The organism is Aeromonas sp. R3-1, from assembly GCF_040908345.1.
Taxonomy (GTDB): domain Bacteria; phylum Pseudomonadota; class Gammaproteobacteria; order Enterobacterales; family Aeromonadaceae; genus Aeromonas; species Aeromonas veronii.
This window is the reverse complement of record NZ_JBFODN010000201.1, coordinates 1-54520: the sequence shown is the minus strand read 5'-3', so window position 1 is coordinate 54520 and position 54520 is coordinate 1. Positions and strand designations below refer to the sequence as shown.

General features: G+C 59.4%; 52 protein-coding genes, 7 tRNA genes and 1 pseudogene. 40 read left to right on the top strand and 20 right to left on the bottom strand.

Annotation, left to right across the window (positions count from 1 at the left end; translation table 11 throughout):
* Positions 1–76: 76 nt before the first annotated feature.
* Both ppgK and queG read right to left on the bottom strand, forming a co-directional pair.
* Complete coding sequence (ppgK, locus tag AB5Y85_RS12960; protein WP_005339062.1) at positions 77–817, bottom strand: polyphosphate--glucose phosphotransferase; 741 nt, start codon at positions 815–817, stop codon at positions 77–79.
* Positions 818–928: 111 nt separating this feature from the next.
* On the bottom strand, positions 929–2083 hold the full coding sequence (queG, locus tag AB5Y85_RS12955) for a tRNA epoxyqueuosine(34) reductase QueG (protein WP_368221532.1): 1155 nt from the start codon (positions 2081–2083) through the stop codon (positions 929–931).
* Between the two features lie 60 nt (positions 2084–2143).
* On the opposite strand from queG, the gene AB5Y85_RS12950 reads away from it, so the two are divergent.
* From AB5Y85_RS12950 to AB5Y85_RS12900, 11 genes are all read left to right on the top strand, one after another.
* Positions 2144–3655: an NAD(P)H-hydrate dehydratase gene (locus AB5Y85_RS12950; protein ID WP_368221530.1), complete on the top strand. Its 1512-nt coding sequence runs from the start codon at positions 2144–2146 to the stop codon at positions 3653–3655.
* A gap of 10 nt (positions 3656–3665) precedes the next feature.
* The gene (gene tsaE, locus AB5Y85_RS12945; protein ID WP_005339056.1) at positions 3666–4139 is read left to right on the top strand and encodes a tRNA (adenosine(37)-N6)-threonylcarbamoyltransferase complex ATPase subunit type 1 TsaE; all 474 of its coding nucleotides are present in this window, start codon (positions 3666–3668) and stop codon (positions 4137–4139) included.
* A gap of 23 nt (positions 4140–4162) precedes the next feature.
* Positions 4163–5851, top strand: a complete 1689-nt coding sequence (locus AB5Y85_RS12940) for an N-acetylmuramoyl-L-alanine amidase (protein WP_257687181.1) — start codon at positions 4163–4165, stop codon at positions 5849–5851.
* A 73-nt stretch (positions 5852–5924) separates the two neighbouring features.
* The gene (locus tag AB5Y85_RS12935; RefSeq protein ID WP_368221528.1) at positions 5925–6047 is read left to right on the top strand and encodes a hypothetical protein; all 123 of its coding nucleotides are present in this window, start codon (positions 5925–5927) and stop codon (positions 6045–6047) included.
* Between the two features lie 3 nt (positions 6048–6050).
* The gene (gene mutL / locus AB5Y85_RS12930) at positions 6051–7922 is read left to right on the top strand and encodes a DNA mismatch repair endonuclease MutL (protein WP_257687201.1); all 1872 of its coding nucleotides are present in this window, start codon (positions 6051–6053) and stop codon (positions 7920–7922) included.
* Positions 7912–8841, top strand: coding sequence for a tRNA (adenosine(37)-N6)-dimethylallyltransferase MiaA (miaA, locus tag AB5Y85_RS12925; protein WP_257687183.1), 930 nt, complete (start codon positions 7912–7914; stop codon positions 8839–8841). The genes mutL and miaA overlap by 11 nt, the downstream gene beginning before the upstream one ends.
* Before the next feature lie 72 nt (positions 8842–8913).
* Entirely contained in the window at positions 8914–9177 is a 264-nt protein-coding gene (gene hfq / locus AB5Y85_RS12920) for an RNA chaperone Hfq (protein WP_005339045.1), read from the top strand.
* Positions 9178–9240: 63 nt separating this feature from the next.
* Positions 9241–10527 (top strand): ribosome rescue GTPase HflX, encoded by a 1287-nt coding sequence (hflX, locus tag AB5Y85_RS12915; RefSeq protein ID WP_257687184.1) that lies wholly within the window; start codon positions 9241–9243, stop codon positions 10525–10527.
* Positions 10528–10618: 91 nt separating this feature from the next.
* Positions 10619–11770, top strand: coding sequence for an FtsH protease activity modulator HflK (gene hflK, locus AB5Y85_RS12910; RefSeq protein WP_257687185.1), 1152 nt, complete (start codon positions 10619–10621; stop codon positions 11768–11770).
* A gap of 3 nt (positions 11771–11773) precedes the next feature.
* The gene (hflC, locus tag AB5Y85_RS12905; protein ID WP_108539861.1) at positions 11774–12658 is read left to right on the top strand and encodes a protease modulator HflC; all 885 of its coding nucleotides are present in this window, start codon (positions 11774–11776) and stop codon (positions 12656–12658) included.
* A 105-nt stretch (positions 12659–12763) separates the two neighbouring features.
* Complete coding sequence (locus tag AB5Y85_RS12900) at positions 12764–12952, top strand: DUF2065 family protein (protein ID WP_005341059.1); 189 nt, start codon at positions 12764–12766, stop codon at positions 12950–12952.
* A gap of 81 nt (positions 12953–13033) precedes the next feature.
* On the opposite strand, the gene ispB is transcribed toward AB5Y85_RS12900, so the two are convergent.
* Positions 13034–14005 (bottom strand): octaprenyl diphosphate synthase, encoded by a 972-nt coding sequence (ispB, locus tag AB5Y85_RS12895; protein ID WP_257687186.1) that lies wholly within the window; start codon positions 14003–14005, stop codon positions 13034–13036.
* A 242-nt stretch (positions 14006–14247) separates the two neighbouring features.
* Between ispB and rplU the strand changes: the two genes are divergently transcribed.
* From rplU to AB5Y85_RS12875, 4 genes are all read left to right on the top strand, one after another.
* Positions 14248–14559, top strand: coding sequence for a 50S ribosomal protein L21 (gene rplU, locus AB5Y85_RS12890; protein ID WP_005304210.1), 312 nt, complete (start codon positions 14248–14250; stop codon positions 14557–14559).
* A gap of 17 nt (positions 14560–14576) precedes the next feature.
* A complete protein-coding gene (rpmA, locus tag AB5Y85_RS12885) occupies positions 14577–14834 on the top strand; it encodes a 50S ribosomal protein L27 (protein ID WP_005339028.1) in 258 nt (85 codons plus the stop codon).
* 200 nt (positions 14835–15034) lie between these two features.
* Positions 15035–16237 (top strand): Obg family GTPase CgtA, encoded by a 1203-nt coding sequence (gene cgtA / locus AB5Y85_RS12880; protein WP_005339026.1) that lies wholly within the window; start codon positions 15035–15037, stop codon positions 16235–16237.
* Positions 16238–16603: 366 nt separating this feature from the next.
* Positions 16604–17974, top strand: a complete 1371-nt coding sequence (locus tag AB5Y85_RS12875; protein WP_064338715.1) for a YjiH family protein — start codon at positions 16604–16606, stop codon at positions 17972–17974.
* Positions 17975–18155: 181 nt separating this feature from the next.
* Here AB5Y85_RS12875 and AB5Y85_RS12870 read toward each other — a convergent pair whose 3' ends face one another.
* Positions 18156–18497 carry a hypothetical protein gene (locus AB5Y85_RS12870; RefSeq protein ID WP_129504672.1) on the bottom strand — a complete coding sequence of 114 codons (342 nt, stop codon included), beginning with the start codon at positions 18495–18497 and terminating at the stop codon, positions 18156–18158.
* Positions 18498–18801: 304 nt separating this feature from the next.
* Here AB5Y85_RS12870 and AB5Y85_RS12865 point away from each other — a divergent pair, with 304 nt between their 5' ends.
* From AB5Y85_RS12865 to AB5Y85_RS12855, 3 genes are all read left to right on the top strand, one after another.
* Complete coding sequence (locus AB5Y85_RS12865; RefSeq protein WP_257687187.1) at positions 18802–19791, top strand: luciferase-like monooxygenase; 990 nt, start codon at positions 18802–18804, stop codon at positions 19789–19791.
* Between the two features lie 3 nt (positions 19792–19794).
* A complete protein-coding gene (locus tag AB5Y85_RS12860) occupies positions 19795–20241 on the top strand; it encodes a VOC family protein (protein ID WP_257687188.1) in 447 nt (148 codons plus the stop codon).
* A gap of 123 nt (positions 20242–20364) precedes the next feature.
* Positions 20365–20865, top strand: a complete 501-nt coding sequence (locus AB5Y85_RS12855) for a 2TM domain-containing protein (RefSeq protein WP_021231934.1) — start codon at positions 20365–20367, stop codon at positions 20863–20865.
* A gap of 119 nt (positions 20866–20984) precedes the next feature.
* On the opposite strand, the gene AB5Y85_RS12850 is transcribed toward AB5Y85_RS12855, so the two are convergent.
* From AB5Y85_RS12850 to lptD, 6 genes are read right to left on the bottom strand one after another with little or no spacing between them, the layout of a single operon-like run.
* On the bottom strand, positions 20985–21806 hold the full coding sequence (locus tag AB5Y85_RS12850) for a symmetrical bis(5'-nucleosyl)-tetraphosphatase (RefSeq protein WP_005339018.1): 822 nt from the start codon (positions 21804–21806) through the stop codon (positions 20985–20987).
* A gap of 6 nt (positions 21807–21812) precedes the next feature.
* A complete protein-coding gene (gene apaG, locus AB5Y85_RS12845) occupies positions 21813–22175 on the bottom strand; it encodes a Co2+/Mg2+ efflux protein ApaG (protein WP_236382875.1) in 363 nt (120 codons plus the stop codon).
* A 4-nt stretch (positions 22176–22179) separates the two neighbouring features.
* Complete coding sequence (rsmA, locus tag AB5Y85_RS12840; protein WP_005339016.1) at positions 22180–22992, bottom strand: 16S rRNA (adenine(1518)-N(6)/adenine(1519)-N(6))-dimethyltransferase RsmA; 813 nt, start codon at positions 22990–22992, stop codon at positions 22180–22182.
* Positions 22982–23977 carry a 4-hydroxythreonine-4-phosphate dehydrogenase PdxA gene (gene pdxA / locus AB5Y85_RS12835; protein WP_257687189.1) on the bottom strand — a complete coding sequence of 332 codons (996 nt, stop codon included), beginning with the start codon at positions 23975–23977 and terminating at the stop codon, positions 22982–22984. The genes rsmA and pdxA overlap by 11 nt, the downstream gene beginning before the upstream one ends.
* Positions 23977–25275 (bottom strand): peptidylprolyl isomerase SurA, encoded by a 1299-nt coding sequence (gene surA, locus AB5Y85_RS12830; RefSeq protein ID WP_257687190.1) that lies wholly within the window; start codon positions 25273–25275, stop codon positions 23977–23979. Before surA ends, pdxA begins: the two co-directional genes overlap by 1 nt.
* 26 nt (positions 25276–25301) lie before the next feature.
* A complete protein-coding gene (gene lptD / locus AB5Y85_RS12825; RefSeq protein ID WP_257687191.1) occupies positions 25302–27743 on the bottom strand; it encodes an LPS assembly protein LptD in 2442 nt (813 codons plus the stop codon).
* 174 nt (positions 27744–27917) lie between these two features.
* Here lptD and AB5Y85_RS12820 point away from each other — a divergent pair, with 174 nt between their 5' ends.
* The 3 genes from AB5Y85_RS12820 to djlA are packed head-to-tail and all read left to right on the top strand — an operon-like array spanning position 27918 to position 30446.
* On the top strand, positions 27918–28928 hold the full coding sequence (locus tag AB5Y85_RS12820) for an aminoglycoside phosphotransferase family protein (protein WP_257687192.1): 1011 nt from the start codon (positions 27918–27920) through the stop codon (positions 28926–28928).
* Complete coding sequence (gene murU / locus AB5Y85_RS12815; RefSeq protein WP_257687193.1) at positions 28925–29593, top strand: N-acetylmuramate alpha-1-phosphate uridylyltransferase MurU; 669 nt, start codon at positions 28925–28927, stop codon at positions 29591–29593. The genes AB5Y85_RS12820 and murU overlap by 4 nt, the downstream gene beginning before the upstream one ends.
* Positions 29594–29612: 19 nt before the next feature.
* Complete coding sequence (gene djlA / locus AB5Y85_RS12810; RefSeq protein WP_257687194.1) at positions 29613–30446, top strand: co-chaperone DjlA; 834 nt, start codon at positions 29613–29615, stop codon at positions 30444–30446.
* 81 nt (positions 30447–30527) lie between these two features.
* On the opposite strand, the gene AB5Y85_RS12805 is transcribed toward djlA, so the two are convergent.
* Positions 30528–31979 carry an aminoacyl-histidine dipeptidase gene (locus tag AB5Y85_RS12805; RefSeq protein ID WP_257687195.1) on the bottom strand — a complete coding sequence of 484 codons (1452 nt, stop codon included), beginning with the start codon at positions 31977–31979 and terminating at the stop codon, positions 30528–30530.
* Positions 31980–32629: 650 nt separating this feature from the next.
* Here AB5Y85_RS12805 and AB5Y85_RS12800 point away from each other — a divergent pair.
* From AB5Y85_RS12800 to AB5Y85_RS12775, 6 genes are all read left to right on the top strand, one after another.
* Positions 32630–32890, top strand: a complete 261-nt coding sequence (locus tag AB5Y85_RS12800) for a hypothetical protein (protein ID WP_257687196.1) — start codon at positions 32630–32632, stop codon at positions 32888–32890.
* A 36-nt stretch (positions 32891–32926) separates the two neighbouring features.
* Positions 32927–33394, top strand: a complete 468-nt coding sequence (gpt, locus tag AB5Y85_RS12795) for a xanthine phosphoribosyltransferase (RefSeq protein ID WP_005339007.1) — start codon at positions 32927–32929, stop codon at positions 33392–33394.
* A 172-nt stretch (positions 33395–33566) separates the two neighbouring features.
* Positions 33567–34835 (top strand): esterase FrsA, encoded by a 1269-nt coding sequence (frsA, locus tag AB5Y85_RS12790; protein WP_064338704.1) that lies wholly within the window; start codon positions 33567–33569, stop codon positions 34833–34835.
* A 62-nt stretch (positions 34836–34897) separates the two neighbouring features.
* On the top strand, positions 34898–35290 hold the full coding sequence (crl, locus tag AB5Y85_RS12785; RefSeq protein ID WP_111900713.1) for a sigma factor-binding protein Crl: 393 nt from the start codon (positions 34898–34900) through the stop codon (positions 35288–35290).
* A gap of 178 nt (positions 35291–35468) precedes the next feature.
* Positions 35469–36572, top strand: coding sequence for a glutamate 5-kinase (proB, locus tag AB5Y85_RS12780; RefSeq protein ID WP_005338991.1), 1104 nt, complete (start codon positions 35469–35471; stop codon positions 36570–36572).
* Complete coding sequence (locus AB5Y85_RS12775) at positions 36527–37861, top strand: glutamate-5-semialdehyde dehydrogenase (protein ID WP_257687202.1); 1335 nt, start codon at positions 36527–36529, stop codon at positions 37859–37861. The genes proB and AB5Y85_RS12775 overlap by 46 nt, the downstream gene beginning before the upstream one ends.
* A 96-nt stretch (positions 37862–37957) precedes the next feature.
* Here the strand turns inward: AB5Y85_RS12775 and AB5Y85_RS12770 are convergent, their stop codons facing one another.
* Genes AB5Y85_RS12770 through rsgA form a run of 5 tightly spaced genes read right to left on the bottom strand, consistent with a single transcriptional unit; the run spans position 37958 to position 40792 of the window.
* Positions 37958–38347, bottom strand: a complete 390-nt coding sequence (locus AB5Y85_RS12770; protein WP_139732853.1) for a hypothetical protein — start codon at positions 38345–38347, stop codon at positions 37958–37960.
* A gap of 2 nt (positions 38348–38349) precedes the next feature.
* On the bottom strand, positions 38350–38601 hold the full coding sequence (locus AB5Y85_RS12765; protein WP_257687197.1) for a DUF2960 domain-containing protein: 252 nt from the start codon (positions 38599–38601) through the stop codon (positions 38350–38352).
* Positions 38591–38860: a VF530 family DNA-binding protein gene (locus AB5Y85_RS12760; protein ID WP_164537628.1), complete on the bottom strand. Its 270-nt coding sequence runs from the start codon at positions 38858–38860 to the stop codon at positions 38591–38593. Before AB5Y85_RS12760 ends, AB5Y85_RS12765 begins: the two co-directional genes overlap by 11 nt.
* A complete protein-coding gene (gene asd / locus AB5Y85_RS12755; RefSeq protein ID WP_026034874.1) occupies positions 38857–39729 on the bottom strand; it encodes an archaetidylserine decarboxylase in 873 nt (290 codons plus the stop codon). Before asd ends, AB5Y85_RS12760 begins: the two co-directional genes overlap by 4 nt.
* Before the next feature lie 28 nt (positions 39730–39757).
* Positions 39758–40792: a small ribosomal subunit biogenesis GTPase RsgA gene (rsgA, locus tag AB5Y85_RS12750; RefSeq protein ID WP_058057329.1), complete on the bottom strand. Its 1035-nt coding sequence runs from the start codon at positions 40790–40792 to the stop codon at positions 39758–39760.
* A gap of 91 nt (positions 40793–40883) precedes the next feature.
* Between rsgA and orn the strand changes: the two genes are divergently transcribed.
* From orn to AB5Y85_RS12710, 8 genes are all read left to right on the top strand, one after another.
* Positions 40884–41429, top strand: a complete 546-nt coding sequence (gene orn, locus AB5Y85_RS12745) for an oligoribonuclease (protein WP_058057259.1) — start codon at positions 40884–40886, stop codon at positions 41427–41429.
* 178 nt (positions 41430–41607) lie between these two features.
* Positions 41608–41683, top strand: a tRNA-Gly gene (locus AB5Y85_RS12740).
* A gap of 37 nt (positions 41684–41720) precedes the next feature.
* Positions 41721–41796, top strand: a tRNA-Gly gene (locus AB5Y85_RS12735).
* Between the two features lie 33 nt (positions 41797–41829).
* A tRNA-Gly gene (locus tag AB5Y85_RS12730) sits at positions 41830–41905 on the top strand.
* A gap of 25 nt (positions 41906–41930) precedes the next feature.
* Positions 41931–42006, top strand: a tRNA-Gly gene (locus tag AB5Y85_RS12725).
* A 24-nt stretch (positions 42007–42030) separates the two neighbouring features.
* A tRNA-Gly gene (locus AB5Y85_RS12720) sits at positions 42031–42106 on the top strand.
* Between the two features lie 24 nt (positions 42107–42130).
* Positions 42131–42206: transfer RNA gene (locus AB5Y85_RS12715), tRNA-Gly, on the top strand.
* A 24-nt stretch (positions 42207–42230) separates the two neighbouring features.
* Positions 42231–42306, top strand: a tRNA-Gly gene (locus AB5Y85_RS12710).
* Between the two features lie 230 nt (positions 42307–42536).
* Here the strand turns inward: AB5Y85_RS12710 and AB5Y85_RS12705 are convergent.
* The 3 genes from AB5Y85_RS12705 to AB5Y85_RS12695 form a co-directional block, all read right to left on the bottom strand.
* Positions 42537–42746, bottom strand: coding sequence for a cold-shock protein (locus AB5Y85_RS12705; RefSeq protein WP_005338972.1), 210 nt, complete (start codon positions 42744–42746; stop codon positions 42537–42539).
* Between the two features lie 274 nt (positions 42747–43020).
* Positions 43021–43689, bottom strand: coding sequence for a LysM-like peptidoglycan-binding domain-containing protein (locus AB5Y85_RS12700; protein WP_257687810.1), 669 nt, complete (start codon positions 43687–43689; stop codon positions 43021–43023).
* A gap of 99 nt (positions 43690–43788) precedes the next feature.
* Complete coding sequence (locus AB5Y85_RS12695; protein WP_257687809.1) at positions 43789–45891, bottom strand: methyl-accepting chemotaxis protein; 2103 nt, start codon at positions 45889–45891, stop codon at positions 43789–43791.
* Positions 45892–46163: 272 nt separating this feature from the next.
* On the opposite strand from AB5Y85_RS12695, the gene gltX reads away from it, so the two are divergent.
* Positions 46164–47579 (top strand): glutamate--tRNA ligase, encoded by a 1416-nt coding sequence (gene gltX / locus AB5Y85_RS12690; protein WP_257687808.1) that lies wholly within the window; start codon positions 46164–46166, stop codon positions 47577–47579.
* 144 nt (positions 47580–47723) lie between these two features.
* Here the strand turns inward: gltX and AB5Y85_RS12685 are convergent, their stop codons facing one another.
* Positions 47724–48974 (bottom strand): methyl-accepting chemotaxis protein, encoded by a 1251-nt coding sequence (locus AB5Y85_RS12685; protein ID WP_257687807.1) that lies wholly within the window; start codon positions 48972–48974, stop codon positions 47724–47726.
* A gap of 101 nt (positions 48975–49075) precedes the next feature.
* Between AB5Y85_RS12685 and AB5Y85_RS12680 the strand changes: the two genes are divergently transcribed.
* The 4 genes and pseudogenes from AB5Y85_RS12680 to nudC form a co-directional block, all read left to right on the top strand.
* The gene (locus AB5Y85_RS12680) at positions 49076–49828 is read left to right on the top strand and encodes a potassium channel family protein (protein WP_005354446.1); all 753 of its coding nucleotides are present in this window, start codon (positions 49076–49078) and stop codon (positions 49826–49828) included.
* Between the two features lie 146 nt (positions 49829–49974).
* Positions 49975–50580 (top strand): TIGR04211 family SH3 domain-containing protein, encoded by a 606-nt coding sequence (locus tag AB5Y85_RS12675; RefSeq protein WP_005335443.1) that lies wholly within the window; start codon positions 49975–49977, stop codon positions 50578–50580.
* A 314-nt stretch (positions 50581–50894) separates the two neighbouring features.
* Positions 50895–54059: a bifunctional proline dehydrogenase/L-glutamate gamma-semialdehyde dehydrogenase PutA gene (gene putA / locus AB5Y85_RS12670; RefSeq protein WP_257687806.1), complete on the top strand. Its 3165-nt coding sequence runs from the start codon at positions 50895–50897 to the stop codon at positions 54057–54059.
* 258 nt (positions 54060–54317) lie between these two features.
* Positions 54318–54520 (top strand): annotated as a pseudogene (gene nudC, locus AB5Y85_RS12665) (NAD(+) diphosphatase); the annotation flags it as partial.

Sequence of the window (54520 nt, the reverse complement as noted above, 5' to 3'; positions counted from 1 at the left end):
GACCGCAAAACAAAAGGGCCCGGCAGCAGTGCCGGGCCCTTTCCATTGGTATCTGCTGACTTGCAGTGAGCGTCGGTCAGCCCTGCTGCTCGGCCGCGTAGAGAGCGGCCCCGATAATGCCCGCCTGATTGAGGCTGGCCGCCGGAATAAGCGGCGCCCGGGTCTCGATGCGATCGACAAACTTATCCAGCTTGGCTGCGCTGCCGCCCCCCAGAATGAAGAGGTCGGGGGAGAAGAGAAACTCGAGGCGTGCCAGATACTTGTTGAAACGCTTGCCCCAGCGGTTCCAGGAGAGATCTTCCCGTTTGCGCGCCGCATCGGAGCAGTAGTGCTCGGCGACCATTCCTTCCAGCATCAGATGGCCCAGCTCGGTGTTGGGTAGCAGATGGCCGTTGACGAAGATGGCGGTGCCGATGCCGGTACCGACCGTGATGAGAATGATGACCCCCTTGCGATCCTTGCCGGCGCCAAAGCGCATCTCTGCCAGACCGGCGGCATCGGCATCGTTCAGCACATAGCAGGGCTTGCCGGTGACATCGGCAAACAGATGCTCGGCATCGGTTTCGATCCAGCTCTTGTCGATGTTGGCGGCACTCTTGGCAACCCCGTTGTGGATAGTGGCGGGAAAGCCGCAGCCCACCGGTCCTTTCCAGTCGAAGTGTTCGACCAGCGCCTTGAGGGTATGGGCGATGGCGGCCGGGGTGGCCGGTTGCGGTGTGGCAATGCGATGGCGCTCGCCAATCAATTCGCCGGTTTTGGTATCGACCAGACAGCCCTTGATCCCTGAGCCTCCAATATCCACTCCCAACATATGCATCTGTGTTGTCCTTGTTATGTGCCGAGCAGTTTGCAGTGACCACGCTGTTATGGGCACTGCAGGTCGGCAGAGCATGAAAAAAGTGCTGCAATCCGGCAAGGGGCAGATCACTTATGCGTGATCCGACAGACCTTTTTCGATGCAGCGGATCAGCAAACGGGTCTTCTTGTTCTCTTCATCCTGACGCCGGGCAAGGGTTGCCAGCGCCCATTCGATATGTTCGGCCACCATGGGATCGGCGGTGGTCAGCCCCAGTTGCAGGGCCGCGATCACCTCGGGGGTCGCTGGACCATTGCCAAGGGCGACTGCCAGATTGCGGCGCCAGCGTTGATAGCCGATGCGGCGGATCGGGCTTCCCTCGGTCTGTTTGAGGAAATCGTTCTCGCTCCAGCACCACAGCGCCAGCAGGGGCGGGCGGTGCAGGCTGGGGCGAGGGCTGAAGTCGGGTTCCGGGCTGGCATCGGCGTAGCGATTCCAGGGGCAAATAAGCTGGCAGTCGTCGCAGCCGTAGATGCGGTTGCCCATCAGGGGGCGGAACTCTTCCGGAATAGGACCGTCGTTCTCGATGGTGAGATAGGAGATGCAGCGGCGGCCATCCACCACATAGGGGGCGACAATAGCGCCGGTCGGGCAGATGTTGATGCAGGCGACGCACTTGCCGCACAGCTCCTTCTCCACTGGCTGGTCGAGCGGCAGCGGCAGGTTGAGCAACAGCTCACCGAGAAAGAAGAAGGAGCCAGCCGATTCGTTGAGCAGCAGTGAGTGTTTGCCAACCCAGCCTAGGCCCGCCTTGGCTGCCAGTGGCCGCTCGAGGATGGGGGCGGAGTCGACGAAGGGGCGCCACTCACCCAAGGTCTCTTCAGTGCCTTGAAACAGCTCGGCGCAGCGCGCTTCAATGCGATCACCCAGCTGTTTGAGCCGGTTGCGCAGCACCTTGTGGTAGTCGCGACCGAGAGCATAGCGGCTGATATAGCCGAGAGTCGGATCGCGCAGGGTGGCAGCAAAGCCTGCCTCGAACGGCAGGTAGTTCATCCGCACCGACAACACCCGCACCGTGCCCGGCAGCAGCTCGTGGGCGCGCGCCCGCATCATGCCGTGGCGCTCCATGTAATCCATGCTGCCGTGATAGCCCGCATCCAGCCAGGCCTGCAATCTCGGCTCTTCGATACGCAGGTCGGTGTCGGTGATGCCCGCCTGGTCAAAACCTAGCTCCCGTGCCCAGAGCTTGATATCGTGGGCCAGCTGGTGGAAGTCAGGTGCGCTCATGCGGCTTGGCCTGGCCGGTGTTTGCTGGCGTGGGTCGATTGATAAGAGGCGGGAGCCGTCATGGTAGAGATCATCAGGGGCGCGTTGGGCACAAAAGAGGGGGGCAGTTTACCACAGGGGCTGTGGCAGACTGAACAGATCCGCGCACTGGAGCGCAACTGGGCCGCGCGTGAGGGGCAACCTCTCTATGCCCTGATGGAGCGAGCCGGTGCCGCGCTGCGCACCTATGCCACCCTGCATTGGCCCGACAGTCGCTGCTGGTGGATCTTCGTCGGCCCCGGCAATAACGGCGGTGATGGCTATGTGCTGGCCCGCCTTGCCCGCCAGATTGGCATCGAGGTGGTGGTGATTGCCGCCAGAGCACCCGACCAGCTGAAGGGGGATGCCAGACGGGCCGCCGATGAGTGGCTGGCGGCCGGTGGCCGGGTCTGGCTGGCCGAGCAGTTTGATAAGGACCAGCACTCCCCCCCGGAGCTGGTGGTCGATGCCCTGCTTGGCACCGGCGTCAACACGTCCCTCTCGCCATTACTGACAAAGATCGTCGCAACAATCAATGGCTTGGCTGTGCCCGTGCTGGCGGTGGATCTCCCCTCCGGCCTCAACGGCGATACCGGCCGTGCCATGGGGGCCGTGGTGCAGGCCACTCGCACCCTCACCTTTATCGGTATCAAGCAGGGGATGCTCACCGGCGACGGGGTGGATTGTGTCGGCCAGCTCGACTGTGATCCCCTTGGCGTGACGCCTGATGACACTATGCTGCCCACCGCCTGGCGTATCGATTATCCGCAGCTCTGCACGCAGCTGACCCCGCGCCCGCGCGCTTCCCACAAGGGCTCTTATGGCAAGGTGCTGCTGGTGGGGGGCAATCGCGGCATGCAGGGGGCCATCGTACTGGCGGCCCGCGCCTGCCTGCGGGCGGGAGCCGGGCTGGTGCGGGTGTGTCAGCATCCGGAGCATCCGCCGGTCAGCCTTTATCAACCCGAACTGATGAGTCTCACTACCGCAGATGACGAGGGGTGGGCGTCGGTGCGGGTCATTGGCCCCGGGCTTGGTCAGGATGAGTGGGGAAGCGCGCAAATCGCCCGTTATCTCACCGAACGGCTGCCACTGGTTTTGGACGCCGATGGATTGAATTGGCTGGCGCAATCTCCCCGCCATCAGGATAATTGGGTGCTCACGCCCCATCCCGGCGAAGCGGCGCGCCTGCTGGGATGCACCATTGCCGAGATTGAAACCGATCGGTTTGCCGCCGTGCAGGCGCTGCAGCGGCGTTATGGCGGTGTGGTGTTGTTAAAAGGGGCGGGAACACTTATTTATGACGGCGAGCGGGTCGTTCTCTGTTGTGAAGGCAATCCCGGCATGGCAAGTGGCGGGATGGGCGATCTGTTATCTGGTATAATCGCCGCCCTTTTGGCCCAGGGCTGGTCTGCCACCATGGCAAGCTGGCTGGGCGCCGTGATCCACGGCGAGGCTGCAGATCAGGCCGCCGCCGACGGCGAGCGGGGCATGCTGGCGTCAGACTTGCTGCCGCTGATCCGCAAACTGGTTAATCCCGACACCATTACAAGTTAAAAAGAAGAACATGGCAAAACAGTTGATGATGACACTGCCGGACGAGGCAGCAACCGTGGCACTGGGTGGCCGTCTGGCACAGGCCTGCCAGCAGGCGACCACTGTGTTTTTGCATGGCACGCTTGGCGCCGGTAAAACCACCCTGACCCGCGGCTGGGTGCAGGGCCTTGGCCATCAGGGCAAGGTAAAAAGCCCGACTTACACCCTGGTCGAGCCCTATGAGCTCGATGGCTGGCAGGTCTACCATTTCGATCTCTATCGCCTGGCTGATCCGGAAGAGCTGGAATTCATGGGCATTCGGGACTATTTTGCCGCCAACACTCTCTGTCTGGTGGAGTGGTCAGAGAAGGGCGAGGGCTGGTTACCGGCTCCCGACCTGGAAATTACCCTCACCTATGTAGGCGAGCAGCGCGAGGTTCTGATAGAGGCTCGTACTGCTATTGGCGAAGCCATTCTGGAACGGTTGTCATCTACGTGCGCTTGATCCTTGTTATTGCTCTCTCCTTGATGGCGTTACCCTCTTGGGCGAATCAGCTCAAGAGCGTACGAATCTGGCCATCACCGGATAACACCCGGGTGGTGCTCGATATGAGCAGCGCCCCCAATTACAACTACTTCACCCTCACCGGCCCGGATCGGCTGGTAATCGATCTGAAAGGGGCGAGCAACGCCGCCAATCTGGCCCGGATCGAGAACAACAGCGAACTGGTGCGCAAGATCCGCCAGAGCACACCGCTGGAGAAGGGCGGTTTGCGACTGGTGATGGATCTCAGCTCCGCCATCAAGCCGGTGGTCTTTCCGTTAGCGCCAGCCGGGCCCTATGGCCACCGTCTGGTCATCGACCTTCCTTATGAAGAGAAGCGCTCGGCGGCTGCGGTGCAAGCCACACCTGTGGGTGGCAAAGGCAAGGGGGTGGTGATTGCCATCGACCCGGGCCACGGCGGGGAAGACCCGGGCTCCATCGGCCCGCGCCGTACCTACGAGAAGCGGGTCACGCTGGCGGTCTCCCAGAAGCTGGCGGCACTGATCGACCGTGAACCGGGGATGCGCGCCGTGATGACCCGTCGTGGCGACTATTTCGTCGACCTCAACAAGCGCTCCGAGATCGCCCGCAAGGCCAAGGCGGATCTGCTGGTCTCTATCCATGCAGACAGTTTTCATAACTCGACTCCGCGTGGTGCCTCGGTCTGGGTCTTGTCGACCAACCGTGCCAACCGCGAGATGGGTAGCTGGTTGGAGAAGCAAGAAAAGCAGGGCGAGCTGCTGGGTGGTGTCGGCAAGGTGTTGGCGGAATCCGATCCCAACCCCTATCTGGCACAGACCTTCCTCGACCTCTCCATGGACAAGTCCCGTGCCGAAGGATATGACGTCAGCCGCCAGATCCTGCGCTCTATGGGCAAGGTCGCCCGACTGCACAAGAAGGCGCCGGAACACGCCAGTCTGGCGGTGCTGAAGGCGCCGGATATTCCCTCTGTGCTGGTGGAGACCGGTTTTATCTCCAACCATGCGGAAGAGAAGCTGCTGGCCACCGCCAGCTATCAGGACCAGCTGGCCCGCGCCATCTTCGAGGGGATCCGCAACTACTACCGCGCCCACCCGACCAAGGGGGCCATGCTGACCGGCAAGGGGCAGGTGAGCCAACCTGCCGCTACTCGCCCTGCACCGGTAGCCCGGCAGCCGGTGAGCCAGCCCAGGCAGGCACAGTCGCAGCCGGTAGTGACCAACAAGATGCCCGCCACCGCCCGCGACGGCGGTGCTGGGAGCGGCTCTGGCGCCGGGGTGATCAAGCCTTACTCGGCGGCAGCGCAAGAGAGCGGTGCTCCGGTCAGCAGTGTGGGGGACTATGACAAATCGCGTATGCTCCGCCATGTGGTCAAACGGGGTGAGAGCCTCTCCCGCCTTGCCGAGAAGCATGGAGTGAGTCAGTCCACTCTGGTGGAGGTCAACCAGCTGCGCAGCCGGGATATTCAGATTGGTCAAACAATCTATATTCCCCAGCAAGGGCAGAGCCGCGCTGCCGCCCCCGTTCGCAGTGACGACAAGTCGCAGATGATCCGCCATGTGGTCAAGCGGGGCGAGAGTCTCTCCCGCCTTGCCGAGAAACATGGGGTGAGTCAGGCTCGGCTGGTGGAGATCAACAAGCTCAAGTCGCGGAATATTCAGGTAGGGCAGGTGCTCTACATTCCGCAAAACTGACGCGCGGGAGCGGGCGATGCCGCTCCCGCTGTTAGCGAATACTATCAGCAAGATTGAAATTCAGGAGCAAGTGATGCCGATCCGTATATCGCCCCCTATTCTGGCCAACCAGATTCCGGTTGGTGGAGAGGTGGTGGAGCGGCCCTCCTGGAGCCTTAAGAGACTGACCATCAGCAAGATTGAAATTCAGGAGTAAATGATGCCGATCCGTATTTTGCCACCCATTCTGGCCAACCAGATTGCAGCCGGAGAGGTGGTGGAGCGGCCCTCTTCTGTGGTGAAAGAGCTGGTGGAAAACAGCCTGGATGCGGGGGCCGACCGGGTCGAGATCGACATCGACAAGGGGGGGGCCAAGCTGATCCGCATCCGTGACAACGGCTGTGGCGTCGCCAAAGACGAGCTGGTGCTGGCGCTGTCGCGTCATGCGACCTCCAAGGTGGCCACGCTGGACGATCTGGAAGTGATTAACAGCCTCGGTTTTCGTGGCGAGGCGCTCGCTTCCATCAGCTCGGTCTCCCGTCTCACCTTCACCTCCCGTACCGCCGAGCAGTCAGAAGCCTGGCAAGCCCAGGCGGAAGGGCGCGAGATGAGCGTCACCATCAAGCCGGCGGCCCATCCGGTGGGCACCACGGTGGAGGTGGTGGATCTCTTCTTCAATACCCCAGCGCGGCGCAAGTTCATGCGCAGCGAAAAGACCGAGTTTGCCCATATCGACGAGCTGGTGCGCCGCATCGCGCTCTCCCGCTTCGATGCCACCCTGATCCTGCGCCACAATGGCAAGGTGGTGCGCCAGTACAAGGCCGCCAATACCGTGCCGGAGCAGGAGCGACGTCTAGCCGCCGTTTGCGGCACCCCCTTCATGCACCATGCGCTGGCGGTGGAGAGCGAACACAGCGATGTGCGTTTGTGGGGCTGGTTGGCGACTCCGGAGGGGGCAAGACCGCAGAACGACCTGCAATACACCTATGTCAACGGCCGGATGATGCGCGACAAGCTCATCAACCACGCTATTCGTCAGGCCTATGACGAGTTGCTGCCTCCCGACCGCTTCGCCGCCTATGTGCTCTATATCGAGCTGGATCCCCGTCAGGTGGATGTCAACGTCCACCCGGCCAAGCATGAGGTGCGCTTCCATCAGGCGCGGCTGATCCACGACTTTATCTTTCAGGCGCTGTTTACCGCGCTGCGCCGCGAAGGGGTGAGCACCGCTCATCAGGACACTCCGCTGGCCGAAACTCTGGTCGAGTTGCCGGTCAGTCCGCAGATTGAATATCCCGGTCAGGCGCCACGTCCCGAATGGTACGGTGCCGAGCACAGCTACCGGGCACCTGCACAGGTGCGGGAGGGGGGCGGTGGGGCTGGCCGAGCCAGCAATTATCAACCGCCCGAGCCCCCAAGCCGGGAGGCGATGCGCGGCATGGGCGCTCTGCTCACTACGCTGCCTATCGCAACAGCGGCTGAGGCTGCTCCCGCACAGTCCACCGACACAGTGCCATCACCCAAACAGGGGGGATGTCGCGCCCTGACACTGGTGGAGCAGGCCTACCTGTTGATCGAGCGGGATAATCAGCTGGCGCTGCTCTCGCTGGTGCGCGCCGAGCGGGTGCTGCTGCGCCACTGGCTGCTGGAGACCTGGGGCCAGGGACTGGCGGCTCAGCCACTGTTGCTGCCGGTCTCCTTCAAATTGCCGAAGAATTTGATCGCGCTGGTGACCGAGCAGGAACGTTTGCTGAAACGGATGGGGCTGGAGTTGAAAAGCGGGGGGCGCGACACCATGATCCTGACTCGGGTGCCGGCTCTGCTGCGCCAGACCGATCTGGTGCGTCTGTTACCCGAATTGCTGCAAATTATCGAGGGCGGATCTGACAGTGATGCTGGTCAGCAGGCTGAAGTATTATGCCAATGGCTGGTGGAGCAGGGGATAAGCCGCGAGAAGATATACGATTTTTCAACTGCCAGTCGTCTGCTGACGGAACTTGTGACCGATTTCAGTGACCAACTGGCAGACATTCGCATGGTGCGTCCCCTTTCGTTGGCGACCGTGCTGGAGGAGTTTGAACATGGCGAGTGACTTGCCGACCGCAATTTTTCTGATGGGGCCGACGGCCTCCGGCAAGACGGATCTCGCCATTGAATTGTGCCAGGCACTGCCTTGCGACATCATCAGCGTCGATTCTGCACTGATCTATCGCGGCATGGATATAGGTACGGCCAAGCCGACTGCCGATGAGCTGGCGCGGGCCCCGCACCGGCTGATCGATATTCTTGATCCCGCTGTGAGCTATTCGGCAGCCGATTTTTGCAAGGATGCCCTGCGGGAGATGAAAGAGATCGCCGATCGCGGCCGCATTCCGCTGCTGGTGGGCGGCACCATGCTCTATTTCAAGGCGCTGCTGGAGGGGTTGTCCCCATTGCCCTCTGCCGATCCCGCCATTCGTGCCGGGATTGAGGAAGAGGCTACCCGCCTCGGTTGGCAGGCGCTGCACGATGAGCTGGTGCACATCGACCCGGTGGCCGGTGCGCGGATCCACCCCAATGACCCGCAGCGACTCTCTCGGGCGCTGGAGGTCTACCGTATCAGCGGCAAGACCCTTACCGAGCTGACGCAGGTGCAGGGGGAGGGCTTGCCCTATCGGGTGCAGCAGTTTGCCATCGCCCCGAGCGATCGCGCCGTGCTGCATCAGCGTATCGAACAGCGCTTTGACAAGATGCTGCAAGGTGGCTTTGAACAGGAGGTTCGTGCGCTGATGGCGCGCGGCGATCTGAACCCGGATCTCCCCTCCATTCGCTGTGTGGGTTATCGCCAAATGTGGGACTACCTGTGCGGTGAAGTGGGGTATGATGAGATGCGTTATCGTGGCATTGTTGCCACACGCCAATTGGCAAAACGACAGTTGACCTGGTTGCGCGGCTGGCCCGATGTGACCTGGTTGGAATCCGGTGAGTCTGGCAATCTCGACCGCGTGCTTGCTCGCGCTGGTGCGGCTTGACACTCTCTGTATAATCAGGTTGTTATATTGATATTCGGTGTTTAAAAACAACAAACTATAAGGAAAAGAAAAATGGCTAAGGGGCAATCTCTCCAAGACCCGTTTTTGAATGCGCTGCGCCGTGAGCGGATTCCTGTTTCTATCTATTTGGTGAACGGCATCAAACTGCAAGGTCAGATCGAGTCTTTTGACCAGTTTGTTATCCTGCTGAAAAACACCGTGAGCCAGATGGTTTACAAGCACGCCATCTCGACTGTCGTACCGGCCCGTGCCGTCAATCATCACCAGCCCACTCCGGGTGGCGCGGCTGATGAACAGGGTGATGCCGAGGCGTGATATCCCTGGGCGAGTCGACTCGCCAACTCAGATTCATCATGATTCCTGTTAAGGAGCAAGCGCTTGTTTGACCGTTATGAAGCTGGCGAACAGGCCGTTCTGGTGCATGTCAACTTCAGTGATGAGGGTGAGCGGGAGGATCTGGAAGAGCTCAAGATGTTGGTGAGCTCGGCCGGAGTCAATGCGCTGGGGGTAATTACCACCAGTCGCAGTGCGCCCAGTGCCAAATTTTTTGTCGGCAGTGGCAAGGCTGAAGAGATCGCGTCCCAAGTCCAGATGCTGGATGCCGACGTCGTCATCTTCAACCATGCCCTGACCCCTGCCCAGGAGCGCAACCTGGAGCGTCTGTTCCAGTGCCGGGTGGTGGACCGAATCGGCCTGATCCTCGATATCTTTGCCCAGCGCGCCCGTACCCACGAAGGTAAACTGCAGGTCGAACTGGCCCAGTTGCGCCATCTTTCCACTCGTCTGGTGCGAGGCTGGACCCACCTTGAACGTCAAAAGGGCGGGATCGGTCTGCGTGGCCCGGGTGAAACCCAGCTTGAAACTGACCGACGTCTGCTGCGGGAACGCATCAAGGCGATTTTGCGTCGGCTCGACAAGGTGGCCAAGCAGCGGGAGCAGGGACGCCGCGCCCGCAATCGCAACGAAGTGCCGACGGTGTCACTGGTTGGTTACACCAACGCCGGAAAGTCCACTTTGTTCAACCAACTTACAGCTGCCAGCGTGTATGCTGCCGACCAATTGTTCGCAACTCTGGATCCCACCCTGCGTAAACTGGTGATCCGGGATGTGGGTGATGTGATTTTGGCGGATACAGTTGGATTTATTCGACACTTGCCCCATGATCTGGTCGCGGCCTTCAAGGCGACCCTGCAGGAGACCCGTGAAGCGGATCTGCTGCTGCATGTGGTGGACTGTGCCGATGAGCAGATGCAGGAGAATATCGACTCCGTGCAGCAGGTGTTGGCCGAGATTGAAGCCGATGACAGGCCCCAGCTGATGATCTGCAACAAGATCGACAAGCTGGCGGATCGTCCGGCAGGTCTGGAGCGAGATGACGAGGGGCGCCCGTTGCGCGTCTGGCTGTCGGCCCAGACTGGTGAAGGTTGTGAGCATCTGTTTACGGCGCTGACCGAATTGCTGGCTGGCTCCATGGTGCATCACACCCTGCAGTTACCTCCTTCTGCCGCGAGATTGCGCAGTGTGCTCTATCAGCTGAAAGGGATTGAGCAGGAAGGTTTTAGTGAGGAGGGTGATTTCGTGCTGGAAGTCCGCTTGCAAGTGGCCGACTGGAACCGCCTCGTGAAACAGGAAGGTGAGAGTTTACAACGCTTTATCAGGCATTGATTCGTTGATGAAGGTGAACCCTTAGGGGCTTCTCAACGTATGACGGCCCGGTAGAGATGATATCCATCCGCATGTATTAATGGAGACGCTGATGGCTTGGAATGAGCCTGGTAACAACGGCAAAGACCGTGACCCTTGGGGGAATAACGGCAAGAATCAGGGACCCCCTGATCTGGATGAAATGCTGCGCAAAGTGAGTCGCCGTTTCGGTGGCTTGTTTGGTGGCGGCAAATCTGGCGGCGATGTAGGTCGCTTTGGTATCTCCATCGCGCTGGTTGTGGCTGTGGTGGTGTGGGTCGTCAGCGGCTTCTACACCATTCGCGAAGCGGAGCGTGGTGCCGTGCTGCGGTTTGGCAAGTTTTCCCATATTGTCGAGCCGGGCCTGCGCTGGAAGCCGACCTTTATCGATCAGGTGATCCCGGTGGACGTCGAGTCCGTGCGTTCCCTGCCTGCCTCCGGTTTCATGCTGACTCAGGATGAGAACGTGGTACGGGTCGAGATGGACGTGCAGTACCGTGTGGTCAATCCCGAGCAATATCTGTTCAGCGTGACCAATGCCGACGAGAGTCTGGGTCAGGCCACCGATAGCGCCCTGCGCTATGTAGTGGGTCATACCCGGATGGATGACGTCCTGACTACCGGTCGTGAGAAGGTGCGTCAGGAGACCTGGCAGGTGATCGATGGCATCATCGAGCCCTACCAGATGGGTCTGCAGATCGTCGACGTCAACTTCCTGCCGGCGCGTCCGCCGGAAGAGGTGAAAGACGCGTTTGATGACGCCATCTCCGCTCAGGAAGATGAACAGCGTTTCATTCGTGAAGCAGAAGCCTATGCTCGTGAAGTGGAGCCCAAGGCCCGTGGCCAGGTGAAGCGTCTGGAGCAGGAAGCGGAAGCTTACAAATCCCAGATCGTGTTGAAAGCCCAGGGTGAAGTTGCTCGCTTCAACGAGCTGCTGCCCCAGTATCTGTCTGCCCCCGAGCTGACCCGTGAGCGTATCTATCTGGAAACGATGGAAGAGCTCTATCAGCAGGCCAACAAGGTGGTGGTCGACATGCCGGCTGGCAACAACAGCATGATCTACCTGCCGCTCGACAAGCTGTCTGGCAAGCCGAAGGCTGCCCAGTCTGATCGTGCCACTGTCGCCCCGGTCACAGAGCAGGTCCCCGTTTCCAACGAGGGTGCCAACTCTACCCCGACAATGCCGCTGCGTAGCGGTGACCGCTTCAGCTCAGGGAGAAACTGATAGATGAAAAAGCTAGCTATTGGTGCAATCGCTGTCGCGGCCATGGTCTGCTTCTCCTCTGTCTTTATCGTTGATGAAGGTCAGAAGGGGATTGTGGTGCAGTTTGGCAAGGTGAAGCGGGTTGACTCCGGTGAACCCCGCCTCTATGAGCCGGGCCTGCACTTCAAGGTGCCGCTCATCGACCAGGTTCGCAAGATGGATGCCCGCATCCAGACCATTGACAGCCAGGCCGACCGTTTTGTCACCTCCGAGAAGAAAGACCTGATCATCGACTCTTACGTGAAGTGGAAGATCGAGGACTTCTCCAAGTACTACCTGGCAACCGGTGGTGGCAACAAGCTGCAGGCGGAAGATCTGCTCAAGCGCAAGATCAACAACGGTCTGCGTTCAGAGATCGGTAACCGCACCATCAAGGACATCGTCTCCGGTGAGCGCAGTACCGTGATGGAAGATGCCCTGAAGAAGATGGCACGCTCCTCCGAGCTTGGTATCAAGGTGGTGGATGTGCGGATCAAGCAGATCAACCTGCCGGTGGAAGTCTCCAACTCCATCTACCAGCGGATGCGTGCCGAACGTACCGCCGTCGCCCGTGAGCACCGCTCTCAGGGTCGCGAGAAGGCTGAAATCCTGCGTGCCGATATCGACCGCAAGGTGACCGTCATGATCGCCGACGCCGAGAGTAACGCTCGCCAGCTGCGCGGTGAAGGGGATGCGGAAGCCGCCAAGATCTATGCCGACAGCTACAAGAAAGACCCCGAGTTTTTCAGCTTCGTGCGTAGCATGGAGGCCTATCGCAAGAGCTTTGCCGGTGGCAACGACCTGATGGTGCTCAAGCCGGACAGCGAGTTCTTCCGTTACCTCAAGTCTCCTCACGGCACCAAGCCGTAATCGCCACGAGGTCACATTCAAAGGGTCTGCATTGTCAGACCCTTTTGTTTTTGGTGCCAATGCTAGCCGTCGACCCTGGGGGCTGGTTGCATTGAAGGAGGTCGGATGCTGACATCCATGCTGATGGGGTTGGGATTGCTGTTGTTGTTCGAGGGGCTCGGCCCGTTGTTGATGCCCAGGGCATGGCAGCAGATGTTACGGCTGCTGAGCGATCAGCCACCGGAGCAGTTGCGCCGTATCGGCGGCTCGCTAGTGGTTGCGGGTAGCGTGATCCTCTGGATGATGAGTCGCTGAGTCTGGCGCAATGCACTGTCCAGCAGATAGCAGACAATAAAAAAGAGGCCGAAGGCCTCTTTTTTCATGCATGTCGTTTACTCAGGCACTGCGCTGCACGGCCATGTGGGCCAGTGTTTCCAGCGCGTGCTTGTGCGGGGAGTCCGGCAGGATGGCGAGGGCGGCAATGGCCTTCTCGGCCTCTTCTCTGGCACGCATGCGGGAGTACTCCAGCGCGCCAGTGCGGTCGAGAATGCCGAGGATCTGCTCAAGATGCTCCATGCCGTTGCGGTGCAGGATGGCATCGCGCACCAGCTGGCGCTCTTCCGGCGTACCCACTTCCATGGCGCGCAGCAGCGGCAGGGTCGGTTTGCCTTCGGCCAGATCGTCGCCGACGTTCTTGCCCATCTCTTCGCTCTGGGAGCAGTAGTCCATCACGTCATCGATGATCTGGAACGCGGTGCCCAGATACTTGCCGTAATCGGTCATGGCCTGTTCGACGGGCTCGGGCTGATGGGTCAGCACGGCGGCGAGCCGGGTAGCGGCCTCGAACAGTTTGGCGGTCTTGCAGTAGATGACCGTCATGTAGCTCTCTTCGGTGGTATCCGGGTCGTTGCAGTTCATCAGCTGCAACACTTCCCCTTCGGCGATGGTGTTGGTGGCATCCGAGAGGATCTCCATCACCCGCAGGTTGGAGAGTTCGGCCATCATCTGGAAGGAGCGACTATAGAGGTAGTCACCGACCAGCACGCTGGCGGCATTGCCAAACATGGCGTTGGCGGTCTCCCTGCCACGGCGCAGGTCGGATTCGTCGACTACGTCGTCATGCAGCAGGGTAGAGGTGTGAATGAATTCGATGATGGCGGCCAGTTTCAGGTGATCCTCACCCTCATAGCCCAGCGCACGCGCAGCCATCACGGTCAGCATGGGGCGCATCCGTTTCCCGCCGGCGCTGACAATGTAGAAACCCAGCTGATTAATCAGACTAACGTCGGACTGGAGTCGGGCCAGGATCAGTTCATTGACCGCCGTCATGTCGGCGGCACAGAGCGCACGGATAGTCTGTTGGTCCATAAGTCTCGTAACGTGACAGCAGCAATAACTGCGATTTTAGTAATGGCAGGGATTCTACACGATTTCACAATGGGTTACAGTTAGGCGTTTATCCACGGCGGCAGATATGCGCACAAAATAAACTTTTTGCTAAATTGGCCTTGCCTGAGCAGATCGATTTGCGTAGAATGCCCGCCCATTGTTATAGGTTTTTGCGCATGTCTAGCCTTGAGCAAAAGACATGCCTTTACGGAGTTAATCAAATGTACGCGGTATTCCAAAGCGGCGGAAAACAACACCGTGTGGCCGAAGGTCAAATCGTTCGTCTGGAAAAGCTGAACGTTGAGACTGGCGCTACCATCGACTTCAACGAAGTTCTGATGGTTGCTGCAGGCGACACTTTTAAAGTAGGTGCTCCTTTCGTTGAAGGTGGCAAGGTTGTAGCTGAAGTTGTGGCTCACGGCCGTGGCGAGAAAGTGACTATCGTCAAGTTCCGTCGTCGTAAGCACCATCGTAAGCAAGCGGGCCACCGTCAGTGGTTCACTGAAGTCAAAATCACTGGCATCAGCGCTTAATTAGAGGAGTCCGATAAATGGCACACAAAAAAGCTGGCGGTTCATCCCGCAACGGTCGCGATTCTGAAGCTAAACGCCTGGGCGTGAAGCGTTTCGGCGGCGAAACAGTTCTGGCTGGCAGCATCATCGTTCGTCAACGTGGTACCAAGTTCCACGCTGGCACCAACGTTGGTCTGGGCAAGGATCACACCCTGTTCGCTACCGCGACTGGTAAAATCCTGTTCGAAGTTAAAGGTCCGCTGAATCGTAAGTACGTTAGCATCGTTGCTGAGTAATTACGGACCGCAAGGATCCGAAGCCCCGCCAACAGGCGGGGCTTTTGTTTTTCTGACGTCTTTCTGATGTCGTTGACGAAAAAACGGAACGCAGCTGACTTTGGCTCTGACGGGCATGATTGGCAAGATGCGTATCGCCCGCAGGGGTCTGTACCACTATAATTGCGTATCGGTTTTTCGAATTAAGGTGACGGTTACCTATGAAGTTTGTTGATGAAGTCCAGATTCGAGTCGATGCCGGTGACGGTGGTAACGGTTGTGTAAGCTTTCGCCGTGAAAAATATATTCCCAACGGTGGTCCGGACGGCGGTGACGGCGGTGACGGTGGCGACGTATATCTGATCGCCGACGAAAACCTCAATACCCTGATCGACTACCGTTTCGAGCGTTTCCATGCTGCCGAGCGCGGTGAGAATGGCCAGAGCGCCAACTGTACCGGTCGCCGCGGCAAGGACAAGATCCTGCGTGTGCCGGTCGGTACTCGAGCGACCGATGAAGATACCGGTGAACTGCTGGGGGATCTGACCCACCACGAGCAGAAGCTGCTGGTTGCCAAAGGTGGTTTCCATGGTCTGGGCAACACCCGCTTCAAGAGCTCCGTCAACCGTGCTCCCCGCCAGAAGAGTAATGGTACTCCGGGTGAAGTGCGTACTTTGAAGCTGGAGCTGCTGCTGCTGGCCGATGTCGGCATGCTGGGTCTGCCCAACGCAGGCAAGTCTACCTTTATTCGCGCCGTTTCTGCGGCTCGCCCGAAAGTAGCTGATTACCCCTTCACTACCCTGGTACCGAACCTGGGTGTGGTGCGTGGTGAGAACTCCCGCTCCTTCGTGATCGCCGATATCCCGGGTCTGATCGAAGGCGCTGCCGAAGGTGCAGGCTTGGGAATCCGCTTCCTGAAACACCTAGAGCGCTGCCGCGTGCTGATCCACCTGGTGGATATCTGCCCGGTTGATGGCTCCGATCCTGCTGAAAATGCCGTGACCATCGTCAAGGAGCTGGAGAAGTACAGCCCGGAACTGGCTGGCAAGCCGCGCTGGTTGGTGTTCAACAAGATGGACCTGATCCTGGAAGAAGAAGCCCAGGAGGTGATGGATCGCGTCAAGGCGGCCCTGAACCACGAAGGTCCGGTCTATGCCATCACTGCCATCAGCAAGGAAGGTACCAAGAAGGTCTGCTACGACATTCTGGATCTGCTGGATACCATGCCCCGTCAGCTGGCGGAAGATGCCAAAGACGCCATCGAGAAGGTGGAGTTCAAGTGGGATGACTACCACAAGAACCAGCTGGCCAAGGCTGAAGCGGAAGCACTGGCTGCCTCTCTTGCCTTCGATGAAGGGCTTGATGATGACGATTGGGATGACGACGAAGATGATGGCGTTGAAGTCATCTACGTCCGTGACTGATCCCCGTCACTCTCATTGAAAACCGGAGCCTGAACAGGCTCCGGTTTTTTTATGTCTATCGAGCAGCAACTCATTAGGTATATTTGTGATGTCACTTATTGCCTGCTACTGATAACCGATTATACCGCCCACCAAAATTAACAATAACGAAACAATCATCTGGCGATGTCGATTGAATCGATATGCGCCGCTGTATCTTATTGTTTTAATGGAAGGTTTGCCTGTGGAGATATTTATGCGCAAATTTCTGCCTTAAGGGCTTGTTTGTGCATTTTTTTAGAGTATTCTTGCGCCCGTTTTGCCGGTTAATGCATGAATACGCAGGTTGGCCGGGCTAGGGAAAAGTAACATTAGGGCAGTCATATCATGTTGGAAAAGAGTCTCGAAGCACCTGCGGTCAATACTCGCCGTAACTTGTTGATGTTTCTGGTTCCGTCACTTATCGGGATCCTGCTGTTCATGACGCCGGTCGTCTATGACGGTAACGTCACCATCCCGGTGGCCGTGCTGGCCAAGCTGGTACAGCGCGTTTTTGCCGATTATCTGGTCGCCATGGTCAGTGCGGTGATCACCACCACCATGCTGATGACGCTGATTGCCTGGTTGTTCAAGCCAGCGATTCTGGTGCGTCGTCCTTTCCTCAACAGCTTGTTTAATGTCTCCCCTTTCTGGGCCTGCGTGCGGGTATTGGGCGGTATCTTCGTGTTGCTGACCTTCTTCCAGGTGGGGCCTGAGGTGCTTTACTCCGGCGCAACCGGTGGACTGGTGCTCAACGATCTGCTGCCGGTGCTGTTCTCGGTATTCATTTTTGCCGGCCTGCTGCTGCCGTTGCTGCTCGATTTCGGGCTGCTGGAATTTGTCGGCACCATGATGACCCGCATCATGCGTCCGGTGTTCCGGTTGCCGGGTCGCTCCGCAGTGGACTGCTTTGCCTCCTGGCTCGGCGATGGCAGCGTCGGCATCCTGCTGACCAGCAAGCAGTACGAAGGGAAGTTCTACACCCAACGTGAAGCTGCGGTGATTGGCACCACCTTCTCTGCGGTCTCAATCACCTTCTGTCTGGTGGTGATCTCCCAGGTGAAGCTGGAGCACATGTTCGTTCCCTTTTATCTGACCGTCTGTCTGGCGGGGGTGGTTGCCGCTATCGTGGTGCCGCGTTTGCCGCCACTTTGCTGGAAGAAGGACATCTATGCCGATGGCACTCCCCTGTGCCGCAAGCAGGAAGCAGTGCCGCACCAGCACAGCGTGATGAGCTATGGTTTCGAGCGTGCCCTGACCAAGGCTGACAGCATGACTGATCTCGGCGCCGTCGCGCGGGAAGGGGTGAAGAATGCACTGGATATGGTATTTGGCGTGCTGCCGGTGGTGATGGCGATAGGTACCTGTGCCCTGATGCTGGCCGAGCACACCCCTATCTTCAACTGGCTTGGCGCCCCGTTTGTCCCCTTGCTGGAGCTGCTGCAACTGCCGGAGGCGGAAGCGGCTTCCAAGACCATCATGGTCGGTTTTGCCGACATGTTCATTCCGGCGGTGCTGGCCTCGACCATCGAGAGTGACATGACCCGCTTCGTGATTGCCGCCATGTCGGTAACCCAGCTGATCTATATGTCGGAAGTGGGCGCCCTGCTGCTGGGCAGCAAGATCCCGGTCAAGTTGTGGGAGCTGTTTGTTATCTTCCTGCTGCGCACTCTGGTCACCTTGCCGGTTATCGCCGGGGTGGCACATCTGCTGTTCTAAGGACGCAACGTAGTGAAAAACTCAACCTCGGTTGACCGTTTTTTTATGGCTTTTCCTCTTTTCTCCGGGCTTGATGGATTACGCGGGTTATTCGCAAAACGTCCTGCCTTGCAAGGTGTGGGTCATTCGCCGTGGGCTGAGTGTGGGTAACAAGAGAGAAGGGCCTGCGGGCCCTTGCTCATCAGTGTCCCTGCGGGTGGGGCTGTGCCGGCTTGCGGGGACACTGCACCAGCAGGGTATGGATGGTGTAGGTACTGATCTGGGGGAAGCTCGGGCTAAATCCCCTCATCGGGTCGGTGCCCCCCATGCTCATCTGAACCTTGGTGAAGGTGTGCTGGCTGCGATCGGTTTCCTGATAGCCCTGCGGACAGCTCAAGCTTGCCTGTTGCTGGCAATCATCCGGCGCACTGCACTCGATCTGGAATCGTTGCAGCGAGGAATCTGCGGAGGTGAGCTCAGTGACAGTGGCGGGGGCGCAACCGGACAGCGTCAGCGCGCCCAGCAGAACGAGATATTTTGACATAGATAACCTGAACAGTGTGGTGTGACAAAGAGTGAGGGGGAGTCTATTGCTCCCCCTTCGCTATAGGGGCACCGTTATAACCAGCCAGGGGCGCTCAGGCCAGCCCGCAAATGTAAGAAAATATGACGCCCCCTGGGCATGCGCTGCCAGCAGGATGAGCGTTCAAACAATACTTGCCTGAGATTTGTTCCGTTCGATTGCTGCCGCTTGGCAGGCAGAGTGTGGCAGGAGATAGTGATTCATTCAGGTATCCCGTGCTACATTGCCCCACTTGTTACTGGTGTGTAAATCAATGGAGTGACCAATGTCTGCCATCCCCTATTCCGTGCTCGATCTGGTGCCTGTTGCCGAGGGTTCCGTGCCTGCCGAGTCGTTTCGCCGTTCACGGGATCTTGCCTGCCATGCCGAGGGTTGGGGTTACCAGCGCTACTGGCTGGCCGAACATCACAACATGCCGGGCATTGCCAGTGCCGCCACCTCGGTGCTGATCGGTCATCTGGCCGAAGCCACCACCACTCTGCGGATCGGGGCGGGTGGCATCATGCTGCCGAACCACTCGCCGCTGGTGATTGCCGAGCAGTTTGGCACCTTGGCTTCGCTCTATCCCGACCGCATCGATTTGGGCCTTGGTCGCGCCCCCGGGACCGATCAGCGCACCATGCGGGCGCTGCGACGTATGCGCAGCGGTGAGGTGGATGATTTCCCAGCCGATGTGCGCGAGCTGATGAGCTATTTTGGCGACGAGATCGGCGCGGTGCAGGCGGTGCCCGGCCAGGGGCTGCATCTGCCAGTCTGGCTGCTGGGCTCCAGCCTTTACAGCGCGCAACTGGCGGCGGTGATGGGCTTGCCGTTCGGTTTTGCCTCCCATTTCGCGCCCGCCATGTTGCTGCAGGCGCTGGAGATCTACCGCAGCCAGTATCGCCCCTCTGCGCGCTGGCCCAAGCCCCATGCGGTGGTCTGCATCAACATGATCGCCGCCGACAGCGAGCGGGAGGCCCGCTTCCAGTTCACTACCGTGCAGCAGCAGTTCTTGCGCCTTCATCGCGGTGATGCGGGCAAGCTGCCCGCGCCGGTCGTCCAGCTTGTTGACGAGTGGGCGCCCCGTGAGCTGATGGCGATGGAGCAGACCCTGGCTCGCTCTCTGGTGGGCGATCCGGAGCAGGTTCGTCACGGTCTCAAGGCGCTGCTGGCGGAAACCCGCGCCGATGAGCTGATGTTCAACGGTCCTATCGTCGATCATCAGGCCCGACTGCGTTCTTTCGAGATTGCCGCCGAGCTGATGCAGAGCCTGTAAGCCATGACGAACCCTACTGTCGCGGTGGATGAGGTGTATTGGAATCCCATGGTACCGGAGCTGTCGGTTACCGATCTGGCTCGATCTCTGGTTTTCTATACCGGTTTGTTGGGCTTCTCGGTCCGCTATCGGCGCGATGACCCTCCTTTTGCTTATCTTGAACAGCAACAGGTACAACTGATGCTGGAGCAGGTACATCCGGCGGGTTGGCAGGTCGGGGCGCTGGAGCCACCGTTCGGTCGGGGGATCAATCTGCAGATGGAGCTGACCGAGATCCAGCCGCTACTCGAGCGCTTGCAGGCCGCCGGGATTGCACTTTTCCGGCAGCCCACTGAGGTCTGGTATCCAGTGGGCGAGATGCTGGCCGGGCAGCGCGAATTTTTGCTGCAGGATCCCGATGGTTATCTGTTACGGTTTGTGCAATATCTGGGGGAACGAGCGGCTGACTGACAAGATCAAAATCTTAACCATCTGATTTTAAAGGACTGTCAGATGTATGTCGGCCATCTGTCGTGTCACCTTTCGCGGCGCAAGCCCTATGCTGGCCCTGTCAATTACCACAAGGAGTTCGAGATGATCGTCAGGAAGTTGAGATTGCAACGGGGTTGGTCTCAGGATCAGTTGGCAACGTTAACTGGTTTGAGTGTCCGCACTATCCAGCGGATCGAGCAAGGGCAGCAACCCGGACTGGAATCTCTCAAGGCCCTGGCCGCCGTCTTTGAACTCGATGTGGCTCAACTGGATGGATCAGAGCAACAGGAGCGCGAGATGAGAGGAAGTGACACTATGGGTCAGGATGCGGTGCAGGTATCGGCAGAGGAGCGGGCGGCAATGCGCTATGTGGAGGAGCTCAAGGGCTTCTATCACCATGTCGCCAGCTACGTGGTGGTGATCTGCGGGCTGTTTGTCATCAACTACCTGAGCAATCCAGAGTACATCTGGGCCTGGTGGCCAACCCTGGGTTGGGGGCTGGGACTTGCCTCCCATGCTGTTCGGGTGTTTCAGCCCTTCAAGCTGTTTGGCCCCGAGTGGGAGCGGCGCCAGATCGAGAAGCGGCTGGGGCGCAAGTTGTAACTTCATTCGCTGGAAAACAGGGAGCCTAAAACAGCAAGCCCGGCAACCAGCCGGGCTTTGTTATTGGAGCGGGTTGTGGCCATCCGTGCGGCAGCAATCGCCTGATTGCTGCGCACTTTCTAGCTGGCGTGAACCGGGCAGGGGGTGGTGATCAGGGCATCATCCTCGTAGCGCCACAGGGTGAGGCTGTTGCCCCAGACGCAGCCGGTATCGAGTGCCTTGATGTCGCTCTTGCCGGTGTTGCCCATCAGCGCCGCCCAGTGGCCGAACACCAGAATGGGGTCGTCCACGTGGTGTTCGCGCTGTTCGAACCAGGGACGCAGCCCCGGGGTCGACTCCTTGGGCCCCTTCTTGCATTTGAAGTCGAGACGACCATCGAAATAGCAGAAGCGCATCCGGGTGAAGGTGTTGATGATGTAGCGGTAGCGGTCGATCCCGACCAGATCATCTTTCCAGCCATCGGGCTGGTCGCCGTACATGTTGTGCAGCAGCCAGCTGTACTGGTCACCGCGTAGCAGGCTCTCTACCTCGCGGGCGCAGTTGCGCGCGGTGCGGACATCCCATGCGGGGGAGATTCCGGCATGCACCATCATGATGGGCAGGTCCGGATGTTCGGCCAGTAGCGGGCGGTGGCGCAGCCACTCCAGCAGTTCATCCCGATCAGGGGCATCCATCAGGCTTTGCAGCTTGTCTTTCTTCTTGAGCGGTGCAACGCCATCGGCGACCGCCAGCAGGTGCAGGTCGTGGTTGCCGAGCACGGTGACGGCGCGGTTGCCCAGCCCTTTGACAAAACGCAGGGTATTGAGGGAGTCCGGGCCGCGGGCGACCAGATCGCCGCAGAGCCAGAGCACGTCATTTTCGGGATCGAACGCGGCAAGATCCAGCAGACGGCGCAAGTCGTCGTAACAGCCCTGGATGTCACCGACAAAACAGTTCGCCATGAAACCTCAGTTGATAATATTGGGGATGGCTAGCGTGAAGGGGGCGATGGGCGCCTCAAACTGCTGACCAGAGCCATCTTGCAGGGTATAGCTCCCTTCCATCACCCCAAGCGGGGTCACCAGCGGCACGCCGCTCTGGTAGCGGTAAGTCTCACCTTCGGCAATGACGGGTTGTTCCCCGACCACGCCCGGGCCTGCCACTTCCAGCATCTTGCCATTGGCATCGGTGATGAGCCAGCGCCGATGCAGCAGTTGCACCGGGCCGGGCCCCAGATTCTCAATCTCGATCAGATAGTGAAACTGGTAAGGGTCTTTGGAGCCCGCCACATACACGGGGTATGGGCGGATCTCGATGTGCGGGGGTGCCACAGGATCAGGCCTGTTGCTGATCCGCCAGCCAGTTGGCGATCATGACAAACTGCTCGAGGGAGAGATTCTCTGGGCGCAGGTTGCCATCGATACCAAGCTCGGTCAGCTGGGCGTCGGTGATGAAGTTGGAGAAGCTGTTGCGGATGGTCTTGCGACGCTGGCCAAAGCCTTCGGTACAGACGCGATTCAGACAACGAATGTCTTTTGCGACTATGGTCGGATTCTTGTGCGGGATCAGGCGAACCACGGCAGAGTCCACTTTCGGCGCCGGTTTGAAGGCGCCTGGGCCCACTTCCAGCACCGGCACCACCTGGCAGTAGTACTGGGTCATCACGCTCAGACGGCCATAAGCCTTGCTGCCCGGGCCAGCGGCCAGACGCAACACCACTTCCTTTTGCAGCATGAAGTGCATGTCTTCAACCCGGTCGGCAAATTCGCACAGGTGGAAGATGAGCGGGGTGGAGATGTTGTAGGGCAGGTTGCCGAAGATGCGCAGCGGCCCCTTGCCTTCACCCATCAGGGTGCCGAAGTCAAAACGCATGGCATCCGCTTCGATGACGGTCAGCTTGTCTTTGAGGGTCGGGTGCTCGCGCAGGCGAGCTGCCAGGTCCCGGTCAAGCTCGACCACGGTCATTTTGTCCATCTGGGCGGCGACCGGCTCGGTCAGCGCGGCCAGACCCGGACCGATCTCCACCAGATTCTGACCCGGCTGCGGGTTGATGGCGGCGACGATTTGATCGATCACATACCGGTCGTGCAAGAAGTTCTGACCGAAACGCTTACGGGCCGTGTGGCCCATGTGCACCTTACTGCTCATATCTTTTTTTCTCTACCATCTTGATGGCGTGGTTAATCGCGGTGACAAGGCTGCCCGGATCGGCCAGGCCCTTGCCTGCCAGATCCAGCGCGGTGCCGTGATCCACCGAAGTGCGGATGAAGGGAAGCCCCAGGGTGATATTGACCGAACTGCCGAAGCCCTTGTATTTGAGCACAGGCAGCCCCTGGTCGTGGTACATGGCGAGTACCGCATCCGCATCCTTGAGGTATTTCTCCTGGAACAGGGTGTCGGCCGGCAACGGGCCGACCAGATCGATCCCCTCTTGGCGCAGCGTGGCCAGTGCGGGTTCGATCACGTCAATCTCTTCACGTCCGAGATGGCCACCTTCCCCTGCATGGGGGTTGAGGCCGCAGACGTAAATACGGGGTTTGGCGATGCCAAACTTGGTGGCGAGATCCTCATTTAGGATCCGGATCACCTTGCCGAGGCGATCCTCGGTGATGGCCATCGCTACATAGGCCAGCGGAATATGGGTTGTCGCCAGTGCGACCCGCAGCCCCTCGGTGGCCAGCATCATCACCACATCGGCGGTGTTGGATTGCTGGGCAAAGAACTCGGTGTGGCCGCTGAACGAGACCCCGGCCTGGTTGATGATCCCCTTGTGCACCGGCCCGGTCACCACGGCGGCAAATTCGCCGCTCATGTTGCCATCGCAGGCACGCTGCAGGGTCGCCAGCACATAGGCGCCATTGCCTTCGTTCAGCTCGCCCGGCACCACGGGGGCGCCGAGGGTGACCGGACAGACGGTCAGAGTGCCCGCCCGCTGGGGGCGGGCAGGGGCAGCGGCATCGTAGGGCTCAAGCTCGATGGGCAGCCCAAGCAGGGTTGCCCGCTCGCGCAGCAGCGCCGGATCGGCGATCACTACCAACTGGTGGGGCCAATCCTGCCGGGCAATCTGCAGCACCAGATCCGGGCCGATCCCGGCCGGTTCGCCCGGGGTAACGGCAAGGCGACGGCAGCTCATCAGCTACCAGCTCCTTCGATCTGGATGTAGGCCTCGTCACGCAGCTCATCCAGCCACGCCTGGGACTCTTCCACGAAGCGGCGATTGTAGATCAGCTGGTAGGCGCGCTGCTCCTGAGCCTTGTCGGTCGCATCCTGGCTGCGGCGATCTTCCACCTGCACGATGTGCCAGCCGTGGCTGGTACGGAACGGGGCACTGATCTGGCCCGGTTGCAGACGGTTGACCATGTCGCGGAACTCGGGGACATAGACGTTGGGATCAGACCAGCCCAGTTCGCCACCCTGCACCGCAGAGCCCGGATCTTCGGAGTACTTCTCCGCCATGCTGGCGAAGCTTGCCTTGCCGCTCTTGATGTCGTGCAGAATGCCATCCAGCATCCCCTTGGCTTTCTCTTCGCTCAGGATAATGGACGGCTTGATCAGGATGTGGCGGGCTTTCACCTCGGTCTGCATCACTTGCTGCTGACCCTTGGTGTCGAACACCTTGACGATGTGCAGGCCGGCACCGGAGCGCAGCGGGCCGACGATGTCGCCCTTCTTGGCACCCTGTACCGCTTCCGCCATCAGGGTCGGCATCTCTTGCGGGCTCATCCAGCCCCAGTCGCCCCCTTCCAGCGCCTTGGGTCCGTTACTCTCGGCAATGGCCAGTTTGCGGAAGTCGGCACCTTGCTTGAGGGCGGCCAGAATGCGCTCGATCTTGCTCTTGGCGGCATCCAGCTGGGCGGCAGTGGGGTTGTCCGGCAGGGCAATCTGGATATGGCCGACGTGGTATTCGTTCTGCTGTTGACCCTGTTTCTTCAGGATCTCCACCACCTGCTTCACCTCCTGCTCGGAGATGTTGATACGGCGGCGCACCTGGTTGCGGCGCACCTCGTTCATCAGGATCTCGCGGCGAACCTCTTCCCGATACTGGGCATAGGTCATCCCTTCACGGGCGAGCTGAGCGCGCAGCTGATCCAGGGTCATCTTGTTGTCGGCAGCGATGCCCTGAATAGCCTGTTCCAGCTGGGTATCGCTGATCTTCAGCCCCTGGCGCTCTGCCAGTTGCAGCTGCAGGCTCTCCTGGATCAGCCGATCCAGCGCCTGTTTGCGCAGGGTGGCATCGTCAGGCAGGGACTGGCCGCTCTCCTGGGCGGAGAGTTTTACCTTGTTGACCAGTGAGTCCTGTTGGCTGGACAGCACCACATCCTTGTTGACCACGGCCAGAACCTTGTCCATCAGCTCGGGCGTAGCCAGTGCGGCCTGGCTCATGGCGCCGAACATTCCCGCGGTCAGCAGGGCAATCAGGGTCTTTTTCATATCCATCTCTCAAGGCTGGGCCAGCATCATTGCTGGCCTTTCAGATTAAACGGGCGAACATAGGGCAACAACTCGGTATCCAGGGTGACGCTGCGGCCACCGGTACCCACGCTGCCAAGTCCCTTCATTTCAAACTGCAGACCAATGACTTTTTCCGAGCGTGACATGAGAACATTGTTTTCCCACTGCGGCTGGTTGTGCCACTCCAGGCTCATGTTGATGCTCCAGCAGCAGGAGTCGTATTTGACACCGATCTTGCGGTCAATGTTCACATCCTGCTTGATATCACGGTAGTAACCGCCATACATCTGCCACTGATCGGCGAGCGGCGCCATTACTACCAGACCCGCCTGGCTTAAATCTGAAGGTAGAGCGCTATCAGGTTTGGTTTGATAGTCCAGATTACCATCCTTGATGTAGCGGTAGTTGAGCTGGGTGGTCAGCTTGCTGGTCCGGTACTCGACTGCACCGTTGCCAGCCGTAAATTCACCCTCGGAGGTATCGTACTGGGTTCCTGCATGGGCAAACCACTCATCGGTGATCCGGGCATCCCCCTCAAACGAGAGCAGGGAGCGGGCGTTGGTGCTTTCCGGATTTGAAGGGTAGAGGCGCACCTTGGGTGGCGTCATCTCAAAGGCCTGGGCTACCGCCAGACGCAACCGTTCATCACCCACATTGTCATAGACCCGGCTGGTCAGGCCAACGGTGACCCGATTGGCATCGCTGATGCGGTCGAGACCGGCAAAGCGGCGGTCACTGAACAAGCTGTAGTAGTCCTGACGGGTGGTGGTGGAGTCGTAGATCCCGATCTCGTCCTGATCCCGATAGGGAACGTAGAGATACTGGAATTCGGGTTCCAGAGTCTGGGTACCCTTGCCATCATACCAGTCGAGCGGGCGATCGAAGTTGACGCCTCCCTTGAGGCGGAAGGAGGGCAGAGTACGGGTAATGGTGCCCTCTTTCAGGGTCAGCTGTTTGCTGTCTGCATCGGTGAAGCGGCTGCGGTCCTGGCTAACCAGATTATCGGGTACCTCCTGGTTGTAGGAGGTAAACATCAGCTTGTACTGGCTGGTCAGGTAGTAACCCGGTGCATCCACCAGAGGCACGGTCAGAGTCGGTGCCAGATGCAGACGGGTGGCAGTGTAGCGCTCACCGGCTTGCTGAGTGTTAGCGTTACCACTGTCATAGCCAAACTTGGTTAGCTCGCTGTTCCAGGCCAGATCGAACCACTTACCCTGTTGATAGTAGTTGTAGTCGATACGCGGCAGCATCTCGTGGGGCAATGGTACGTCGGGACGCAGAATTTGATAACGGCGGATCTCTGACGTCAGGTTCCAGTTCTGCTGGTAGTAGCCGGCAGTAAAGGATTGCTGCAACTGGCTGTCGACCTGAGTGCCCACTTGCGGGCTGAAGTCGTTGAAGTAGTTGTAATCCTTGTCCCGCACCTGGGTGTAGTCGACGCCAAAGCGCAGTGAACCATCCATCAGGGTTGAGCCGTGACGGACATTCATCAGGTAACGATGGCCATCTGAAAGATTGGAGTTGCTTGGGTTGTACTGCTTGTCATCCGCCAGATTTTCAAAGTACAGAATACCTGCATGTGCGGGGTCCGGCATGTAGCGGAACTCCACCTGCTCCATCAGGCCGCGTTTATCCATAAAACGGGAGGTGATGGTGGCATCGTAGTTGGGAGCTATGTTCCAGTAGAAGGGCTGGGTGATATCCATGCCGTTGCTGGAGCTCTGCTTGTAGCCCGGGTAGAGCAGACCGGTCTTCCGCTCATCCTTGATGGGGAAGTTGATATAGGGGAAGTAGAACACCGGGTAGTCATAGAGCCAGAGGCTGGCGTTCCAGGCTTCGCCGAACACCTCTTTCTGGTCGATGTCGATGCTGCCCGCCTTGAGGGTCCACACTTCCTGACCGGGGGGGCAGGTGGTGTACTGGGCACCCTCCATGGTGATGTTCTGGTTGTTGTTGGTCATCACCACTCGCTTGGCAAAGCCGCGCACCGGTGAGCCATGCACCTGATACTTGCCCTCTTCCAGTTCGGAGTTCTTGGTATCCAGGTTGGATTTGAGGGTCTTGTCGCTGGTGACGGTCACCTGACCGTCGTTGTAATAGATGTTGCCGATGGCGATGACATCCCGGCTCTTCTGATCGAGCTGGGCATAGTCGGAGTCAAACTTGCGAACACCCTGACGAACCTTGACGTCGCCTTCATAGACGGCGGTGCCGCCCTGTTTGGCCTCGAGACGGTCAGCATCAACCTCGACCGGCTGTGCGTTGGCATCCTGATCCGATGCAGGCTTCTCTATCTTGGGAACATAGTCATAGCAGAGACTATCGAGAATGCCGGTGGCTGGCGGCGCTTCGAACGGAGCCGCCTGCACCATCATAGAGGTGAGTGCGGGGGCCAGGCTGATAGTCAGGGCGATGGGATAGCGGTACCCCAGTGTCCATTTTGTCATGTGAAAGACTCGTGCAATCCGTGATAGATACGGTTGATCCAAGGCATGCATTTTACGACAGGTTTCATCGAGTTGACATTGCATGTCATTGCTTTATGTTAGCCGGCAATGATAAAGCATTATTGCGGCCAGGGCTAACAGCCAAGTGCTGCTTTCCACCTTGGTCCTCTACTTATGCACGATCGCGATTCCCTGCTATTGCAGTGGGCACGCCGTATTTCCGGTGATGCCAATCTTCAGTTGACCCTCATTTCCGGTGATGCCAGCTTCCGCCGCTACTCTCGTGGTGGTGGTCTTGTGTGGGTGGATGCCAATCCGAAAACCGAAAAAAATCATGAATTTGTTCGTAACGCGGCCGCCTTGCAGGCGCGTCAGCTGTTGGCGCCAGAGGTGAAGGCGGTGGACTACGAACAGGGGCTGCTGGCGGTCAGTGACCTGGGCGATACCCAGCTGATCAGCTGCCTGAACGAGCAAAACGTGCTGGCCTTGTATGGCAAGGCGATCGATCTGTTGCCGACACTGGCGGCAGTGGATCTGGCGCTTGAGCCCTTCGATGCCGCCTTTATGGCGCGGGAGAACAGCATTTTCCCCGAGTGGCTGCTGGGCCACCATCTAAAACTGACCCTGAGCGACGAAGAGCAGCAGCTGCTCGATGAGACCTTTGCCTGCCTCACCGCCTGCAATCTGGCTCAGCCGCAAGGGATCATGCACCGTGACTTCCACAGTCGCAACCTGATGGTGTGTGGCGGAGACACTCCTGATAGCAGCGAACTCGCCATCATCGATTTTCAGGATATGGTCATCGGGCCGCTTACCTATGACCTGGTCTCCCTGCTGAAAGATTGCTACATACGCTGGCCTGACGAGGTGATCGATGAAGGTATGCGCCACGGCTTTGCCACCCTGCAACAGGCGGGTCTGCTTGGCGAGCTCGATTATGCCAGTTTCCGTCGTGATGCCGACCTGACCGGCATGCAGCGCCACCTCAAAGCGGCGGGGATCTTCACCCGGCTCTATCATCGCGACGGCAAGTCCGGCTATCTCAAGGATATTCCCCGTACCCTCGGCTATGTGGTGGATGTCTGTCGCACTCATGGTCGTGCCTATCCGGTACTGGCCCGTTTTGGTCAGTGGCTGGAGCAGGTGGTGTTGCCGGGGATCGCCAACGCTGGGGTTAAACCATGAAGGCGATGATCCTGGCCGCTGGCCGTGGCGAGCGGATGCGCCCGCTGACCGACCTGTTGCCCAAGCCGCTGCTAGCGGTGGGGGGCAAGCCGCTCATCGTTCATCACATCGAAAAACTCAAAGCTGCCGGTGTGACCGAGTTGGTCATCAACCACGCCTGGCTTGGCCACAAGCTGGTTGAGAGCCTGGGTGATGGCCGTGCGCTTGGTGTGACCATCCACTGGTCAGCCGAGGAGAGCGCGCTGGAGACCGCGGGCGGAATCGTGCAGGCGCTGCCGCTGCTGGGCTCTGAAGCTTTTTTGGTGATCAACGGCGATACCTGGCTAGATCTCGATTATCACACTCTGGTCAGCCAGCCCCTTGGCGATGATTTGGCCCACCTTTGGCTGGTGCCCAATCCGCCCCAGCACCCGAGTGGGGACTTTGCCCTGCAAGGGGGGCGAGTCATGGATACGCCAGCGTTTACCTTCAGCGGGGTCGGACTATATGATCCGGCGGCCTTTGCCGGTCTCGCGGGCGGCGCCCGCAAGCTGGCGCCCCTGCTGCGTGACTGGATGGCACAAGGGCGGGTAGGCGGCAGCCTACTCGCTGGCGAGTGGCGCGATATCGGCACGGTCGATCGACTGCGCGAGCTGGATGACCAGCTCCAGACCCGCACTCATTAACTTCAAGAGGTCTTGAACCATGCGTATTTGGGGTAAGGTGCTGGGCGCCTTCTTCGGTTTTCTGCTCGGCAATATCATCGGCGCCCTGATAGGTCTCTGGATTGGCCACCGTTTCGACCGTGGCATGGGGCTGCAGGGGGCGTTTCGTCGCGGTCCGAGTCAGGAGCAGCAAGCCGTCTTCTTCCATGCCACTTTCTCGGTGATGGGTCACATCGCCAAGTCAAGCGGTCAGGTGACCGAACAGGAGATCCGGGTTGCCTCCAACCTGATGGATCGTATGCGGCTGGCGGGCGAACAGCGTGTCCGGGCGCAGGAGTCGTTTCGTCTCGGTAAAGAGGCCGACTTCCCGCTGCGCGAAACCCTGGCCGAGTTCCGCCGTGCCAGTCTGGGGCAGCGCGATATTCTGCGCTTCTTCCTCGAAGTGCAGTTGCAGGCGGCCTTTGCAGATGGTCGGGTGGAGGAGGGCGAGCGCGCCATTCTTCATACCATTGCCGACGAGCTGGGCTTCAGCCGCATTGAGTTGGCCCGCATTCTGGCGATGGCCGAAGCGCAGATGAACTTCTTCAATCAGGCCCATGGCCAGTATCAGGGGGGCCATTCCGGTGGCCAGCAGTATCGGCAGGCGGCACCCTCTGCGGATCGCCTCAAGAATGCCTACCAGTTGCTGGGGGTGAGCGAGAGCGACAGCGATCAGGATATCAAGCGCGCCTACCGCAAGGAGATGAGCAAGCATCACCCGGACAAGCTGGCCGCCAAAGGGCTGCCGCCGGAGATGATGGAGATGGCCAAGGAGAAGACCCAGGAGATCCAGCAAGCCTGGGAGTGGATCCGCGAGGCCCGCGGCATCCGGTAAGCGCCAACGTCAGGTTGGAACAGACAATAAAAAACCCCGCAGCAGTGCGGGGCTTTGCTTTGCCGTGTGGCGCAGGCCGGGTTATTTGGCCGGAATCGCTTCCAGCACGTGCACCAGCAGTTGCCAGAAACGCTCGACCGCCGGGATATGTACCTTCTCGTCAGGGGAGTGGGCACCGCGGATGGTCGGGCCGAAGGAGACCATGTCCCACTCCGGATAGGCGCTCTTGAACAGACCGCACTCGAGGCCGGCGTGGATCACCATGACGTTGGGCATGGTGCCGAACAGGGTCTGGTAGCTGTTGCGAACCAGCGCCATGACGGGGGAGTCCACGTTCGGCGCCCAACCCGGGTAGGCACCGGTGAATTCGCAGCTGGCGCCTGCCAAGGTGAACAGGGAGCGGGTCATCTGCTCGATGCTCTCGCGGCCTGAGTCAATCAGGGAGCGGATCAGGCACTGGACGTATACTTCGCCATCCTGAGTCTTGATGACCCCCAAGTTGGTAGAGGTTTCGGTCACGCCGGGCATGGCATCGCTCATGCGCATCACGCCGTTCGGGCAGGCCATCAGGGCATCCAGCAGGCGCTGCTGCAGGGAGACGCTCATCAGCTTGGCCGGTTTGGCGGCGCTGTTGACCAGCACGGTCAGGTTCGGCTCGGTAGCGGCCAATTCGGTCTGGTAGATCCCGGTGTAGCGGTCAACCAGCGCCTTGAACTCGTTTACGCTGGCAGAAGGCACCAGCAGGGTGGCGCGAGCTTCGCGCGGGATGGCGTTGCGCAGGGTGCCGCCGTGGATCTCGGCCAGACGAACACCCTGCGGCTCGGCTGCTTTGAGCAGACGCACCAGCAGCTTGTTGGCGTTGCCACGACCGCGATGGATATCGCAACCGGAGTGACCGCCACGCAGCCCTTTTACGGCCAGTTCGAACGCTTCACCTTCAGCAGCATCAACCAGCTCGAGCGGGAAGCGGATATTGGCATCCACACCGCCAGCGCAGCCCATATAGACTTCGCCATCCTCTTCGGAGTCGGTGTTGAGCAAAATTTCGCCCTCCAGCCAGCCAGCTTCCAGACCGAAAGCGCCGGTCATACCGGTCTCTTCGTCTGTGGTCAGCAGCACTTCCAGCGGACCGTGCTTGATGGTCTTGTCAGCCAGTACGGCCAGACAACCAGCCATGCCGATGCCGTTGTCGGCACCCAGGGTGGTGCCACGGGCCGTGACCCACTCGCCATCGACATAGGCATCGATAGGATCGGTCGCGAAGTCGTGTTTGGTGTCGGCGTTGGCCTGCGGCACCATGTCTATGTGGGCCTGCAGTACCACGGCTTTGCGGTTTTCCATCCCCGGGGTGGCCGGTTTCTTGATGATGATGTTGCCGACCTTGTCCTGCTTGACCGCCAGACCTTCCCCTTGAGCCCATTGGATGATCCAGGCGCTCAGTTTGGCTTCATGTTTGGAAGGGTGGGGAATGGAGCAGATCTGTTCGAAGAAATGCCAAATCAGTTTGGGAGAGAGAGAGCTAAGCTGTGCCACGTCGGGACTCCTTACCAGCACGGAATTAACAGGGCCCCATCAGCGGGCCGGGGAAGAGGATAACGATAATACAGTCAATCACACAAAAATGTGAGCAATCAGCGCAAATCGCAGGCAGCTTGTGCTGGCTGATGGCAACTAGGCAGTACGATCGTCAGGTTCGGACGACGCTGGCCAATAGAAAAGAAAATGTGTGACCGATCTCACAAAAATATTGAATTTAACGCACCGACTGGTAAATTAGCTCCCGTGGTTCGCCACCCGTCAGGATGACGATGAAAGCCTCCAGGGAACCGAAGCAAAGCAAGTGCGCCTCCATGGAACCGAGTGTTCGTTCAAGGATTTGAGCCCGCATTAAAGGTACGTAACTTGTTAAGCAATCAGGAGTTTCAATATGCCAGGCAGCAACTCAACCTATTGGTTTGCCCCCTCTTTGTATACCCAGGGTTTCAGCTACCCTAACCCCTTCGTCACTCGTCGCTAAGACGAGCTGCCCAACCAGGCAGAGGCGAGAAAGCAGCAGGTGCGTGAGGTAAATCCTCCCCCTGCTATTTTTTTATCTGCGATTTGCCGCACAGCCCATTTGGACTCGGCAGCAGGGACGGCAGGTTAGTCGTTTGGCGCTCTAGATGTGCCGAATGGAGAGGGTGATGCCGATTTTTCCTGTTTTTGGCATACGTTTGCCAGGCATTTTCTCTGCAAACGGTGCTATCATATCGGCCCAACAGCCTGTCCGCGGTTTGGACACATCATCTAACCGATCGCCGGATAAGCCCATCTTGCTTCCATTGTTATCAGATTTGCTGCCGAGGCTTAGCCCTGAGGCAGCCGAAGTGCAATCTGAATTCAGTCTGGCAAGGGCCGCCATTTACTGGCATCCGCAGGGAGAATTGCGGGTGTTGTTATTTTAAGTGATTGTTTTTAAATAACTATTTGAGATCGATAACATGCCGAAAAAGTTCTATGTGTCGTGGGACAACCTGCAACGTGAAGCTCGCCGTCTGGCCCGTCGTCAGCTGCCTGTCAGCCAGTGGAAAGGTATCATCGCGGTCAGCCGTGGTGGCCTGGTGCCCGCAGCCCTGATGGCCCGTGAACTTGGCATTCGTAATGTGGAAACTCTCTGCATCTCCAGCTATGACCATGACAGCCAGCGCGAGCTGGTGGTCGTGAAGGCTGCCACCACCGCCGGTGATGGCGAAGGCTGGCTGGTGGTGGAAGATCTGGTAGACACCGGCACTACCGCCAAGGCGATCCGCGAGCTCTACCCGAAAGCCAAGTTCATCGCGATTTTCGCCAAGCCGATGGGCGAAGCGCTGCTGGATGATTTCGAAGTGGCGATCCCGCAGGATACCTGGATCGAACAGCCGTGGGACATGGCACTGGAGTTCGCCACACCGATCTGCGACGAAAAGTAACGGGATCGGGATGTGACGCTCGCTGCGTCCATTGGTCGCGACCGGCAATAATGGTTTCACAGGGCTCCAATTTGGAGCCCTGTTTTTTTGTGTATCAATCTGTTGCAGGGTGGCTGATGGGCAGTAAAAGTGGTTAAGATGAGCTATTGCCTGATATGAATGGGACACTATCTTGGACTTGAACGAAGACCTAAACCTGACCGAACAGCTCTTTACCCGCGTCAAGAAGGTATTGGAAACATCCGAGATCTCCAACTCCAGTGCGGCTGATCTGGCGCAAGCCGAGTCAGACGAGATGTTTATCGACGGTTCCATGTCAAAGAGCTGGTATCGCCTGCTGCGCCGCCCCTCCTGGACCTGGCAGGGGGCAGATCCCATCGAAGTGGAGCAGACCCTGGCCCGTATCGCCATGGCGACCGGCGAGCGTACCCACGATTGCTATCTCGATACCATCAAGGGCTATGTGCCCGGCAACTGGATCTACGAATGGAGCCAGGTGGCTGGCAACTATTTCAAGCAGGGCCGCGAACTGCGCGAGAAGGGGGATACTTCTGGCGCCTTGAAACAGCTGCTCAAGGCGGTGCGCTACTACTCCATCGCCAGCTATCCCCATCTCAAGGATGACGAGCTGGCGGATCAAGCCCAGCTGCTCGGTAACATGGCCTATCGCGAGGCCGGTCGCCTGTTCAAGGTGCCGCTCAAAGAGATCCAGGTGCCTTTTCGCGGCAAGCATATTCAGGGTTATCTCCACCTGCCGACGACCGAAAAACCGGTGCCGCTGGTGATCATCAGCGGCGGGATCGACTCCCTGCAGCTCGATTTCCTCAACTTCTATCTCAAACGGCTCGAGCCCAACGGTATCGGCATGCTCTCCCTCGATATGCCCGGGGTTGGCTATGCCGAGCATTGGCCATTGGTACAGGATACCAGCCGCCTTCATCAGGCTGTGTTGCACTATCTCTCCGAAGTGGCCTGGGTCGATCATCAGCGTATCGCCATGGTGGGGATGCGTCTGGCGGGCAATATCGCAGCCAGACTGGCCTTTATCGAACCCTTCAAGCTGCGCACCGTGGTCTGTGTCGGCGCCGGGGTCAATCAGGTGTTTACCAATCAGGAGCTGTTTGCGAAGTGCCCGCGCATGATGCGGGACAGTCTGGCCAACCGGTTGGGGGCGGATGCGGCGCAGTGGGACGGCATGCGTACCAAGTGCCAGGTATTTTCACTTAAAACGCAAGGATTACTGGGGACTCGCACCTCAGTGCCGATATTGAGTATTGGACACAAGCGAGATTTTATTTGTCCCGAGCAGGATGTACGGGCATTGGCGGCGGCCAGTCGTAACGGCAAGGCCATCGTATTCGACAAACAGCCTTTGCTGGAGGTGTATGACAAGGCACTGGACGAAATCGTCGAGTGGCTGAAACAGCATTTGTGTACCTGACATTGCGCTAAAGAACTGACGCCATCCCGAGGTGGCGCGGCTTGTTTAACAGGGAGGTTAACATGTCTGAAAGAGTGACCTACAAGCGACTGCTGAGGCAGTTTGCTGCCATTGGCCCCTATTTGCGCGAAGATCTCTGCGAAGAGGGGCGTTATCGTTTCGACTGTTTGTCTGTCTGCGTCAGTGCCAAGCCGGCGCCGGACAAACGGGAGTTCTGGGGCTGGTGGCTGGTGCTGGAGCAGGACGATCACCATTTCCGTTACCACTATCAGCTCGGTTTCTACAATGCTGATGGTGAGTGGCTGGACAAGCCGATCCCCAAGAAGCACCAGGTAGAAGTGGAGCGGACCCTCAACCGTTTCTACAAGCTCATCAGCGACAAACTGACGGCTCTGGAGTGTCAGTTAGCGCCAGCGGATCAGGTCATCAATGAGTTGACCGTGACCGCCGCTTGATCCCTGATGCCCGGCGAGCAGCATCCCGCTGTTTGCCGGGCCATCAGTCAGCCATCTCCCCTTCCGACCGCAATCATCCGGGCTTTGCTTCATCTCCTCACCCCGACGTTAATTGCCTTGCAGGGCTCCATGGCCGTGGGTATAAAGATATTCCTTACTTTTTAGCCTTTATGCTCCCATGGAAAACAGAACCATAGTCGTCAAGTTGGGCACCAGCGTGCTCACAGGGGGGTCTTCCCAGCTCAATCGTGCCCATATGGTCGAGCTGGTCAGACAGTGTGCGGCCTTGCACCGTCACGGCCATCGGGTCGTGGTTGTCACATCAGGAGCTATCGCCGCCGGGCGTGAACATCTGGGTCACCCGCCACTGGCGCCAACCCTTCCCAACAAGCAGATGCTGGCGGCGGTTGGTCAGACCCAGCTTATTCGGGTATGGCAGGATCTGTTCAACCTCTACGGTCTGCATATCGGCCAGATGCTGCTGACCCGCGCCGATCTGGAAGATCGGGAGCGCTACCTCAACGCCCGCGACACCATGCGCACCCTGCTCGATCACCGCATTATTCCGGTCATCAACGAAAACGATGCGGTGGCGACCGCCGAGATCAAGGTCGGCGACAACGACAACCTCTCCGCGCGGGCCGCCATTCTGGCGGATGCGGATCTGCTGATCCTGCTAACCGACCAGAAGGGGCTGTTTACCGCCGATCCGCGCACCAATCCCGACGCCCAGCTGATTGAAGAGGTGCAGACCATCGACGATACCCTGCGCTCGCTGGCAGGTGACAGTGTCAGCGGCCTCGGCACCGGTGGCATGGCTACCAAGCTGCAGGCCGCCGATGTGGCGCGCCGCGCTGGTGTCAACGTGGTGATCGCGACCGGCCAGATGCCGGAGGTGATCGGCCGTCTCGCCAAGGGCGAGCGGATTGGCACCCTGTTCCCGGCGCTGGCGTCCCCGCTGGAAGGGCGCAAGAGCTGGATCCTGGCAGGCCCGCCCCCTCACGGCGAAGTCCATGTGGATCAGGGGGCTGTCGCCGCCATGAAGGATAAAGGCTCCAGCCTGCTGCCCAAGGGGATTGTCGCGGTCAAGGGCGACTTTATTCGAGGCGATGTGGTGCGAATTCTTGATCCCAAGGGCGCTGAGCTGGCGCGTGGCATCTGCCGTTACGACCATCTGGAGCTGGATAAGCTGCGCGGCGTCCACTCGGATCAGATTGAGCAGGTACTGGGCTATGGATATGGTTCAGTAGCCATCCATCGAGACGATATGGTGCTGCTCTAACCAGGGCGGCACGGCATGAACAAAAGGGAACCGAGATGAGTCTGGAGAAAATGGGGCAGGCGGCCCGTGAAGCCGCCTATCAGCTGGCCACCATCAGCACGGCGCAGAAGAATCGGGCGCTGGCCGCCATTGCTGACGAGCTGGAGGTGCGCAGTGAGCAGATCCTCGCCGCCAACGCGAAAGATATCGCCGCCGGCCGTGAGGCTGGCTTGTCAGAAGCGATGCTGGATCGCCTGCTGCTCAATCCGGCCCGGCTGGCCGGTATCGTGGCAGATGTGCGCAAGGTGATCACGCTGGACGATCCGGTCGGCGCCGAAATGGATAGCCGGGTGCTGGAGAATGGCCTGCGGCTCTCCCGTCGTCGGGTGCCCATCGGGGTTATCGGCGTCATCTACGAGGCGCGCCCCAACGTCACCATCGATATCGCCAGCCTCTGCCTCAAGACTGGCAACGCCAGCATATTGCGTGGCGGGCGCGAGACCTTCCACTCCAATCTGGAGCTGGTGCGGGTGATCCAGCATGCCTTGGCGGCCTCCGGTCTGCCCGAGGCGGCGGTGCAGTACATCGACAACCCGGATCGGGCGCTGGTCGGCGAGTTGCTGCGTCTCGACCGCTATGTGGACATGATCATCCCCCGTGGCGGTGCTGGCCTGCACAAGATGTGCAAGGAGAACAGCTCCATTCCGGTCATCATCGGCGGGTTCGGCATCAGCCATATCTTCGTCGACGAGAGTGCCGATTTGGTGCGCTCTCTGGCGGTCATCGACAACGCCAAGGTGCAGCGCCCCTCCGCCTGCAACGCCCTCGATACCCTGCTGGTGCACGAGAAAGTCGCTTCGACATTCCTGCCGCAGCTGGTGACGCTGATGAACGAGCGCAAGGTGACGCTGGTGGCCGCGCCCAACGCTATGGCGCTGCTGGCGGGTGCCGATAACCTGTGCGAGGCGGGGCCGGAGGATTTCGATACCGAGTGGCTCGGGCTGACCCTGGGGGTCAAGTTGGTGGCGGATGTGAACGAGGCGCTGGCCCATATGCGCGAGCACAACGCCGGCCACTCCGATGCCATCCTGACTAATGATTTGGCCAATGCCGAGCGTTTCGTCAACGGGGCCGGCTCGGCGGCTGTCTATGTCAACGCCTCGACCCGTTTCACCGATGGCGGCCAGTTTGGTCTGGGCGCTGAAGTGGCGGTGTCGACCCAGATGCTGCATGCCCGTGGCCCCATGGGGTTGACCGAGCTCACCAGCTACAAGTGGGTAGGGCAGGCCGATTACCTCAGCCGTGCCTGATAACAGGCTGTTGCAAAAACAAAAATGCCGACCACAGGGTCGGCATTTTTTTCGCTGGCATCGTGCCGATACCACGCAGTGCGCTATCGCACGGGGTTATTCCCCGTGATAGAGCGCCTTGTCACCGTGCTTGAGCACATAACCCTTCCAGATAAAGAGGGTGTAGCCGCTGCCCTGCCACGACCAGTTGCCCTCCGCACCTTGACGGGTCAGCAAGTGCTGCTCGCCGCTTGGTAGATGCAGTTCGGCTTGCGTCTGGTCGGTGTTGAACAGCACGAAGGCGCTGCTGGTCTGGCTGGCATCGGTTGGATTGAGCCGGATACCCTCTTCAAACAGGCGCACACATTTGCCAGTCAGCGCTGACCACTGATAGCCCGCACTGCCGATACAGCCGTGGCTGTCGCGATCGCCGCCCACCAGATGTTGTTCCGGTGTACTGCATGCCGCCAGCAGCAGAGAGGCGGCCATCAGGGTCAAGGTGCGCATGGTTACTCCTGCAGATCCCGTTCGATGACGATGTTGGAGAATCCCAACTCTTTGAAGTAGTTCTCCTGGTAATCCTTCACGCTTTTCTTGTCGCGGCGACAAACCTGAGCCAGCTGGGCCTCCATGGTGTGAAAACTGGTGAGATCCAGCCCTTCGGCAGCGGCGATGGCGTCGTAGATGCTACGGAACTTGTCGTTCGCGTAGCCGATCTCTTTGGCCTGTTTTTTATAGGTGTACGTAATCTTAAAGGCCATCTTGCCCTTCCTTCTTCGATTTGGCTTGCTTGCGCTGAACGTAGAGGTAGAGGCTCTCTACCTTCTCCCGGGCCCATGGGGTCTTGCGCAAGAACTTCAGGCTGGATTTGACGCTGGGCTCATGGGTGAAGCAGCGGATATTGATCTGCTGCCCCAGTTCTTCCCAGCCGTAGTGTTCGACCAGCGCGGTGACGATGGCTTCCAGCGTCAGCCCGTGCAGCGGGTTGTTCTTCTGCGAGGCGTTCGGTTGCTCGCTCATGCCTGCTCCGCCAGCTTGGCAAAGGGCTGACCCATGCGGGTGGTGACCCCGTTGGCCAGATGCGGCTCGAAACCGGCCAGCATACCCGGGCCAAACAGGCAGACGACAGTACTGCCCAGTTTGAACAGCCCCATCTCGGCACCTTTTTGCAATGTAATGGCCTCGTCGCCAGTGTAGTCCCAGCGCACCACCTTTTTCTCTTTGGTCGGCGCAATGTTGCCGGCCCAGATGGTCTCGATGCTGGCCACGATAGTGGCACCGACCAGCACCAGCGCCATGGGGCCGTGCGGGGTGCGGAAGGTGGCCACCACCCGCTCGTTGCGGGCAAACAGGTTCGGCACGTTCTCGGCGGTGAGCGGGTTGACGGAGAAGAGATCCCCCGGCACGAACACCATGCTCTCCAGCACGCCGTCCAGCGGCATGTGGATGCGGTGGTAATCCTTGGGCGCCAGATAGATGGTGGCGAAGTCGCCATCCTTGAACGGCGCAACCAGATCCTCATAGCCGCCCAGCAGCTCGCGAGCGCTGTAGTCGTGGCCCTTGGCCTGGATGATGCGACCCTGCTGGATGGGGCCGAGCTGGCTGACGGTGCCATCGACCGGCAGCGCCAGAGTCATGGCATCTTCTACCACGGGGCGGATACCGGGCTTGAGCTCGCGGGTGAAGAACTCGTTGAAGCTCTTGTAGTGGGCCGGGCTCTCGTGCAGCGCCTCGCTCATGTCGACCTGGTACTGCTTGATAAAAGCCTCGATCACCTTGGTGGTGATGTTGCCCGCTTCGGCGGCGGCAAACTTGCCGATCAGACGGGAGAGGGCGTGCTTGGGCAGACAGTATTGACCGGCAATTTTCAGGTTGTCAGTAATGCTCATGTTCATCATCAACGTAGGTTTATTAGGGTCACAGGCGCGCTTGTTGGCGACCGTGACGAGCTTCCTGCATGGTTTCCAGGATGCGGTGATAGTTGTGGAAGCGATCGGCGCTGATGGCGCCACTGTCGACTGCCGCCCGCAGGGCACAGCCGGGATCGTCCTTGTGGGTACAGTCGCGGAACTTGCAGCCACCCAGATAGTCGCGAAACTCGACGAAGCACCAGGTGATGCGGTCGGCTTCCAGATGCCAGAGGGCGAACTCGCGGATCCCGGGGGAGTCGATGAGATCGCCGCCGCTGGGGAAGTGGTAGAGCCGCGCCGTGGTGGTGGTGTGCTGGCCGAGTCCCGAGTTTTCGGAGATCTCGCCGGTGAGTACATCCAGCCCCGGCATCAGGGCGTTGGTGAGCGACGACTTGCCCACCCCGGACTGGCCAACGAAGATGCTGATCTTGTCGGTCAGAGCGGCTTTAAGCTCATCCAGCCCTTCGCCGCTCTCGCAGCTCACCAGCAGCACCTCGTAATTGAGTTTGCGGTAGGTTTCGAGCTGGCTTTCGATGCGCGCTCTGGCGGCATCATCGAGCATATCGACCTTGTTCAGCACGATGAGGGGGCGGATCTCCACATCCTCGGCGGCCACCAGATAGCGGTCGACGATGTTGGTGGAGAACTCGGGCATCACCGCCGAGACGATGATGATCTGGTCGATATTGGCGGCGATGGGTTTGACACCGTCGTAGAAGTCCGGCCGGGTCAGTACCGAGTGGCGCGGATGCACCGCCTCGATGACGCCCGCTGTCGCGGCATTGAGGCCGGGACGCCACACTACCTTGTCGCCACAGACCAGACTGCTGATGCTGCTGCGCCGCAGGTTGCTGCGGTGGATGGTGCCATCGACCGCTTCCACGTCTGCGTGCTGACCAAAACGACTGATCACCACCCCTTCGATGGCGGGGCCAAACAGGGTGTCATCCACCACTGTGGTGTGATCTTTTTGCAGTCGCCGCTCGCGGTTGGCCTGGACGCGTCTTTGTTGACCCAGATTGAGTTTTGCTTTCTTTGCCACTCGATTCGCCAGTTTATGAACAGATCCAAAGCCAGTATGATACATGCAAATTGGCAAAATTCCGCCATTCCTCCCAACAGAGAGAGTAATCATGACAGTCAGCGCGCAGAACCTGGTATGGATCGACATGGAGATGACGGGGCTCGACCCCGAAGAGAACGTGGTACTGGAGATTGCCACCATAGTCACCGACAAGGACCTGAACGTGCTGGCCGAAGGGCCGGTGATCGCCATTCATCAGAGTGATGAAGAGCTGGCCAAGATGGACGACTGGAACGTCAACACCCACACCAAGAGCGGTCTGGTGGCCCGGGTCAAGGCGAGCCAGCATGACGAGGCGAAAGCCGTTGCCGAGACCCTCGCGTTCATTCGCCAGTGGGTGCCGGAGCGCACCAGCCCGCTGTGCGGCAACAGCATCGGTCAGGATCGCCGCTTCATGGTCAAGCACATGAGCGATCTGGAAGCTTTCTTCCACTATCGCAACGTCGACGTCAGCACCATCAAGGAGCTGGTACGCCGCTGGCAGCCGGAATTGCTGGATCAGTTCAAGAAGAGCGGCACCCACCAGGCGCTGGACGACATCCGCGAATCCATCGCCGAGCTGCAGTTCTATCGCAGCCACGTCTTCAAGATCTGATTCCCCGGCAAGGGGTTGTCATGCGCTGGCTGCTAAAATCGACAGTTCGGCCAGCTTTTGAGCGAACGCGCGCAACCAGACAAAAAAGCCCTTGCAATTGGAATGACTGCTCTTATAATTCGGCTCCCGTACAGTAGCGCAAGCAACCAAATGCTGTACGGCCTGTTTTAAGGTAGTTGCGGGAATAGCTCAGTTGGTAGAGCACGACCTTGCCAAGGTCGGGGTCGCGAGTTCGAGTCTCGTTTCCCGCTCCAAAAATCTGATGATGACACTGGTGCAAACCAGCCCGATGCGGGAATAGCTCAGTTGGTAGAGCACGACCTTGCCAAGGTCGGGGTCGCGAGTTCGAGTCTCGTTTCCCGCTCCAATCATCAGCCAGCCTAAAGACAACCAAATTGTTGCGGGAATAGCTCAGTTGGTAGAGCACGACCTTGCCAAGGTCGGGGTCGCGAGTTCGAGTCTCGTTTCCCGCTCCAAAAAATTTGTAAGTGATATTCCGATGCGGGAATAGCTCAGTTGGTAGAGCACGACCTTGCCAAGGTCGGGGTCGCGAGTTCGAGTCTCGTTTCCCGCTCCAATCACTTGCAGATGACATTCTGTTGCGGGAATAGCTCAGTTGGTAGAGCACGACCTTGCCAAGGTCGGGGTCGCGAGTTCGAGTCTCGTTTCCCGCTCCAAACATTTGTAAGTGACATTCCGTTGCGGGAATAGCTCAGTTGGTAGAGCACGACCTTGCCAAGGTCGGGGTCGCGAGTTCGAGTCTCGTTTCCCGCTCCAATCACTTGTAAATGACATTCTGTTGCGGGAATAGCTCAGTTGGTAGAGCACGACCTTGCCAAGGTCGGGGTCGCGAGTTCGAGTCTCGTTTCCCGCTCCAATCTCTCTTCGAAGTTTTCATAATCCCTTTGAATTTCCCCTCACATCGCGCTGCGATGCTTTGTCGTATCTGGCGTTTACTCAGCGTGTCTCTGCTACCTCCTACAAACAGGAAGGCGGTACGAGTTCATTGTGCGGGTTGTACGTGGGAAAGGTGGTTGGCAGGAAGAATTGCGGGCAAAAAAAAGAGGAGGGGCCTTGGCTCCTCCTGCATGATTCACTGGCGCGGGCTTAGACCAGAGTAACGTTCTCAGCCTGAGGGCCTTTTTTGCCCTGGGTCACAGTGAACTGGACTTTTTGACCTTCAGCCAGGGTTTTGAAACCGGTGCTCTGGATGGAGGAGAAGTGAACGAATACGTCCGGACCCTGGGATTGTTCAATAAAGCCAAAACCCTTGGTTTCGTTGAACCATTTTACCTGGCCGGTGCGAATGTCAGACATGTGCTAAATCCTATCAATAACAAAATGAAACTAAGCCCGTGCTGGGCTGCATTTGCCTTGCAAGCAGGGGTTGGCTCATGACTGACCACGTCTCTTTGTCCCAGTAGCACGTAGAACAATCCCTGTCTAAAGCACAAACGATTGTACGTTAGCGCCGATCCTTGTCAATTTGACCCCTTTCGTTTTTTGAACAAGCTAAAAATATTGTGAAGTCAGTAGCTTATTTGAAGATATTTGACTGAAAAAAAACGGGAGGCCAGCGCCTCCCGTGTTGTTATTCCTTGAGGGCAAACCCTTCGCCCTGCCGGTCGTAGCGGTAGACTGCCTGACCGTAGGAGCGGATCTCCACCCGCTGGATGCGGCGGGTGTCGTCCACCAGGATGAAGATAGAGCGGCCCGATTGCAGGCGGGTCAGGGGGCGATCCGGCCCCTCGATGGCGATCAGGCGGCTCAGCTCGGCACCCGGCAACTCGAATTTGCGCCAGATGGAGTAGAGGGTCTCACCCGCCTGCACATCGTGTTGCAGCCAGGTACCGTTGACCTTCTCTTCGACTGGTTTGGCTGCCGCGGGGGCACTGCCTGCCGCGCCATTACCGACAGTTAGAGCTTGAGCAGGTACGGCCAGCGGCACTTCCAGCGAGCCTGAAGGGGCTGCTTTGGGGGCGGATGGTACTGGCTCCCAGGCAAGCACCAGCAACCAGAGCGGGATCAGGATCAGCAGACCAATGGTGTTTTTGCGGGGCAGCGGGCTGGACAGCTTGAATTTGCCTGCTTTGGCATCCTGGCGGCGTTGGCCGAGGTTGCTCATCCCTTGGCCAAAACGTTGGCGCAGGGACAGCGTCGCGGCATTGATGCGATGGAGCAGGGATCCTTGTGATTCGTCTTGGCGACGCTGCTGGGCTCGTCTGTTATGGCCTCGTGGGCGACGGTCCGGGGTGGGCACGGCATTTACCTCTCACTACATTGCCTGCCATCAGGCAAATTCGTCGCCTATGGTAAACGGACTCGCCCCCGAGGGGGAGAGTCCTGATGCGGAAAATTATCAGCTGAGACGAAATTGACCCAATAATTGCTGCAATTTGTCGGCCGCCTGACGCAAAGCCTGACTGGCTTTGGCCGTTTCGGTCGCATCCTGAGCAATGTCGTTGGCCAGTGCGTTGGTTTTTGACAGGTTGCCGGAGACGGTTTCTGAGACCGAGCTCTGCTCTTCGGCGGCGGAGGCGATCTGATAGGTCATGTCGTTGATGGTGGAGATGGCCTGGTAGATGCTGCCGAGCGCCTCTTCCGCCAGATCCGCTTCGCTCACCGCCTGATGGGTCAGCTGCTGGCTCTGGGTGATGGCGTTGACTGCATTGGTGGAGCTGAGGCGGATCTTCTCTATCAACTCCTGGGTGTTCTGTACCGCCTGCTGGGTATTGCCCGCCAGTTTGCGCACCTCATCGGCGACTACCGCAAAGCCGCGGCCCTGTTCGCCAGCCCGGGCAGCCTCGATGGCGGCGTTGAGGGCCAGCAGGTTGGTCTGATCGGCAATCCCCTGAATGACGGTGAGTATGCTGGTGATCTGGGCGCTGTCGTGAGCCAGCCCTTCGACCACTTCGGCCCCTTTACCGGCTTCCGCCGCGACCTTGTGCATCGACTGGATCACCTGCTGGAAGCGCTCCTTGCCCTGATCGGCTGCGCCTTGCGCCTGTTTGGCCGAGTCGGCGGTGTTGTTGGCGTGGGTGGCGACCTCCTGGCTGACGTAGGACATCTCCTGCACCGCGGTCAGCATCTGCTCCATCTCCGCCTGATGGTGCTGAAGGTTGTTGTCGGTCTGGCCGGCGATGCGATCGGTATCACCGGCGTAGCGGTTCACCTCACTGGCAGTCTTGAGCACATCCCCGAGCAATCCTTGCAGCTTGTCGATAAAGCGGTTTATCCCCTTGGCGAGATCCCCCAGCTCATCCACCGAGCGGGTTGCGAGGCGCTTGGTGAGATCCCCTTCACCATCTGCGATGTCATCCACCAGGCTGACCATCTGACGGATGGGGCCGGTGATGCTGCGGGCAATCACCAGCATGGTGACCAGCGCCAGCACCAGCACTATAAAGGCGCCCACCAATTGCTGGGTCATGGCTGCCTGGTTCATGTCGCTCAGCTGGCTCTCCAGCTGATCGGCTCCCGCCAGAACCACCTTGTAGGGCAGGGTGACGATGATGGCCCAGTTGCGGCTCATTCCCGGCACCATGATGGGGACGGAAATACGGAATGACTCGTCCAGCTCCTGACGCTGAACTTCCGGTTTCAGGTACTGCTGCCACTGGTTGCCCAGCACCTTACTTGCGCTGCTACCGAGCAGGCTGGCATCGCCGCTGGTGCCGGTGATGACACCGGCGGCGCTGACGATCAGGGTTTCGCCCTTGCCGTCATAGATGTTGCTGTTGAGGCTCTTGGCCTGACGGCTGATGGAGTCCACCGCCAGATCCAGCGCGGCGATCCCCTTGAACTGACCATCCACCATGATGGGGGTGGTGATCGTGCTCACCAGCACCTGCTGACCGTTGATATCCACCTTGAAGGGATCGATGAGGCAAGAGCGTCCTTCCCGCTTCGGGCAGGCGTAGTAGTCGTTGGCGGGATTGCCGAATTCGTCCGGGTCGGTTTTTTCGATGGAGAGCAGCAGATCGGTACCGATTTGATCCTTGTCGCGATAGAAGTAGGGCACGAAGCGCCCCTTGTCGTCACTGCCCAGCGCACTCTGGCCAGCAAAGCTGGCATCCTGACCGTCGAAACCGTTGGGTTCGAAGCCGGCGAAGGCGCCATAGAGTTGGGGTTCAAGGGCGAGCTGCGCCTTGAGCAGGTCGGTGGCCTGCTGGCGATCCAGCGGCAGTTTGCCCTGTTGTTGCAGGGCGAGGGCGCTGGCCATCTGCTGGGTGTAGGAGAGCCCTTTTTGCAGCAGCTGGGTGATGGTTGCCGCCTCGGCGCGGGCATTGGCGCTGACCTTCTGCCATGCCTCCTGCTGCAGCGCTTCACGGCTGGAGCTGATGGTGAGTTGTTGGGTCTGTTGGCCGGAGTATTGGTTGAGCAGGATCAGGATGACCAGGGCTACGGTCATGGCGATCCCGGCCATCACTAGAATGCGATTCTGGATAGAACGGAACTGCATTGTCTCTTCCTTGTTCGTGAGAGTGTGGTGAGCGTTATTTGGGTATCGACCGGAGGAGGCAGCTCTCCAGCATTGTGCATAGCAAATCGGAAACGGGGCTTCTGTTTTGCGATCCTCTTCAAATATCGGGCTACAGATGCAAATGGTGACAGATTTAATCCCCTACTTTAGCCCGCAATGGCGTCATGGTTTTCCCATCCGTGATTGTCGGTGCTAAAATGCGACGGTTTTTTTAACGAATTGGCCCAAGGCCCTCTACACAAGGCTTAAAGATGAAAGTCAAAACCCGTTTTGCTCCCAGCCCGACCGGCTTTTTGCATGTCGGCGGTGCCCGTACCGCACTCTATTCCTGGTTGTTTGCAAAGAACCAGGGCGGTGAGTTCGTGCTGCGTATTGAGGATACCGACCTGGAACGTTCCACTCAGGAGGCGATCGACGCCATCATTGAGGGCATGGAATGGCTGGAGCTGAACTGGGATGAGGGCCCCTACTACCAGACCAAGCGCTTCGATCGCTACAACGGTCTGATCGACGAGATGCTGGCCGATGGCCGCGCCTACAAGTGCTACTGCTCCAAAGAGCGTCTGGAAGCGCTGCGTGAAGGCCAGATGGCCAACGGCGAGAAGCCCCGTTATGACGGCAAGTGCCGCGACCACGCCCACGATCACCCTGCCGATGCACCGCACGTGATCCGCTTCCGCAACCCGACCGAAGGTTCCGTGGTGTTCGATGACCACGTCCGTGGCCGCATCGAGTTCGCCAACACCGAGCTAGACGATCTGATCATCCGCCGTACCGACGGCGCGCCGACCTACAACTTCTGCGTAGTGGTTGATGACTGGGATATGGAGATCACCCACGTGGTGCGTGGCGAAGACCACATCAACAACACCCCGCGCCAGATCAACATCTACAAGGCGCTGAACGCGCCGGTGCCGGAGTTTGCCCACGTCTCCATGATCCTGGGTGACGACGGTGCCAAGCTCTCCAAGCGCCACGGTGCTGTCTCCGTGATGCAGTACCGCGACGACGGCTACCTGCCAGAAGCGCTGCTGAACTATCTGGTACGTCTGGGCTGGTCCCACGGAGATCAGGAGATCTTCAGCCTGGAAGAGATGATCAAGCTGTTCAGTCTGGATGCCATCTCCAAGTCCGCCTCTGCCTTCAACACCGACAAGCTGCTGTGGTTGAACAACCACTACATGCGCAGCCTGGATTCTGCTTATGTGGCCAAGCATCTGGCATGGCACATGGAAAACCAGAAGATCGACACCAGCAATGGCCCGGCGCTGGCCGAGGTGGTCACCCTGCTGGCCGAGCGCTGCAACACCCTGGTCGAGATGGCCGCCCAGAGCCGCTATCTGTTCGAAGAGTACGAAGCCATTGACGAGGTGGCTGCCAAGAAGCACCTGCGTGGCGTCGCTGCCGAGCCGCTCACCTTGGCCAAAACCAAGCTGGCTGCACTGGATAGCTGGACCACCGAAGCGCTGCACGAACTGATTGAAGCGACAGCCGCCGAACTGGGTCAGGGTATGGGCAAGGTTGGTATGCCGCTGCGTGTGGCCGTCACCGGTCTGGGCCAATCCCCTGCCATCGACGCCGTGATGGCACTGGTGGGCAAGGAGCGCGTACTGGCGCGTATCGACCGCGCACTGGCTTACATCGAAGCCCGCATGGCTGCCGAGTAAGTGCTGCCGATGTGGCAGGCGAGGGGATAACCCCGCTCTGCCACATGCTGAATAGCAAAAATCCGAAGCCACAGGTTTCGGATTTTTTTATGGTCAGAGAGGCGGCGGGGCATAATGGCGGTCATGCTCGACCAAGGAAAGCTGTCACGCGAGCTTGAAGGACTGGATCTGGCTGTCGAGCTCCTTGCTGTGCTGCTCGACCAGCTCGGAGGCCTCTTGCAGTTCGCGCAGCACCACCACGGAGCCTTCGGCGATCTGTTTGACCTGTTCCAGATTACCGCGCATCTCTTCGGCGACCGAGCTCTGCTGCTCGGAGGCGGCGGCGATGTGGCGGTTCATGTCGGCGACACCCTGTACCCGCTGCACTATGGTGGCGAGCTGGGTACCGGCCTGGGTCACCTGTTCCACCCCCTTGTCGGCCTGCTGTACGCTTTGGGCCATCAGCTCGCCAGCCTGATGGGCATTGCTCTGCAGCTGTTCGATCATCTTCTGGATTTCGACGGTGGCGGCCTGAGCCCGGTTGGCCAGCTCACGCACTTCGGAGGCCACCACGGCAAAGCCACGACCCGCTTCACCGGCGCGGGCCGCTTCGATGGCGGCGTTCAGGGCCAACAGGTTGGTCTGCTCCGAGATGCCGCGAATGGTGTCGACTACCGAGCCAATGCGCTCGACCCCCTGCTCCACCTCGTTGACCACGGTGGCGGAACGCTGGATGTTGCCGGAGAGGGTGTCTATGGTGCTGACGGTGTCGGCCACGCAGCGGCTCCCCTCTTCCGCCAGTTGGCTGGTCTCGGCGGTGGCGTGAGAGGCCTGATCCGCATGGGCGGCAACTTCGCGAATGGCGCCGACCATCTGGCTCATGGCGCTGGCCAGCTGTTCGATCTGGGTGAACTCTTCGTTGATCGCTTCGTTGGCCTCTTCCATGCAAAGGGTCACCTGGGAGGCGATGTCGTTGAGCTCCTTGCAGGCGGCGCGCTGGTTGCCAAACACCTCTTTGAGATTCTCCTGGGAGTGGGAGACCGCCTTGGCGATGTCACCGAATTCGTCACGAGACTTGAGCAGTACCTTGTGGCTGAGGTCCCGCTTGGCGAAGCGCTCCAGCAGGCCCACCAGATAGTGCACCTGCTTGACCATCAGGCGGGAGCCGGTGAGCAGCAGGATCACGAACAGCAGCCCCATGATGGCGGTCTCCATCAGACCGGTCCAGAGCAGGCGATTGGAGATCGCATCCGCCTTGGCGGGATCGAGCCCTTCGCTGAGCAGGGTCGCTTCCAGATTGTTGGCGTCAAACCAGAGTTTTGTCAGTAGCAGGAGGGTACTGAACACCATCAGCAGCACCACTTTTGGTACCAACCGGATGTTGCTCATTCTTTTCTCCAGCAGGTTCAGCTGCATTGTCATTCTCCTTTTAAAAGCCGTTTTTTCCTTTGTCCTCAGGACTATCGGCATTATCTTCTCTTTTATTAATTTGCACTGTGCTTAAAGTTGGAAAATGTATGCGACATCACTTAACTCATCTGCGGGCGATGGATCTGCTGATGGCATTTCTGTCGATTATCTCGGTTGTGCTGGTGACGGCCCGCTGGTGGGGCCATGAGAGCCTGACACCACAGACCCTGCAGCTCTTCTATGACCTCGACAGTCTGATCTGCTACTTCTTCCTCGCGCACTTTGCTTATGGCTGGATCCGGGCCTCCGATCGCAAGGCCTATTTCAAGGCCAACTGGATCTATCTGCCGGGTAGCCTGCCGATGGCGGAGCAACTGCGCTGGGCGCGGTTGATCCAGCTGTGGCGGGTCTATCAGCTGTTCAAGGAGCACCCGGATCTCTGGGCCATGTTCCGTCGCGAGCGCAACGAGACCACCCTCTCCGGTATCCTGTTTCTGTTCTTCCTGCTGCTGGGGGTGGGCTCCGGCGTCATGTACTGGATTGAGTCAGGCCAGCCCGGCAGCCAGATTGAGACACCTTACGACGCGTTCTGGTGGACGCTGGTGACCCTCTCGACAGTGGGTTACGGGGATCTGGTGCCCAAGACCGAGGAGGGGCGGTTTGTCGCCAGCCTGCTGATCCTGTTCGGGGTCGGTCTGTTCGGTGCCATCAGCGGTTTCATGGCCAGCCTGTTTTTGCAGCCCAACAAGGGGGATGGCGAGACCGACAAGTGGCGTCATCACTACAACAATCAGCAAGAGGAGCTGCTGCGGGAGATCCGCGCCCTGCGCAGCGAGGTGCAGGAGCTGAAAAACAAGTGAGACCGCAGACGGGCAAGTTGCGAGTTGACTCGCAACTCTGCGCTCTTTAATCCGGGGGAGGTGCTTTTTCTTTGCTTGTCCTTTAACCTGCTGGCGGCTTAACATTCAACCTCTTGTCCAAACCTGAAAAAGAGAACCGATCGACCATGCGCGCCCTTCTCGGGATTTTGATCTGCTTGTGTGCCCAACAGGCACTGGCCGATACCCGTTATGTTTCAGACAACATCTTTACCTATATCCACAATGGCCCGGGTACCCAGTACCGGATCCTTGGCAGCGTCAAGGCTGGTGAACCGCTGGAGGTAAAGGCGGTGAACAGCGAGGCCGGTTTCACCCAGGTGGTGGACGGTCGTGGCCGCGAGGGGTGGATCAAGAACAGCGAACTGCAGAGCCAGATCAGCCTGCGCGAGCGTCTGCCCCAGGTGGAAAAAGAGCGCGATGAGCTTAAAGATCGCCTGCAGAACCTTAACGGTGACAACGAGAAACGCTTCACCGAGAAGGATGGCCAGATCGCTGCCCAGAGCAAGGAGATCGCCGCCCTCAAGGCTCAGCTGGTCAGTCAGGGTGAGGAGATGAGCAATCTCAAAGAGCAGAATGATGCCCTGACCCAGAGCTACGACAACCAGGAGCACGACATGCAGATGGACTGGTTTATCCGTGGTGGTGCCATGGTGGGGGCCGGTATTCTGCTTGGCATCCTGCTGCCGATGCTGCCCCGTCGTCGCAGCCGCGGCGATCGCTGGATGAACTGACTACATCTGGCTGAATGAATTGCTTAGAAGGGTCGCCGTGGCGGCCCTTCTTTTTTTGGGGCGTATTGGGCGGAATGCGTGGCTGCTTTGCGATAGAGCGGCGGCAGATCGTATACAAAATGAAGTCAGATGACCCTCACGCATGCTGGCGTATTAGCTTCAAAAGGGAATTCATGGGGGGAATGAGCGATCTTTGTTAAAGAGTGGCAACAAATTCATTTCATATAGGGTGCAACATTGTATACATTATCGGCGTTTCGGCGGCGCGTCCGCCTTTGTCGATATCAGCCCTAGGGCGTACAGGAAGACCCCATATGTTCAAAGCTACTCAAGTGCTTGCCGCTGACTATATCCCCTCTGATCTGGCCGCCCTGCGCGAAGCCATCACCCAGAACTATGTGGTGGATGAAAATGCCTATCTGGCCGAACTGTCGGCCATGCTGCCGGGGGATGGCGCCTCGCTGGAGCAGGTGACCCAGCGTGCCCGTACTCTGGTGACCAAGGTGCGCAAGGAGAGCGGCTCCGGTGACGGTATCGACGCCTTCCTGCAGGAGTACAGCCTGGATACCCAGGAGGGGATCATCCTGATGTGTCTGGCCGAGGCGCTGCTGCGCATTCCCGATGCCGAGACCGCCGATGCCCTGATCAAGGACAAGCTCTCCGGCGCCAACTGGTCATCCCATTTCCGCAAGAGCGACTCTACTCTGGTCAACGCCTCCACCTGGGGGCTGATGCTGACCGGCAAGATCATCAAGCTCGACAAAAAGCTGGACGGCAACCCGGCCAACCTGCTGGGGCGCATGGTCAACAAGCTGGGGGAGCCGGTGGTGCGCTCTGCCATGTATGCCGCCATGAAGATCATGGGCAAGCAGTTCGTGCTGGGGCGCGACATGAAGGAGGCCCTCAAGGCGAGCCGCAAATCCCGCGAGCTGGGCTACACCCACACCTACGACATGCTGGGTGAATCGGCACTGACCATGCAGGATGCCGACAAGTATCTGACCGATTACCGCAACGCCATTGAGGCGGTGGGCAACGAGCGGATCAGCGACGGCGGCCCGGCCCCCTCCATCTCCATCAAGCTCTCGGCGCTCCATCCACGCTATGACGTGGCCAACCGCGAACGGGTGCTCGGCGAAATGTGTGAGCGGCTGGTGGGGCTGGTGCGGCTGGCCCGCGACAAGGATGTGGCCATAAGCATCGATGCCGAGGAGATGGACCGCCTCGAGCTGTCGCTGGACTTGTTCGAACAGCTCTACCGCTCCGACGCCAACCGCGGCTGGGGCAAGCTCGGCATGGTGGTGCAGGCCTACTCCAAGCGTGCGCTGCCGGTACTCTGCTGGCTCACCGCCCTGGCTCGCGAGCAGGGTGACCTCATTCCGGTGCGACTGGTAAAAGGCGCCTACTGGGACAGCGAACTGAAATATGCCCAGCAGGCGGGCCTGCCCGGCTACCCGCTCTTTACCCGCAAGGCGGGCACCGATATCTCCTACCTCGCCTGCGCCCGCTACCTGCTGAGCGAGCCGACTCGCGGCTTTATCGCCCCCCAGTTCGCCACCCACAACGCGAATACCGTGGTCAGCATTCTGGAGATGGTCGGTGATCGTCAGTTTGAATTCCAGCGCCTGCACGGCATGGGGGAGGAGCTGCACAACGCGGTGCTGAACGACAATCCCGGCCTGCACTGTCGCATCTATGCGCCGGTCGGCGCCCACAAGGATCTGCTGCCCTATCTGGTGCGCCGCCTGTTGGAGAACGGGGCCAACACCTCCTTCGTTCACAAGCTGGTGGACCCCAACACCCCGGTGGATTCGCTGGCCGAGCATCCGCTGCGCACCCTCAAGCGCTACTCCGGCTTTGCCAACGACCGCATTCCGCAGCCGGTGAACCTCTTCACCGACCGCAAGAATTCCAGCGGCGTCAACATGAATATCCTCTCCATCCAGCGCCCCTTCTTCGCCCGCTTGAAAGAGCTGGAGAGCAAGCAGTGGCTGGCGGGCCCCATCGTCGATGGCGAGACCCTCAAGCGCAGCGAGGCACGCACCGTGCTGAGCCCGCAGGATGTGAGCCTCACCGTCGGCAAGATCCACTGGGCCGACGAGCAGGCGGTGGAGCAGGCCTTGGCATCTGCCCACGCCGCCTTCCCGCGCTGGCGCGAAACCCCGGTGAGCGAGCGGGCCGCCGCGCTGGAGAAGCTGGCAGATCTGCTGGAAGCGAACCGCGAGCAGTTCGTCTCCCTCTGTACCCGCGAGGCGGGCAAGCTGCTGCAAGATGGCATCGACGAGGTGCGTGAAGCGGTCGATTTTTGCCGCTACTACGCGGTGCAGGCCCGCAGCCTGATGGGGCAGGCGACCCTGCTGCCCGGTTATACCGGCGAGCAGAACGAGCTGTTCCTGCAGGGGCGCGGTGTCTTTGTCTGCATTAGCCCGTGGAACTTCCCGTTGGCGATCTTCCTCGGCCAAATTGCTGCTGCGCTGGCCACCGGCAACACCGTTATCGCCAAACCGGCGGAGCAGACCGGCCTTATCGCCCATCTGGCGGTGACTCTGGCCCATCAAGCTGGTATTCCGGGCGACGTGCTGCAACTGCTGCCCGGTGACGGCGCCATCGTGGGTGCCAAGTTGACAGCCGATCCGCGTATCGGCGGCGTATGCTTCACCGGCTCCACCGAGACCGCCAAGCTGATCAACATGACCCTGGCCCAGCGCGATGGCGCCATCCTGCCGCTTATCGCCGAGACTGGCGGTCAGAACGCCATGATCGTCGACTCCACCGCGCTGCCGGAGCAGGTGGTGCGCGACGTGGTGAGCGCCGCCTTCCAGAGCGCCGGTCAGCGCTGCTCTGCCCTGCGGGTGCTCTACCTGCAGGAGGAGATCGCAGAGCGGGTGCTGGAGATCCTCACCGGCGCCATGCAGGAGCTGAAAGTGGGCAACCCGGCCGAGCACAACACCGACGTCGGCCCGGTGATCGATGCCGATGCCAAGGCCGGTCTCGATGCTCACCTCGCCTACATGATCCCGCGTGCTCGCCTGATTGCGCAGGCGCCGATGCCCGCCGCGACCATGGAGGGACACTTCGTCCAGCCGACCGCGCTGGAGATTGGCTCCATCCGCGAGCTGGCCAAGGAGCAGTTCGGCCCCATCCTGCACGTGGTGCGCTATGCCACCCGGGATCTGGACAAGGTGATCAGCGACATCAACGGCACCGGCTACGGTCTGACGCTGGGGATCCACAGCCGCAACGAATCCCACGCGGAGGAGCTGGCGAGCCGCATCAACGTGGGCAACGTCTACATCAACCGCAACCAGATCGGCGCCATGGTCGGGGTGCAGCCGTTCGGCGGGCAGGGGCTCTCCGGCACCGGCCCCAAGGCGGGTGGCCCCCACTATCTCGGGCGGTTTGTTACCGAGAAGACCCGTACCATCAACACCACTGCAGTGGGCGGCAACGCCTCCCTGTTGGCGATGGGCGATGCCTGATCCGCGTCGATAGAGGCCGGATTCGGGATACCGGATAACAGCAGGCCGCCTTCGGGCGGCCTCTTTGTTGATGTGCTCCTCTTGCTCGCCGGTTTTGGCCCCGGCGGGACGAAGATCGGAGGCGATTTTGTTGTGGCGGCGGGTCGTCAGTGGCGCTTGCCAGTCGTAAGATGGGGCCCATTCGCGCTATTTTGCCCCTGCTGCAGCCTGCTGTGACCGTGGCGTTGTTTAATCTGACTTAACGAGAGTGTTTATCCGATGTCATTAACTGAACAAGCTCGCTGGTTTGTCGTGGCGGGTGACCATCAAATCCTGCTCGATGAGGCGGGTCAGGTGCCGAGCGGCGTGAAGGCGTGCCTGCCCGCAGCGCTTGCCGGTGCCCGTTTCGAGCGTTTTGACGAGTGGCAGGGGCAGCCCTGCTATCTGCTGGATCTGGGGGCTGAGGCCGCCACGACTATGAT

Bases quoted from the DNA above. Each gene is read 5' to 3' on its own strand.
- AB5Y85_RS12850 (WP_005339018.1), bottom strand. From the start codon at position 21,806: ATGGCGAACTGTTTTGTCGGTGACATCCAGGGCTGTTACGACGACTTG.
- cgtA (WP_005339026.1), top strand. From the start codon at position 15,035: ATGAAGTTTGTTGATGAAGTCCAGATTCGAGTCGATGCCGGTGACGGT.
- AB5Y85_RS12860 (WP_257687188.1), top strand. From the start codon at position 19,795: ATGACGAACCCTACTGTCGCGGTGGATGAGGTGTATTGGAATCCCATG.
- AB5Y85_RS12875 (WP_064338715.1), top strand. From the start codon at position 16,604: ATGTTGGAAAAGAGTCTCGAAGCACCTGCGGTCAATACTCGCCGTAAC.
- AB5Y85_RS12820 (WP_257687192.1), top strand. From the start codon at position 27,918: ATGCACGATCGCGATTCCCTGCTATTGCAGTGGGCACGCCGTATTTCC.
- proB (WP_005338991.1), top strand. From the start codon at position 35,469: ATGGAAAACAGAACCATAGTCGTCAAGTTGGGCACCAGCGTGCTCACA.
- miaA (WP_257687183.1), top strand. From the start codon at position 7,912: ATGGCGAGTGACTTGCCGACCGCAATTTTTCTGATGGGGCCGACGGCC.
- crl (WP_111900713.1), top strand. From the start codon at position 34,898: ATGTCTGAAAGAGTGACCTACAAGCGACTGCTGAGGCAGTTTGCTGCC.
- ppgK (WP_005339062.1), bottom strand. From the start codon at position 817: ATGCATATGTTGGGAGTGGATATTGGAGGCTCAGGGATCAAGGGCTGT.
- putA (WP_257687806.1), top strand. From the start codon at position 50,895: ATGTTCAAAGCTACTCAAGTGCTTGCCGCTGACTATATCCCCTCTGAT.
- djlA (WP_257687194.1), top strand. From the start codon at position 29,613: ATGCGTATTTGGGGTAAGGTGCTGGGCGCCTTCTTCGGTTTTCTGCTC.
- AB5Y85_RS12900 (WP_005341059.1), top strand. From the start codon at position 12,764: ATGCTGACATCCATGCTGATGGGGTTGGGATTGCTGTTGTTGTTCGAG.
- lptD (WP_257687191.1), bottom strand. From the start codon at position 27,743: ATGACAAAATGGACACTGGGGTACCGCTATCCCATCGCCCTGACTATC.
- AB5Y85_RS12765 (WP_257687197.1), bottom strand. From the start codon at position 38,601: ATGGCCTTTAAGATTACGTACACCTATAAAAAACAGGCCAAAGAGATC.
- gltX (WP_257687808.1), top strand. From the start codon at position 46,164: ATGAAAGTCAAAACCCGTTTTGCTCCCAGCCCGACCGGCTTTTTGCAT.
- AB5Y85_RS12705 (WP_005338972.1), bottom strand. From the start codon at position 42,746: ATGTCTGACATTCGCACCGGCCAGGTAAAATGGTTCAACGAAACCAAG.
- hfq (WP_005339045.1), top strand. From the start codon at position 8,914: ATGGCTAAGGGGCAATCTCTCCAAGACCCGTTTTTGAATGCGCTGCGC.
- AB5Y85_RS12950 (WP_368221530.1), top strand. From the start codon at position 2,144: ATGGTAGAGATCATCAGGGGCGCGTTGGGCACAAAAGAGGGGGGCAGT.
- AB5Y85_RS12940 (WP_257687181.1), top strand. From the start codon at position 4,163: ATGGCGTTACCCTCTTGGGCGAATCAGCTCAAGAGCGTACGAATCTGG.
- AB5Y85_RS12935 (WP_368221528.1), top strand. From the start codon at position 5,925: ATGCCGATCCGTATATCGCCCCCTATTCTGGCCAACCAGATTCCGGTT.
- rpmA (WP_005339028.1), top strand. From the start codon at position 14,577: ATGGCACACAAAAAAGCTGGCGGTTCATCCCGCAACGGTCGCGATTCT.
- orn (WP_058057259.1), top strand. From the start codon at position 40,884: ATGACAGTCAGCGCGCAGAACCTGGTATGGATCGACATGGAGATGACG.
- AB5Y85_RS12870 (WP_129504672.1), bottom strand. From the start codon at position 18,497: ATGTCAAAATATCTCGTTCTGCTGGGCGCGCTGACGCTGTCCGGTTGC.
- rsmA (WP_005339016.1), bottom strand. From the start codon at position 22,992: ATGAGCAGTAAGGTGCACATGGGCCACACGGCCCGTAAGCGTTTCGGT.
- AB5Y85_RS12800 (WP_257687196.1), top strand. From the start codon at position 32,630: ATGCCGATTTTTCCTGTTTTTGGCATACGTTTGCCAGGCATTTTCTCT.
- hflK (WP_257687185.1), top strand. From the start codon at position 10,619: ATGGCTTGGAATGAGCCTGGTAACAACGGCAAAGACCGTGACCCTTGG.
- murU (WP_257687193.1), top strand. From the start codon at position 28,925: ATGAAGGCGATGATCCTGGCCGCTGGCCGTGGCGAGCGGATGCGCCCG.
- mutL (WP_257687201.1), top strand. From the start codon at position 6,051: ATGCCGATCCGTATTTTGCCACCCATTCTGGCCAACCAGATTGCAGCC.
- hflC (WP_108539861.1), top strand. From the start codon at position 11,774: ATGAAAAAGCTAGCTATTGGTGCAATCGCTGTCGCGGCCATGGTCTGC.
- ispB (WP_257687186.1), bottom strand. From the start codon at position 14,005: ATGGACCAACAGACTATCCGTGCGCTCTGTGCCGCCGACATGACGGCG.
- AB5Y85_RS12695 (WP_257687809.1), bottom strand. From the start codon at position 45,891: ATGCAGTTCCGTTCTATCCAGAATCGCATTCTAGTGATGGCCGGGATC.
- rplU (WP_005304210.1), top strand. From the start codon at position 14,248: ATGTACGCGGTATTCCAAAGCGGCGGAAAACAACACCGTGTGGCCGAA.
- AB5Y85_RS12855 (WP_021231934.1), top strand. From the start codon at position 20,365: ATGATCGTCAGGAAGTTGAGATTGCAACGGGGTTGGTCTCAGGATCAG.
- AB5Y85_RS12760 (WP_164537628.1), bottom strand. From the start codon at position 38,860: ATGAGCGAGCAACCGAACGCCTCGCAGAAGAACAACCCGCTGCACGGG.
- AB5Y85_RS12680 (WP_005354446.1), top strand. From the start codon at position 49,076: ATGCGACATCACTTAACTCATCTGCGGGCGATGGATCTGCTGATGGCA.
- surA (WP_257687190.1), bottom strand. From the start codon at position 25,275: ATGAAAAAGACCCTGATTGCCCTGCTGACCGCGGGAATGTTCGGCGCC.
- AB5Y85_RS12770 (WP_139732853.1), bottom strand. From the start codon at position 38,347: ATGCGCACCTTGACCCTGATGGCCGCCTCTCTGCTGCTGGCGGCATGC.
- queG (WP_368221532.1), bottom strand. From the start codon at position 2,083: ATGAGCGCACCTGACTTCCACCAGCTGGCCCACGATATCAAGCTCTGG.
- AB5Y85_RS12685 (WP_257687807.1), bottom strand. From the start codon at position 48,974: ATGCAGCTGAACCTGCTGGAGAAAAGAATGAGCAACATCCGGTTGGTA.
- AB5Y85_RS12865 (WP_257687187.1), top strand. From the start codon at position 18,802: ATGTCTGCCATCCCCTATTCCGTGCTCGATCTGGTGCCTGTTGCCGAG.
- AB5Y85_RS12675 (WP_005335443.1), top strand. From the start codon at position 49,975: ATGCGCGCCCTTCTCGGGATTTTGATCTGCTTGTGTGCCCAACAGGCA.
- pdxA (WP_257687189.1), bottom strand. From the start codon at position 23,977: ATGAGCTGCCGTCGCCTTGCCGTTACCCCGGGCGAACCGGCCGGGATC.
- gpt (WP_005339007.1), top strand. From the start codon at position 32,927: ATGCCGAAAAAGTTCTATGTGTCGTGGGACAACCTGCAACGTGAAGCT.
- asd (WP_026034874.1), bottom strand. From the start codon at position 39,729: ATGAGCATTACTGACAACCTGAAAATTGCCGGTCAATACTGTCTGCCC.
- tsaE (WP_005339056.1), top strand. From the start codon at position 3,666: ATGGCAAAACAGTTGATGATGACACTGCCGGACGAGGCAGCAACCGTG.